This window comes from Aeromicrobium panaciterrae (assembly GCF_039537165.1).
GTDB lineage: Bacteria > Actinomycetota > Actinomycetes > Propionibacteriales > Nocardioidaceae > Aeromicrobium > Aeromicrobium panaciterrae.
Window position 1 is genome coordinate 627915 of record NZ_BAAAZZ010000002.1, and the last position, 53854, is coordinate 681768.

The following is a 53854-nucleotide window of genomic DNA, read 5'->3' on the forward strand; positions in this document are numbered from 1 at the left end:
GCACGTGCAGACCAAGACCGAGCAACCGCACCTGATCCCCGACCCCATGCCCGCATCGGTCGAACCAGCAAAGCTCGCCGGACACGGTGCGATCGGCCCCAATTTGTTGATGTACTTCCTGTGCGTGTCTGACTTCACCGCCTTCCTCATGAAACAAGGCGGCGGGGCGCGTCAGGCACAGATACTGAACGCCGGCACCAGCAAGTACCAACCCACCCTCACCCAACGCCGAGCAGTCATCGCCCGACAAAAGGGTGTCTGCGCCGCGCCCGGTTGCAACCACACCCATCTCGAAATCCACCACACCATCTTCTGGTCGATGGGCGGCCGAACCGACCTCGACCTCCTCATCGGACTCTGCGTCAGATGCCACCACCTCCTCCACCGCGGACTGCTCAACATCACCGGCAACGCCGTCAACGGCTTCGAGTTCACCAACCGCCACCGTCGACCCATCCGGCGACGAAGAAACCACTACCACCAAGCCGCCTGACCCCAAGTCCGGCGGCCCACCCCCACGCCAACAGCCGTCAGAGGCCGAACACACGCAGGCTTCGCTACGCGCGCGAGCTACGACGGTAGGAAGAATGCCCAAGCGAGATTGGACATCTCACCTGCCGCGAACCGAACTTCTCGCTCTGGTGTCTGAATCAACCAGACGCTCGCGTTGTGGCGTTGCGATGGGTACGACGGGTGCGCAACCACAATCTGCTCCGGCTGACACGCCCAGACATGCTCCCACGGATCAATTCCGTCCAAGTCGAACTCGTCGCCGTCCCAACACATCCCGACAGACCGCCACCCGGGCGTCACCGAAGGGAGCAGAGTCATTGCTGGAGCGTAACGAGGAATCCGCGCAGAACTCACTACCTGTATGGGGAGATTGCGGGCCTGGCCAACTCCGCAAGGGCGAGTGCCGCTCGACGAACAGTTCCGATCAAGCCTCTTCGGTCAGTGATGCCAACACGTCGTCGACAGCGTGGACCGCATCCAGTCGCCAATCGACGTGTACCGACGTCAAGTAGGCGGCGAGCGCCGCCGAGGTCGTGAAATCTCCGTCGAGATAGTTGTCGGGGATCCACTGGTCTTCCAGACCAGGGGTCAGACTCCGCAATTCGTCGACGGTGGGAGGGCGAAAACACTCTTCGAAGACGGCATCTGCACCTGCGTGGCCTTCATGCTCGGCGACGAAGGCGAGCGAGGCGAGCATACGATCAGTCATGCAGTCGACAGGATTCGCGTGGGCGTTGGTATGCGTGACGCCATCTGGGGTGATCCACACAGCAGAACCGTAGCGCCACCCGGCTACGCCCCAAAACGCCTTTCGCGGAGCGAGTACGAGCGCATGGCGCGCAGGAAGTCGACGTGGCGAAATGCCGGCCACAGCGCGTCGCTGAAGTAGAACTCCGAGTGCACGCTCTGCCACAACAGGAATCCGGAGAGACGCTGCTCCCCCGATGTACGAATCACGAGATCCGGATCGGGCTGGCCCTTGGTGTAGAGGTGCTCGGCGATGTCGTCGACTTCCAGCGTCGAGGCGACGTCCTCGAGCGAGCGCCCCGCCGCGGCCTGCTCGAGGAGCAGCGAGCGCATCGCGTCAGTGAGCTCCTGGCGGCCTCCGTACCCGACACAGATGTTGACCCGCATGCCCTGCACGGCGGACGTCGAGTCGGCCAGCTTCTTCATCCTCCCCGCTGACTCCGACGGCAGCAGGTCGAGGTTGCCGATCACCCGCAACGACCAGCGGCCCTCGCCGGCGAGGCGCTCCATGAGGTTCTCGACGGCCGTCAGGATGCTGGCGACCTCCTCCTCAGGGCGCTGCAGGTTGTCTGTCGAGAGCAGCCACAACGTGACGATCTCGACACCCAGGTCGTCGCACCAGGTCGCGAACTCCGAGATCTTGTCGGCACCGGCCTTGTAGCCGTGCTCGAACCTCGCGCCGCCGCGCTTCGCCCACCGACGGTTGCCGTCGACGATGGCGCCGACATGGCGCGGCAGCCGTGCTGGGTCGAGGCGCTTGGCAAGGCGTCGCTCGTACGCCCCGTAGACCAAGTCACTCACTGCCATGCAAGTAGGGTAAGCGCATGAGTGATCGCGAACCTGAAGGCATTGTGCAAGAGGTTGGTGATCGACTCCGAGTGACCGCCAAGGAGATCAAGCCCAAGCTCCGCGGATGGCTCCACGCCGCCACCTGGCCATTGGCCTTCTTCGGCTTCCTCGTCATGCTGGTCGTCGCCGACAGCGTGAAGGTACGTGCCGGTGTCGCCGTGTTCATGGTCAGCGCACTGCTGCTGTTCGGCGTCAGTGCGGTCTATCACGCGGGTCGCTGGTCAGACGTCGCCAAGGCTCGCTGGAAGCGGTTCGACCACGCCAACATCTTCGTGCTGATCGCCGGGTCCTACACGCCGTTCGCGCTGCTGCTGCTCGACACCAAGGACGCCTGGGTCCTGCTGTCACTCGTGTGGGGCGGCGCCGTCCTCGGCCTGCTGTTCCGGGTGTTCTGGGTCGGCGCTCCGCGCTGGCTGTACGTCCCGATCTACATCGCCCTCGGCTGGGCCGCGATCTTCTGGCTGCCGGAGTTCAAGGAGAACGGGTCCACCGCCGTCATCGTCCTGCTGGCGGTTGGCGGTGGCCTCTACACACTGGGCGCCGTCGTCTACGGCTTCAAGAAGCCCGACCCGTGGCCCACCTGGTACGGCTTCCACGAGGTGTTCCACACGCTCACGATCGCGGCGTTCATCGTGCACTACGTCGGCGTCTCGCTCATCGCCTACGACCGCTACTGACGCGCGAGCAGCTCCTCGACAGACGTGACGGGGCGTTCGCAGACGAAACCGCGGCACACGTACGCCGCCGCCTTGCCGTCCACCACGTCGCGCTGCTCGAACAGCGGGATCGGCGCACCGACCGCTCCCGCGACCACGACGGCGCCGGGTGACGTCAGGCTGAGCGCCGCGCGGTGCAGCTCCGTACCGTCGTCGCCGACCACGGCGATCTCGAGAGGACCGGCCACGACGGCTTCGGCGGCAGCGAGGGTCCAGCCCGCGAAGCGCGGCATCTGGGCCGCCACGGAAGCCGCCGAGTCGATGCCGGACTCGGCCGCGGCGCGATAACGGTGCTCGCCGGTGATCGCGGCGAACGAGATCAGGGCGGTGACGGCAGCCGACGTGCCCGATGGGTAGGCGTTGTCCGAGACGTCCTTGGGTCGTACGACCAGCGCCTGCGCATCGTCTGCGGTGTCGAAGAACCCGCCTGCGGGATCGGCGAAATGGTCGACGACCCGGTCGAGCAGCACTCGTGCACGGTCGAGCCACACGGCGTCACCCGTGACCCCGAGCACGGCAAGATAGGCCTCGGCCACCGCACCGTGGTCCTCCAGCACGCCGGCGTGGGTCGACGCGATGCCGTCGCGCGACGTACGTACGAGCGGCTCACCGTGCACGTCGGCGAGCAGCTCAGCGGCACGAATCGCTGCCGCCGTGAAGTCCGGCTCGTCCAGAAGTACGCCGGCTTCGGCGAGCGCGGTGATGGCCAGGCCGTTCCACGACGCCACCACCTTGTCGTCGCGTGCAGGCCGCGTACGAGCTGCCCGCGCCTCGAGGAGCTTGCCGCGTACGGCGTCCCACCGAGCCTGGTCGTCGGGGTCGCGGCGCAGCTGCAGCGTGGAGAAGCCGCGCTCGAACGTGCCGCCGCCCGTCACCCCGAGCAGCTCCGTCGCCCACGCGCCGTCGGCGGGGCCGAGCGTACGCATGAGCTGGTTGGGGTTCCAGACATAGAACGTGCCCTCATGCCCATCGCTGTCGGCATCCAACGCCGATGCGAACCCGCCCTCCGGCGTACCGAGCTCGTCGATGATGAAGCGGCTCGTCTCGCGGGCGATCCGCTCCGCCAGCGGCGACTTCGTCTGCCGCCACCAGTGCAGAAAGACCCGCAGCAGCAACGCGTTGTCGTAGAGCATCTTCTCGAAGTGCGGCACGCGCCAGAACCGGTCGACGCTGTAGCGCGCGAAGCCACCAGACAGCTGGTCGTACATGCCGCCGCGCGCCATCGCCTCGCACGTGCCCGCGACCAGGTCGAGCGCCTGCTGCGACCCCGTACGGGCGGCGTTGCGGAGCAGGAACTCCAGCACCATCGACGGCGGGAACTTCGGGTGGTTGCCGAACCCTCCGGCGTCGGAGTCGTACTGCTTCGCCAGCGCCAGCACCGCTGCATCGAGCTGTTCGGCGCCGAGCGCGCCGCCGACCGGGTCGGCACCAGAGCGGAGGTGTTCCAGCACGTCCCTGCTCACCGTGAGCACCTCGTCACGCCGCTCGTTCCACGCGTCGCTCAGCGCCTGCAGCACCTGGGTGAACGCAGGACTGCCCTGTCGTGGCTCGGGCGGGAAGTACGTACCGGCAAAGAACGGTTCACCCGTCGGCGTCAGCACACAGGTCATTGGCCAGCCACCCTGACCCGTCATCGCCGTCGTCGCGCTCATGTAGACCGCGTCGACGTCGGGACGCTCCTCGCGGTCGACCTTGATGTTGACGTAGTGCTCGTTCATGTACGCGGCCGTGACCTCGTCCTCGAACGACTCGTGCGCCATCACGTGGCACCAGTGGCATGCGGCGTAGCCGATGCTCAGCAGGATCGGCCGATCACGCTCCCTGGCCTCGGCGAACGCCTCGTCGCTCCACTCCCACCAGTCGACCGGGTTGTCGGCGTGCTGCTGGAGGTACGGACTCGTGGCCTGCGCCAACCGATTCGCCATGCAGCCACCCTAGGCGGATGGCGTCTGAGTCATGACGTCTCGGGCGTTCTCTCACCCGCGCCTAGCGGTCTTCGTCGCCCTCCCAGGGCTGCTGCGCCTTGCGGGAGTGCTTGAGGAACGAGCGGGCCAGGAAGTACGTCGCCACGACCAGGGCCAGCACCGTCACCATGGCGATCCACCCCGGGCGGACGTTCTCGGGGGTGAGCGGCTTTTCGGCTGCAACGAGGGCGGCGAAGACGTACGAGTTCATGACTCGATCCTAGTCGTCGCACATTCGGGCAGCGTCAGCGGAGACCAGCGAACAAATCAGTCTCGGGGACGCTCGTCTCCACGTGAGACGTCACAAGCTGGTAGTCCTCCGTCGGCCACGCCTCGGCCTGCACCTCGTGCGGGATGGCGAACCACCAGCCGTCGGGATCGATCTGCGTCGCGTGGGCGAGCAGCGCGGCGTCGCGTACGGGGAAGTACTCGGCGCACTCCACCCGTGTCGTCAGTCGCGCCTCGTCCTCGGGCTTGCGCTCCCAGTCCTTGAACCGCTCCGCGTACGGGTTCTCGAGGCCGTGCTTCTCCATGGCGGCAGCGATCGCCTCCATGCGCGCCCAGCTCCAGCCGAGCTGGTAGTAGAGCTTGGAGACCTGCCACGCCTCGCCCGCGTCCGGGTAGCGCGTCGGATCGGCAGCCGCCTCGAACGCGTAGACGCTGATCTCGTGGCACTTGATGTGGTCGGGGTGCGGGTAGCCGCCGTTCTCGTCGTACGTCGTCAGCACCTGCGGCTTGAACGAACGGATCAGGCGTACGAGGGGCTCGGCGGCCTCCTCGATCGGCACCAGCCCGAAGCAGCCTTCGGGCAGCGGCGGCTTGGGGTCGCCCTCGGGCCACCCCGAGTCGACGAAGCCGAGCCAGTCCTGCGTCACGCCGAGGATCTCGCGGGCGCGGTCCATCTCCTCGCGGCGGATCTCGGTGATGAGCTCGGGATTGTCCTCGATGCCGGGGTGCTTGAACTGCGGGTTGAGGATCGATCCGCGCTCTCCGCCGGTGCACGTCACGACGTGCACGTCGACCCCCTCGGCGACGTACTTGGCGGTGGACGCCGCTCCCTTGCTCGACTCGTCGTCGGGGTGCGCGTGCACGTGCATGAGGCGTAGCTTGTCGGCCACAATTCTCCTTCGGGTGACTCTCTGGAAATCCTCGCACTCTGACAACAACGACCACGGGCGGGGTGTTCCTGCGGGACGATGGACGCATGACCCCCACCGAAGCTGTCCTCGTCACCGGCGCCTCCACCGGCATCGGCCAGGCGATCGTCGAGCACCTCGCCGACAACAACATCCGGGTGTTCGCTGCCGTACGTGATCTTTCCAGCGTTGCTGAGCATCCGCTCGTCACGCCAGTACGCCTCGACGTCACCTCCGCGACGGAGGCGCAGGCGGCTGCGGAGACCGTACGCGGGGCTCTCGGTGACACCAGGCTCCGTGGCGTGGTCAACAACGCCGGCATCGCGGTGGGCGGCCCCTTGGAGTTCCTCGACCTCGACGAGTTCAGGCACCAGCTCGAGGTCAACGTCATCGGGCAGCTGGCGGTGACGCAGGCGTTCCTGCCGCTGCTGCGCCGGCACGGTGGTGCCCGCATCGTGTTCACCAGCTCGATCGGCGGGCGCATCGCCGCACCGTTCATCGGTCCGTACGCCGCGTCGAAGCATGCGCTCAACGGGATGGCCGAGTCGCTGCGGCGCGAGCTGAAGCCGTGGGGCATGGGTGTCTCGGTGCTCGCTCCCGCCACCGTGGCGACGCCGATCTGGGAGAAGGCCGGTGGTCAGATCGACGATCTCGAGGCCTCGCTGCCACCTGAGGCGATCGAGCTGTACGGCGCCACGATCAGCTCGATGCGCGGCATGACCTCCAATGCGACCGACGCCGGCATACCCGCGTCCCAGGTCGCCGACGCGGCGCACCATGCGCTGTTCTCGCGGCGTCCGAAGGCGGAGTACCTCATCGGCCGCGAGGCCAAGCTGATGGCGGCGGCATCCACCCTGCTGCCGTACCGGACGTTCGACAAGGCCGTCCTCAAGGAGATTGCGAAGGGCTGAGACAATCGGGGGGTGACAGATCTCGGCGCCCGATACGGCACCAGCAACAAGCCGCGCTGGTTCTGGCCGCTCATCGCCGCCGTCGGCATCTCGATCGGCATCGCCGGTGCGGCGTGGGTCGGGTTCCAGGACAAGCCGATCACGGCACGCGTGTACGGCTACGACGTCGTCGACGACCACCGGGTCACGGTGAAGCTCGACGTCGTACGGCCGAAGCCGCTCGACGTGGAGTGCACCGTCTACGCGCAGGCCGCCGACCACTCGATCGTCGGCGAGAAGACCGTGGACCTGAAGGCAACACGGGAGAAGGACCTCCGCATCTCGGTCGACATCGAGACGGAGCGGCGGGCTGTCACCGGCGTCCTGAGAACGTGTGAAGCCATTCATTGAGTGCTAATCTGTTCTATTCACCCCGGGCAGAGGCCTGGGGTGCGGTACGTATCACCCCATTCACACAGGACGGAGCTCCGTCATGACTCAGCCCACTGACACCGACACCATCTGGGTGACCCAGGAGGCGTACGACCGCCTCAAGCAGGAGCTCGAACACCTCTCAGGCGAAGTCCGCGCCGACATCACCGCCAAGATCGCCGCCGCACGCGACGAGGGCGACCTCAAGGAGAACGGCGGCTACCACGCTGCACGTGAGGAGCAGGGCAAGACCGAGGCCCGCATCCGTCAGCTCGAGGACATGCTGCGCCGCGCCGAGGTCGGCGACAAGCCCGCCGATGACGGCATCGTCGAGAACGGCATGATCGTGACGATCCGCTTCAAGGGCGACACCGACACCGAGCGGTTCCTGCTCGGTTCGCGAGAACTCCTCAGCATGGACACCAGCGTCGAGATCGACGTCTACTCCCCGAGCTCACCCCTCGGCGCTGCCGTGCTCGGCAAGAAGAAGGGCGAAACCGTCACCTACGAGGCGCCCAACGGCAAGGACATCACCGTCGAGATCGTCGACACCACGCCGTTCTGACGCGAGGCGCGGTGCGGCTCAGGCGAATTCGTAGCCGAGCTCGGTCAGGCGCTTCCTGACCTCGGCCCGGTGCTGCGGTCCCCGTGTCGCGACCTGCATGTCGACATCGACCTGGCGTACGCCGAGTGACTCCGACGCGCGGTCGTGGTTGACGTTGAGGACGTTGACCTGCATCTCGGCGAGGTCGCTGAGCAGTCGCATCAGCTCGCCGGGGCGGTCGGAGATCCGTACGCGAAACATCAGGAAGCGACCTGCGGCAGCCAGACCGTGGCGGATCACGTCGAGCAGCACGAGGGCGTCGATGTTGCCGCCCGAGAGCACGGAGACGACGGGACCCTCGAACGCGTCAGGCCTCTCAAGGATCGCGGCGACACCGGTGGCCCCGGCCGGCTCCACGAGCATCTTGGCTCGCTCGAGCAGCGAGATCAGCGCACGGCTGATCGACTCCTCGCTCACCGTGATCACATCGTCGAGCAGCTCGGCGATGACCTCGAACGGGATCCCGCCGGGCTCGGCGACCGAGATGCCGTCCGCCATCGTGGCGCCCATGACCGCCGGAACCGGGTGCCCAGCCTTCAGCGACGCGGGATAGGCGGCGGCATCCTCGGCCTGCACGCCGATGATCTTGACGTCGGGTCGTTCCGTACGCAGGAGCGCGATGCCCGCCGCGAGTCCACCCCCACCCACCGGCACGAGAATCGTCTTGACGTCGGGTGCCTGCTCGAGGATCTCGAGGCCGACCGTGCCCTGGCCGACGAGGACGTCCTCGTGGTCGAACGGGTGGATCAGCACCGCACCGGTCTCCTCGGCGAACTCCATCGCCGGGACCAGCGCCTCGGTCACCCCGGAGCCGTGGAACTGGATGTCCGCCCCATATCCCTCGGTGGCCGCGACCTTGGGCAACGCCGCACCTTCGGGCATGAAGATCGTGGCTTTCGTGCCCAGCATCGACGCGGCGAGCGCGACGCCCTGTGCGTGGTTGCCGGCACTGGCAGCGACGACGCCGTTGGCACGCTCCGCCTCAGAGAGTCGCGCGATGCGTACGTATGCTCCGCGGATCTTGAACGACCCCGTGCGCTGGAGGTTCTCGGCCTTCAGGTGGACCGGCGTCGAGGCGATGTTGCTCAGCCATCGCGAGTGCGCCATCGGCGTCAGCTCGGTGACGCCGTCGAGCAGCTTGCGGGCTTCCCTCACATCGTTCAGATCCACATGGTCAGACTAACGCCGACCAGGCCCAAAGCCGTCCGGCCCGAGCCGGACCGGAGCGTCCTCATCGAGCGCCCAGTACTCGGGCTCGACGACGAGGTGCACGACCTGCTCCGCCGCCGTTCGTCCGAAATTCCCTAGGGCTCCGATCCGTCGCGCGACTACGCTCCTCCGTGTGCCTGAGATCTACCGAACCACCCACAACGACATCCCCGTCATCTCGACAGATGTCGAAGGGACGCTCACTGGAAGCGTGATCTTCGGCGTTGGAATGGCCGACGAGCCCGCACACCTCGCCGGCATCACCCATCTCGCTGAGCACTTGATCTTCCGCGCGATGGGCGACCAGGTGGTCAGCCACGACGGCGTTACCTCGTCGCACACGCTCGACTTCCACGCGACGGGAACTCCCGATGAGGTCGCGACCTTCCTCAACTCGGTCAGCAGCACGATCCGTGACCCGAAGTTCAGCGAGGACGACATGCGACGCGAGCGCATGGTCATCGAGGCAGAACGTCCTGCGGGCTTCGGGCCGTCGGCGGGGCTCCTGACCTACCGCTATGGCTTTGGAGGTGCGGGCAAGAGCCACGCCGGCGTTCCGACTCTTGCGTCTCTGTCGATCGACGAAGTACGCGAGTGGATCCGAACGTGGTTCGTCGCGAGCAATGCGCGACTCACGTTCACCAGCGCTCCCCCGGCCGCTCTCGATGTTCGGCTACCCGAAGGACGGGCGCCATCGCATCGTCAGGAGACCCGCTACCTGAAGTCGCCCACGCTGATCGCCAGCCAGAAGGACGGGGTGGCGATCTCGCTGCTGGTCGATGAGAACTTTTCGGCATGGCTCCGAGACGCCCTCGACTTCGAGCTCTCGGCGGCACTCAGGACAGCCAAGGGTCTGATCTACTCGATCGTCCCTGAGCTGACATTGGTCGAACCCGGCCTTGATCAAGTCGACCTCGTACTCGACCCGCTTGACGAGAACCTCGCAGAAGCGCTTGAGCTGGCCATCCACACTGTGCAGCTAACGGCAGAACGTGGTTTCAGCGAGCAGTCCGTCGAGCTGGCGAGGTCTGTTGCAGTCGGTTCGCTCAGTCAGCCGTGGTCGTGGACGGGTTATGTCGACGGACTGGCTACTTCCGAGCTGGTCGGCGGTGTCGTGATCGACCCGAACGAATGGATCGAGCGTTCGCGCAAGCTAGACGCAGCCGTCCTCACCGCGGCCCTGCGTGAGTCCCTGGACAGCTTGATGGTCGCCTACGACAGCGAGACCGAGCTTCCGGAGGGGTTCGCCGAGAAGTGGGGTCTCCAGCTCGACGAGTTCACCGCTGGCACCACATCCAATGCTCCGCGCCGTGGGCCGGGGCGGCGGTGGCGGGGCAACTGGTTCTCAGTACGTGACTGGCTGCGCATCGACGACACTCACGTCCACGAGCACATCTTCGGCGAGACGACGTCAGTCCGGCTAGACGACATCGCCGTCCTTGGAGACTTCGGTGACGGGAGCGTCCACTTCATCGACTGGCGAGGTCGAGATGCCGGCTTCGAGTCGATGCTGTGGCGCAAGGGAGCGGGCGTCATCGATGAGCTGAAGAGGCGCATTCCGCTCGAGCGCCAGCGCGACTTCTCCTGGCACATTCGCGACCGCTCCGCGTCACCTGAGTAGTCGGGGCACCCTCGGCCGATAATTGCTTGCATGATGCATGTAGTTATATAGTTGCATCATGCACGTAAATGAGTCACACGAGCCGGCCACCGCCGAGGACGCCCTGGCGCAGCTGATGATGACGGTCGGCCGGCGCTTCCGCGCCCGTCTCGACGGCGACACGGTCGACCCGTCGCAGGCCGCTCTGCTCTACACGCTGAAGTGTCGCGGCGCACTGCGTCTCGGCGACATCGCCGACGCGATGAGGCTCGACGCCTCGACCGTCAGCCGCCACGTGCAACAGCTCGCGGATCGTGGATTCGTCGAGCGCGGGCCCGACCCCGAGGACGGCCGCGCCAGCATCATCACGCTGACCGAGGACGGCCGCGCCGGCCTCAAGTCCTCGTTCGAGCAACGCCGTGCCATCCTCGCCGAGGCCCTCGCCGACTGGGACGACGTTGACCGCGAGCTGCTCCGCATCCACCTGTCGCGCCTCGCCGCCGCACTAGGAGACCACGCATGACTCAGAACCCTTCAACCGCGCCGACGTACCGCACCCACCGCCAGATCCTGGTGATCCTCGGCGGGCTGATGACCGGCATGTTCCTCGCAGCGCTCGACCAGAGCATCGTCGGTACGGCGCTCCCCCGCATCACCTCCGAGCTGCACGGCCTCAACAAGCTCAGCTGGGTCGTGACCGCCTACCTCCTCGCGTCCACGGCGGCCACCCCGCTGTGGGGCAAGATCTCCGACCTGTACGGTCGACGGCTGATCTTCCAGGCCGCGATCATCACGTTCCTCATCGGCTCGGCACTGTGCGGATTCGCCCGCAACATCGACGAGCTCATTGCGTTTCGCGCCCTCCAGGGCATCGGCGGCGGCGGCCTGATGGCTCTTGCCCTCGCCACGATCGGCGACGTCGTACCACCCCGTGAGCGCGGTCGCTACATGGGCTACATGGGTGCCGTGTTCGGCACTGCCAGCGTCCTGGGGCCGGTGCTGGGCGGCTGGCTCGCCGACGGTCCCGGCTGGGAATGGATCTTCTGGCTCAACGTGCCGATCGGCATCGTCGCCCTCGTCGTGACCTCGATCGTCCTCAAGCTCCCCCACGTACGCCGCGAGCACACCATCGACTGGCTCGGCGCCGGCTTCCTGGTGGCTGCCGTGTCGTCCGTCCTGCTCTACACCGCGTGGGCCGGACCCGACCATGGCTGGGCCGACGGCCTGAGCCTCAGCCTGCTGATCGGCGGTCTGGTGCTCGCCGCGATTTTCGTCCTGATCGAGCGCCGTGCTGCCGAGCCGATCCTGCCGATGGACCTGTTCAACAACTCCGTGTTCTCGATCACCAACGCGCTCGGCATGGTGTTCGGCATCTCGATGTTCGGCGCGATCATCTTCGTGCCGCTCTACCTGCAGATCGTCATGGGCATGTCGCCGACCAGGTCGGGCCTCGGCATGGTCCCGATGGTCGCCGGCCTGTTCTCGGCGTCCATCCCGTCCGGCAACTACGTCACCAAGACCGGCCGTTACCGGATGTTCCCGATCGCCAGCACGATCATCGTGGCCTGCGCGCTGCTCCTGCTGTCGACGCTCGACGCCGACAGCTCCTACCTCCGGGTCGGCATCGGCATGTACGTGCTCGGCTTCGGGCTCGGCCTGACGATGCAGCTGCTGACCCTGATCGTGCAGAACTCGGTCGACGTGCGTCACATGGGCGTCGCGACGAGCACCGTGACGTTCTTCCGCAACCTCGGCGGTGCGTTCGGCACGGCGGTGTTCGGCGCCGTCCTCAACAGCCGGCTGTCGCACCACCTCGAGGTGTCGCTCGGGTCGGCTCCCGCGGGAGGGTCGATCAACACCAACAACGCGGCCGCGATCCACAACCTGCCCGAACCCGTGCGCGGCAAGGTCATCGACGCCTTCGCGTCATCGCTGCACGAGGTGTTCCTGACGGCGCTGCCGTTCGTGGGTGTCGCGTTCATCCTGACGCTGTTCATCAAGGAGCTGCCGCTGCGCTCCCGCAACACCCCGGTCCCCGCCACGGCGACAGAGCCCTAAGACCTAAGGTCGATCGCGGGCGGGGAGCTTGTCGACGATGAGGTCGTACGAGTCCTCGATCAGCTCCTCGAGGAGCCCTTCGGGAAGTGAGTCGTCGAGCTGCACCGTGACCCAGTGCTTCTTGTTCATGTGATAGCCGCGGGTGACGGAGTCGTACGTCTCGACGAGGCCCGTGACGTCGGCGGGCTCGGCCTTGAGGTTGATGCTGGTCGGCTGCTCCGCACCCGTGAGCGCGAAGATCTTGCCACCGACGCGATAGACCGCAGTCTCCTCACCGAACGGGAACGTCAGCACCGCGCCGGGCAGCGCCGCGCAGAACGCGTGCACATCGGTCATGCAGGGTCTGGCTCCGGCTCGTCCTGGTAGTCCTGTGCGTCCGTGACCAGGTGCTTGACGACGCCGTTGAGACACGCGGCAAGCGGTACGGCGATCAGTGCACCGACGATCCCGGCGACGGCAATGCCGGCAGCGATCGCCAGGATGATCGCCAACGGGTGCACCGCGACGAGCTTGCCCATGAGGAACGGCTGCAGGACGTGCGCCTCGATCTGTTGTACGGCGACGACGACCGCGAGCATGATCAGCGCGACGACGGGTCCCTGCGCGACGAGGGCGACCAGCACCGCGACCATGCCCGACGCCAGCGCACCGACGATCGGGATGAAGGCACCGAGGAACACCAGCACGCCGATCGCAAACGTCAGCGGCACACCGAGCACCCAGGCCCCGAACGCGATGCCGATCGCGTCGACCAGGGCGACGAAGATCGTGGCGCGTACGAATGCCGTCAGCGACGCCCATGCCGTCTGCCCCGACGAGTGCACCTTCTCCCGAGCAGCCTTGGGGAACAGTGCGACGACCCAGCTCCAGATGCGTTCGCCCTCGTACAGGAAGAAGAACGACGCGAACAGGGCGATGAAGAATCCCGCGACGAGGTGGGTCAGTGTCGTGCCGACGTTGGTCGCGGTCGTGAAGATCGAGGTGTCGCTGTTGGAGATCGACGACTTGGCCTTGTCGATCCAGTCCTGGATCTGGTCGTCGGTGAGGTTGAGCGGCCCGGTCCTGGCCCAGTCCTGGATCTGGTCGATCCCCTCGACGACGTTGGACTTGAGGTCGGAGACCTGCGACGCCAGCTGCGTACCGACGAGCGCCAGCATGCCGAAGAGCCCCGCGAGCATGCCGATGACGACGATCGCCGTGGAGACGATCCGCGGCAGACCCTTGGACGTGAGCCAGTCGACGGCGCCGACCGTCAGGGCCGTGCCGAGGATCGCCACCGCGATCGGGACGGTGATCTCGGAGAAGTAGCGCAGCAGCCAGATGCCCACGAAGCCGGCGGCAGCGATGACGAGCAGGCGCCACGACCACTGGGTCGCGATCTCCACGCCGACCGGGATCTCGGTGCGCTTGGGTTGACTCTTGGCCACAGAGGGAGCCTAGGGCATGTGAGGGAACACCACGCTGCTCGCAAGTGTTGTGGTGAGGGCGCTCAGGCGTCAGAGGTTCGTCACGATCGACGGCGTCCTGGCCGCAGCCGGATCCGTAGACTTGATGCGAGAGGTGGAACCCATGATCTTCAACCGCAGCAAGAGTGAGATCCCCAGCGCCGACGAAGCCCTGCCCGGCCGCTCGGGTCGCCCCTACCAGGTCGGCGGAACCCATCTGACGCTCGGCAATCCCGTGGAGACCCAGGCACCCGACGGCTTCGAGGTCGCGGTGTTCGGCCTCGGCTGCTTCTGGGGTGAGGAGAAGACGTTCTGGGAGGTCCCGGGTGTCTGGTCGACCTCGGTCGGGTACGCCGGCGGGTCCACGCCCAACCCCACGTACGAAGAGGTCTGCACCGGTCGTACCGGCCACGCCGAGGTCGTACGCGTGATCTTCGACCCGTCCAAGGTCACCTACCAGCAGCTGCTCGAGGTGTTCTGGGAGAACCACGACCCGACGCAGGGCATGCGCCAGGGCAACGACCGGGGCTCGCAGTACCGCTCGATCGTCCTCACCACGACGCCCGAGCAGCAGGAGCAGGCCGAGGCATCGCGCGCTGCCTACCAGGTGCGCATGACGGCGGCCGGCTACGGCGAGATCACGACGTCGATCCTGCCGCTGGCGACCTACTACTACGCCGAGGATTATCACCAGCAGTACCTCGTCAAGAACCCGTACGGCTACTGCCCGCTCCACGCGACCGGCGTGACGTACGCCTGAGGTGGCCTTCACCCGCGCAGAGCTCGAGTCGTACGCGGGCCGCACGATCCCCGACCTGGTGCCGGACGACCTTCGCCTGCTCTTCGTCGGGATCAATCCCGGGCTGATGAGCGCCGCGACGGGACTGCACTTCGCGTTCGCCGGCAACCGGTTCTATCCGGCACTGCGAGTCGCGGGCATCATCCCCGACGACGCGTTCACCGCGGCAGACGCGAGACCCGTCCTGCTCGAGCAGGGAGTGGGCATCACCAACATCGTGGCTCGCGCTTCTGCCGGAGCCGACGAGCTCACTCAGGCTGAGCTGTTGGAAGGGCGCCGGCTGCTCGACCGGTTCGTCCAGCAGCACCGGCCGAAGGTCGTGGCGATTGCCGGGATCACGTCCTACCGGTCGGCGTTCGGTCGCAGGACCGCCGTTGCAGGGCGTCAGACAGAAACGATCGGCGATGCGAGCCTGTGGGTCGTTCCCAACCCGAGCGGCCTCAACGCGCACGAGACCGTCGACTCCCTCGCCACTGCCTACCGCGCCGCAGCCGTGGAGGCCGGCGTCGTCCAGTCCTAGGATCCCCACATGGCACGCGATCCGCACATCCCCGACGCGTTCGACGTCTACACGCTCGTCATCCTGCGTCGGCCAGCCGACGCACCCGACCTGCCCGAGGCAGAGCTCGACAGGCTTCAGTCGCTGCACCTGGCCCACCGTGCCGAGTTGCGCGATCAAGGCCTGATCGTCGCGAACGGACCGTTCCTGGAGCAGAGCGACGAGTCGTTTCGAGGCATGTCGATCTTCACCTGCGATCTCGCCGAGGCGGGCCGCCTCAATGAGCTCGATCCTTTGGTCATCGCCGGGCGGCTCACGTACGAGGTCATGGAGTGGTGGGTGGCCGCCGACACCCTGGCCTTCCCGCAGACGAACCGCCCCGTCGGCGACCGGCGTTCACTTCCTGACTAGGCGTGCCGGCCCCGGGTCTCCAGTGCTCGCTCGCCCGCGGCCAGATCTTTCAGCGCTTGGAGCGCTGACCCTCGACCATCGAGTCGATCACGGCATCGCCGCCACCGGCCTTCTGCAGCCTGGCCGACAGCGTCGGGAACACCGAGCCGACGGCAGCACCCGCACGCAGCTCGATCGGTGCGACGACGATCTCCGCGCGATCGCGCTTGATCGCCTTGACGACGCCCTTCGCGACCTGCTGAGGGGTGGAGGTACGCACGCCGCGAGGGAGCTTGCCACCGGCCTCGACGAACATGCCGGCATCGCGGATGAAGCCCGGCTCCACGAGCGAGACACCGACGCCATGACCGGCAAGATCCTGGCGCAGCGCAAGCGAGAAGCCACGCAAGCCGAACTTGGTGGCGTTGTACATCGAAGCGCTCGCCGATGCGGTCCTGCCCGACATCGAGCCGATCATCACGATCTGACCATGACCACGGCCAACCATCGCCTCGGCGGTGTCCCGCGCCATCAGGATCGGCACGGTGAGGTTGACCGACACGTTTCGCAGGATCTCCTCGTGCGTGTACTCCAGCAGCGCACCCGAGGCAGGCAGCGCTGCGTTCGCGATCAGGATGTCAAGCGAACCGGATTCCCTGAGGAGCCGGGCCACGTCGTCAAGATCGGCGAGGTCAGCCACGATCACCTGTGCGCCGAGCTCCTTGGCCAGCGGCTCGAGGATGTCCGTACGCCGACCGCTGAGTACGAGTTCAGCGCCCTGGGCGTGAAGGGCGCGGGCAATCGCCTGTCCGATGCCGCCAGTGGCTCCGGTGACGAGCGCGCGAGCACCCTTGATGTTCTGACGGGTCATGCAGCGTCCTAGCAGGAATGGGAGTGGCTGCTCACCTTATGCCGATTGCGCGCGGACCCGCATGACATCGGGCATCACGCCGTACAACGACAGGATCAGCTCCTTGACCGCCGCTGCGACCCGCTCCCCCGTCGGGGTCAGCCGATAGTCGACATTGGGCGGCAGGGTGGACTGCACGTGACGCTCGACCAGGCCGTCACCCTCGAGGGACTTCAGCGTCTGCGACAGCATCTTGTCGCTCACTCCGTCCACGCAGCGGCGCAGCTCGCCGAAGCGCGCCGGCTCCGGGCTGAGCGCAGCAAGTGTCAGCGCCCCCCATCGGCTCGTGACGTGCTCCAGCACCTCACGTGACGGACAGCCACCGTCGAACACATCGAACGGGCGTCTCGGATCCTGAGCCATGCGGCACCTCCTGGTCAGCCAAGGCTATCACTTCGATAGTACTTACCCCTAGTTTGCACTATCGATTGGTTAGTGTATGGTCGGCATCGGCGCCCTACCCGAGGAGCGCACCCGAAAGGACCCACCATGACCATCGCCGTCACCGCAGCCACCGGACAGCTCGGATCGCTCGTGATCGACTCGCTGCTCACCAAGACCACACCCGACCAGGTCGTCGCGATCATCCGCGATCCCGCCAAGGCCGAGAGCCTGACCGCCAAGGGCGTCGACGTACGCATCGCGTCCTACGACGACTCGCAGGCCCTCAACGCCGCACTCGCGGGCGTCGACAGGCTCCTGCTCATCTCGGGCAACGAGATGGGACAGCGCGCCGCCCAGCACAAGAACGTCATCGACGCGGCCATCGCGCAGGGAGTCGGCCTGCTGGCCTACACCAGCGCTCCCGCCGTCGACACCTCGACATTGCCCGTCGCCCCGGAGCACCTCGAGACCGAGACGTACCTCGCCTCCACCGAGCTCAACCACGTGCTGCTCCGCAACGGCTGGTACCACGAGAACTACGTGCCCGCGATCGACGCCGCGCGCCAGAGCGGTGCCGTGCTGACCAGCGCAGGCGACGGCCGAGTCGCGAGCGCAGCCCGAGCCGACTTCGCCGAGGCCGCGGCCGTGGTCCTGACGACCGACGCGCCGCTCAAGCGCGTGTATGAGCTCGGTGGCGACGTCGCCTGGACCCAGGCCGACCTCGCCGCAGCAGTCTCCGAGATCATCGAGGCACCGGTCACGGTCGCCGAGGTCACGCCGGACGAGCAGCGCGCCATCCTCGTGAGTGCCGGCGTACCGGAGGTCTGGGCCGACTTCACGGTCGACACCGACGCCTCCATCAAGGACGGCGAGCTCGAGGTCACCAGTGGCGACCTGTCAGCCCTGATCGGTCGCCCCACCACCCCACTCGTCGAGAGCCTCCGCCAGGCCGGTTGAGCGGCGACTGTCGGAGGGTCACCTAGCGTGGAAGGCATGGAACAACGACTCAGCCTCGTCACGCTCGGCGTCACCGATCTGCCCCGAGCCCGCGCCTTCTACGAGGGCGGGCTCGAGTGGAGCGGCGAGAGCCCTGACAACGAAGTGGTGTTCTACCAGCTGCCGGGTCTGGTCTTCGCGATCTGGGGCCGGGCCGAGCTCGCCCACGACGCCAACGTCACCGACACCGGCGCCACGTTCAGCGGGATGGCCCTCGCCTACAACACCCGCCTCAAGGAGGAGGTCGACGAGGTGCTCGTGCAAGCGGTCGACGCAGGCGGAACGCTGCTCAAGGCTGCCTACGAGACCTCGTGGGGCGGCTACTCCGGCTACTTCGCCGATCCCGACGGGCACACGTGGGAGATCGCGTTCAACCCGTTCTGGGACGTCAGTGCCGAGGGCTACACGACACTCGGCTCACCCTGAGGCACCACTGCGGGCACCCGTGGCGTGAGCGTCAGCTCGAATCCCTTGGGCATCAGGGTCAGCCGCTCGGCGATCTCCAGCTCGTAGTCGGGATCGGCGGCGATGTCGTAGCGGTGCAGCATGCGAGCCAGCACCAGGATCGCCTCGTGCAGCGCGAACTGCCGGCCGATGCAAGAACGCTCGCCCGTACCGAACGGCTTGTAGGTGTGCGGCTGCCGGCCGCGGGCGTTCTCGGGCGCGAAGCGGTCGGGATCGAACTGGTCGGCATCCTCGCCCCACACCGTCTTGTCGCGGTGCATCATCGGCAGGATCACGATGGCCCAGTCCTCCGGGCGCATCGTGTGACCCGTGCTGAGGACCGTCGTCTCGCGCGGGCTCCGGGCAAACGCCGGCGCAGTCGGCCACAGGCGCAGGCCCTCGTCGAGCACCCGGCGCAGGTAGCGGAACTTCGCGACCTGTTCGAACGTCGGCTCGGTCTCGCGGTCGGGCCCGAGGATCTCGTCGACCTCGGCCTGCGCCGCGGCGAGGATCCCGGGGTTCTGCGCGATGTAGTAGAGCGCGAACGACAGTGCGCCTGACGTCGTCTCGTGGCCCGCAACCAGGAACGTCAGGATCTGGTGGCGGATGTTGACGTCATCGAGTCGCTCCCCCGTCTCGGGGTGCGGCGTGTGGAGCATGATGCCCAGCAGGTCACTCTCGTCGGGCTCACCCGCACGGCGCTCGGCGATGATGCCGTCGAGGAGTGAGTCGACGTATGCGAGGTGGTGGGCGTTCTTCTTGTCGATCCGCTTCGACAGCAGCGACGCACCCGGCATCGCGTTGAGCGAGCCCTTGCGCTGACCGGCCTTGAGCGCCGCGATCATCGCCGGGATGAACGGGTGTGGCTCATCGCGGCTGAACGAGCCGAAGTCGGTGCTGAACGCCGTACGGCTGATGGTCTCCATCGTCAGCTTGGTCATGTCGGCCGACACGTCGACCGGCTTGTCGTGCAAGTCCCACAGGTCGAAGAGCTCCTGAGCCGCGGCGAGCATGATCGGGTGATAGCTCTGCATCGCGGCCTTGGTGAACGCCGGGCGGAGCAAGTCGTGAGCGAGTGCCCAGTTGGTTTCGTCGTTGTAGGCCGTGAACAGGCCCTCGCCGGCGAACTCGCGCAGCGCGACCAACGCGGGGGAGAGCCCCTTCACGAAGCGCGACTCGTCACACAGCTCGGCGGCCAGCTCCGCGCCCGTGACGAACACGAACTTCTGGTCGAAGATGTGCATCTCGAAGATCGGGCCCAGGTCGGCGGCACGGCGCATCGTGCTCTGCAGCGGCGCCTCGACGTCTGCCCCGAGCGCATCCCCGACGATCGGCCGGCGTCCCGGAGGGTGCGGGAAGCTCTGCCCGCTCCAGTCGTTGCGCATGTGGGTGCTCCCCTATTGAACCGACATCAAGTATGCCCAGCCTAGCCCGTGCTGAACTCAAGTCAAGTAGTCTGTCGCACATGGCCACCCGTACGCGTCTCAGCCGCGAAGCCCGACAGGACCAGCTTCTCGACCTCGGTGCCGAGCTGTTCGCCGACAAGTCGTACGAGGACGTCCACATCGAGCTGCTCGCCGAGGAGGCCGGCGTGTCCCGCGGGCTGCTCTATCACTACTTCCCGACCAAGCGCGCCTTCTTCGCCGCGATGGTCCGCCGAGAGTCAGGCCGGATGTCGGAGCTGACCAGGCCCGACCCGTCGCTGCCGATCCTCGAACAGCTCCACCAGGGCATCGAGAGCTTCCTGGAGTACTGCGAGAGCCACAAGATGGGCGTCAAGGCGGTGTTCCACGGCGGCGCCTCGGCCGACCCCGAGATCCAGTCCATCGTCGACGAAGACATCCGACTGCAGAGCGAGCGCATCCTTGACGCCGTCGAGCCGACCCGCGAAGCGTCGCCGCTGGCCAAGATCGCCGTACGCAGCTGGCTGCAGTTCCTCCGAAACGCCGCCCACGAGTGGCTGGACACCCCCGTCATCACGCGCGACGAGATCCGCGAGCTGGCCGCCCACACCCTCGTCGCGACACTGCTGGCCTTGCCCGAAGGATCCCGCCCCTCAGGCGTCGCGGAGCTGGCCGACTAGGACCTCGACGTCACCGCAGTCATGATCGAGAGCCGGTCTGCCCCTGGTGCGGTCGCCGCAACCAAAAGAGTCTCGAAGAGCTCGAGCTCGGCATCGATGCGGGTGACAGGTCCCAGGATTGACAGCGACATCGGCGTCGACATGCCCTCGACGTTCCACACCTTGGCCGCGCACCCGTAGGACGGGTCATTGCGGCCCCGCTCGACCACCACCGATCCGCCTCGGGCGCGCGCCACATCCTGTTTGAGGTCCTCAGCCCCGGAGATGGCCCCCGGCCTGAACGCGGTGAGATCCGCGGCATCGACGATCGCTTCGGCAGCGGCTGGCTCCAGCGCCGACAAGAGGCACAACCCGCTGACGGTGAGGTAGGTCGGGTACTGGCTTCCGTCAGCCGCGATGACCGGCATACCCGGGCCCTGGGCTGCAGCCATGATCGCCTGCTGCTCGCCATACAGCTGGGTGGCGAAGCACGACATCATCGTGATCCCGCCGACGATCCTCACGATCTCGTTGGCTCGGTTGACGGCATCGCGTTGAGAGGTTGCACCGCCGAGCGTCAAGGCCTTCGCGCCGAGAGAGAACTTGTCGCCGTCACGGAAGAGCCACCCTGCGTCGACGAGGGCCTTGACGGTGCGGGACACACTCGCCTTGTCGAAGCCCGTCCGGCGAGCGAGCTCGGAGATGCCGACCTCTCCCATGCCAACTGCCTCGAGCAGATCAAGGCCGCGTAGGACCGACACCGCCACGACTGACCCCTTTCGATTGCCGCGTTCATTCACGCAGCGCCACACACATGTGCAACACTATGTTGTCCTCTCGACAACATATGGAGTCTTCATGCGCATTACCCGAATCATACTTGCCGCTGGCCTGGCGACACTGCTGGCGGCCCCATCAGCCGCTGCTGCGGAGAACCACGCGCCAATCGCGGTGAATGACTCCTACGCGGTGGCGCAGGGACACCTCTTGACCGTCCCCGCCCCGGGCGTGCTGGCAAACGACACCGATCCTGACGGGGACGGCATTGCCGTGACCTCGTTCGCCGGCGGCGCTCATGCGGACTCCTTCAGCGTCAACGGCGACGGCTCGATCTCCTACGATCCGATCGTCGGATACGTCGGAACCGAGACGCTCACCTACACGCTCGAGGACAGCCACGGCGCAACCGCGACGGGGACAGTCACGATCACCGTGAACGAGAGCCGAGCACCCATACCCGTTGACGATCACTACACGATCGGAACCGGGACGGAGCTTCACGTCTCGGCGCCGGGGTTCCTCAGCAACGACTCCGACCCGGACGACGATGACATCTTCGCCGGCGTCGTCACAAACTTCTCTCATGGCACACATGACAGCGACGCCCTGGGCAACCTCAACTACGTGCCGGAGGCCGGATTCCTCGGCACCGACACCATGACGTATCGGCTCGGCGACAGCAACGAATACTTCAGCGACGAGGCGACCATCACGGTGACCGTCGTCGAGAACGACCCGCCGGTCGCGGTTGACGACCACTACACCGTCGTGGCGGGCCAGAGCCTGAACGTCCCAGCACCGGGATACCTGGCGAAGGACACCGACCCCGACGGCAATGCCCTGCATGGAACCAGCACCGGCTCGTTCTCCCACGCCGCGACCTCCGGCTTCCTCACCACCGGCGGGTTCTACTACACGCCCGAATCGGGATTCACCGGCGATGACACCGTGACCTATTACACCGAAGACGAGTACGGCGCTCAGAGCGCAGCCGGAACGATCACGGTGACGGTCACAGCGCCACCGAACACGGCACCCCTCGCGGTTGACGACCACTACACCGTGGTGGAGGGCCAGACCCTCACGATTCCGGTACCGGGCCTGCTCGCCAACGACACCGATGCCGAGGGTGATTCGCTCGCGGCGGTCGATGCAGGTGGATTCAGCCATGCCTCGCTCGTCGTCGGCGGAAGCGGCGGCAGCCTGACGTACACGCCCGAGGACGGCTTCACCGGGACGGACACCGGGACGTACAAGGCGAAGGACTCGCACAACGCAGTCAGCAACATCGCAACCATCACGATCGTCGTGACTCCCGTCGAGGCGCCGATCAACCTGGTCGACGACGAGTATGCGACAACCGAGGGCGAGACGTTGACCATCGACGCGCCGGGCGTTCTCGCCAACGACGTGCTGCCCAGTGGTTCGACCCTGGCACCGTGCACCGGCGCGACCCACGGCACGGCGACCTGCCATTCCGACGGATCGCTGACGTTTACACCCGACGCCGGCTTCGTCGGCGATGCAACGTTCACATACACCGTTGACGGGCCGGACGCGGACGCGTCACGGCAGACCGCCGCACTGGTGCCAGATCAGGCTCTCGTCACCATCCACGTTGCGGCAAAGCCCGATGACCCGGTCGACCCCCCGGCTTCCGACGGCGACGAGGCGCTTCCAGACACGGGCAGCGAGGTCACTCCGACGCTGCCGCTCGTCGGCGGACTACTGACGCTGGCCGGCTTCCTGGTGCTCAGGCGAACGCGCAGGATCGCCACCTAGAACCCGCGCGAGTCAGAGGCCGTTGCGCTTGCTGAACGCGCCGACGGCTCGGGCGTAGCCGGGGCCACTGGTCCGTACGAACTTGTCGAGAACCCAGGCGTCGGCCCCGATCAGCACGCGCGCCTTGTTCTTCTCCACCGCCTTGAGGATGACGTTGGCGGCCTTGGCCGGCGACGTACGGGCGAGCTTGTCGAACTGCTTGGCCAGGTCGTCGTGGTCGAGGCCCTCGACCTGCTCGGCCTTGCGGGCGATGTTGGTCTTGATGCCGCCGGGGTGCACGCACAGCACCTTGACCGGGCGCTTGTCCGCGATCATCTCCATGCGCAGCGACTCGGTGAACCCTCGTACGGCGAACTTCGCCGCGTTGTAGGCGCTCTGCGTCGGCACCGAGAACAGGCCGAAGATGCTCGAGATGTTGATGATGTGCCCGTCACCCGACTCGATGAGGTGCGGGAGGAACGCCTTCGTGCCGCTGACGACGCCCCAGAAGTCGACATCCATGACGCGGTCCATGTCCTTGAACGACATCTGCTCGACCTTGCCGGTGAACGCGATGCCGGCGTTGTTGAACACCAGGTTGACCGTGCCGAAGTGCGCGGCGACGTCGTCGGCGTACGCCAGCACGAGCTCACGCTGCGACACGTCCAGGTGATCGGCCTTGACCTCAGCACCCTGCGACCTGACCAGCGCTTCCGTCTCGGCGAGGCCGACCGTGTCGACGTCGCAGATGGCGAGCCGGGCGCCGCGCTTGGCGAGCTCGACGGACAGGGCACGGCCGATGCCGGAGCCGGCTCCGGTGACGACGGCGACCTTGCCGGTGAAGTGGGACATGAAGGATCCTCTCGGTTTCAGATACTGAGGGTATCCGAAACCGGGCAGATGGCAAGCCTCATCGGCTGCGTCGCCGCGGAGTAAGCCGTACGTTGGGCATCGGCGGAGCCGGGATCCGCAGGCCGTCGTGCCCGTCGACGAAGCCGAAGCGCTCGCTCTCGGACTCCCAGTCGTTGCGTGCCTCGACGATCTCCTCGTGCGTGCGGCCGATGAAGTTCCACCACATCAGCAGCTGCTCGGTGAACGGCTCCCCGCCGATCAGCAGGATGATCGTCTCGGACCGTACCTCGACGACGACCTCGGACCTGCCGGGTGCGAAGTAGTACATCTCGCGGTGCGGGAGGTCGATGGCCCCGTCGACCAGCACCATCCCGTCGACCGCGAGGATCGCGTGCTCGAACCCGGGCTCGACCGGGATGCGCGAGCGGCCGGGCCGAAGGCGGAGCTCCACGCCGACGATCGGGGAGTAGGTCTTGGCCGCCGACGCGGCGCCGGCGTACTCCCCCATCATCACGGTGCCCTTCCAACCCTCGCCCTCGACCGTGGGAAGGTTGGCGAGGTGCTCGAAGTTGGACGGCCCGAGGCGACGGGAGTTGGGCAACGCCACCCAGAGCTGGATGCCGTGCATGACGGTCGGCTTGGAGCTGATCGAGAACTCCGAGTGCGAGACGCCGTCGCCGGAGGTCATCAGGTTGAGCTCGCCGGGCTTGAGCACCACGTCGCTGCCCCGGCTGTCGCGGTGGCGGATCTCTCCGACCAGCGGCCAGGTCACGGTCTGCAGTCCTGTGTGCGGATGCGGCAGGACGTCCATGCGCGAGAACGTCGGGCCGAACTGGTCGACGAAGCACCACGGTCCGACCGTCGGCAGCCCGCGCAGCGGAAGCGTGCGGTGCACCGAGAGACCACGTACGCCGCCGAGGGGTACGAGGCGCGACTCGATCAGGCGATCCTGCAGGCCTGTGGAACTCGCGCTCATCGGACTAGGGTACGGCGGAGCTTCTCGACGAGGTCATCGTCTCCGCCGATGCTCCTGAACCATCCGTGCACGCCATCCTCGTGCTGGTCCCACACGTCGAGCACGCCCTCGATCGCCTCGGTCGACACCTCGAGGAATGCCGGCGGCAGCGCGGCACGATGCTTGCGGCCGGGCAGCTTGTGCAGCCGGGCGCCGATCGCCTGGGACGCCTCCTCCGTCAGCTGGTAGTCAGCGAGGATGTCCTCGCGAGACGCACCGACGAGACGCAGGAGCAGCGCGATCGATATGCCGGTGCGGTCCTTGCCGGCGGCGCAGTGGATCAGGGTCGCTCCGCTGGCTGAGGCAACCTCACGTACGAGCTCCACGAGATACATGGAGGCGTGGTCGAGGACCAGGAGATAGAGCCCGTGCAGGTCCTGGGGCGGGGCGAGGTCGGGGCGAAGCGCGCTCAGCAGCGGCAGGTTGACGATGCGCGAACCCTGTGGTGCGAGGGGGTGGATCGACTCACTCTCACCCTCGGAGCGCAGGTCGATGACCACGGCAGGCGGCCACGCGATCCCTTCGGGCACGAGGTCCTTGGCCGACGGCATGGCACTGCGCAGGACACGGCCGGGGGCGACCTCGCCCCCGTCACCCGCTGCAATGCCGCCGATGTCACGGAGATTGGGGACGTAGTCGCGGCGCACGAGATCACCTTATGTTGTGCCTGGGGCACCTGACCTCGGCATATGCCCAAATCCGTCATGGGCGCGGCGTAAAATTGGACACATGACACGCACCCGCAAAGTCGCGACCCTCGCCGTGGGCGGTGGAGTCGCAACCGTGTCGAGCTTCTACGCGTTCCTGATCGGCGAGGCGCTGCTCGCGCGACGCGCGATCGGCACGACCGACGAGCGTCCTCCGACGCCCGACGGACTCTACGGCGACGGCTCGGGACGTACGATCCGGTGCCTCGTGATCGGCGACTCCGCCGCCGTGGGCTATGGCATGACGTCCGCCGACACCACGCCGAGCGGACTGCTCGGCGTGGGTCTCGCCCATGTCCTCGGCGCCCAGGTCGAGATGCGCTGCCACGCCGTGGTCGGCGCGCAGACCTCCGACCTCCCGGCCCAGCTCGAGCTCGCCAACGACTTCAAGCCTGACGTGGCCGTGATCGTGATCGGCACCAACGACGTCACACACCGCGTCCCCCCGCGCCGTTCGGCCCGCATGCTCGCCGGCGTGGTGGGCCGGCTGACCTCCGAGGGTTGCCAGGTCGTCGTCGGCACCTGCCCCGACCTCGGCACGGTCCGTCCGATCCGGCAGCCGCTGCGCGAGGTCGCCCGCCAGCTCAGCCGACGGCTGGCCAAGCAGCAGACGATCTCGGTCGTGCGAGCCGGCGGCCGCGTCGTGTCTCTCGGCGACCTCCTCGGCGGGCTGTTCAACGAGCAGCGCGAGACGATGTTCGGCGAAGACCGGTTCCATCCCTCGGCGGCGGGCTACGCCAACATGGTCTCGGTCCTCATACCGGCTGTTGCCGCGTCACTCAACGACCCGCAGCAGGACGTCATCGACGCGGGCGAACCGCTCCACGTGATGTCGCTCGCCGACGCCGCAGCTCGCGCCTCCGAGCAGCCCGGCACCCAGGTCACGCGCAACGGCCGACTGGCCCGGGTGCTGCGCCGCCGTCGGCTGACACCCACCCGCTCCTAGACAGGCAACGATGGCCGGCCCCCGAAGGGACCGGCCATCGTCTGTGTCTGTGGCTAGTTGTCGCCGCGAAGGATCGCGAGGATGCGCAGCAGCTCGATGTAGAGCCAGACCAACGTCACGGTCAGGCCGAACGCAGCACGCCAGGACTCGCGCTCCGGAAGCTGGGCTGCGATGCCCCGCTCGACGTAGTCGAAGTCCATGATCAGCATCAGCACGGCCAGCACGACCGCCGCTGCCGACACCAACAAGCCGAGCGTGTTGAAGCCACGCAGACCGCCATTGTCGAGCACACCGGTGATGCTGAGGACGAAGTTGATCAGCATGACGCCGACGAAGCTGAAGATCGCGATCGTCACAACCTTGCGGAACTTGTCAGTGACCTGGATGTTGAAGAACTTGTAGGCGAACAGGGTGCCTGCGAAGGCAACCATCGTGGCCAGAACCGCCTGGAACACGATCGACGGCTCGCCGACCATCTCGGCGACGACCTTGGAGAACGCGCCGACGAAGACGCCCTCGACCACGGCGTACGCGATCACGAGTGCGGGGCTGATGACCTTCTTGAACGAGTTGACCAGTGACAGGACGAGGCCGAGGATCGCACCGCCCATCGCGAAGATGAACGCCTTGCTGTAGGCGGCGTCGTCGGCGCTGACGTCACCGGTGTTGAGGTCACCGATGACGAACCAGGTGATGGCTGCGGCGACGATGAGCAGGCCGAGCGAGATCGCGGTCTTCTCGACGACGTTGTCCATCGTCATACGGCCGGTTCCGCGGCCCGTGTGGGTCGGCGTGCCCTCGCCGTTGAGGTCGATCTGCCACTGCGACGGGTCGCTGGCAGTGGCTGTGCCCTTGCCGTTGAACTCCGCGCTGCGGGCGAAGACGGGGTTGCTGCTCTTCATGTGTCCCTCCGTGGGATGTCGGCTCCGCTATGGAGTCGGTTCATTCACTCTATACAACGCAGCAGAGCCCGTGTTTGCTCCCGATCTACGGAGTCGGCTGCACCTTCGGCCCGGGCATCACCGCAGGGACCTTCACGAACGGGGCAGGACCATACGTGGCCTTGGCACCAGGTATCGGGACGCTCGCACCCTCAGAGTCATCCCATTGGGACGGGACGGTACCGAGAGGGAAGAGGTTGAACGTGGTCTGTCCGGTTTCGAGGGTCGCCGGCTGAACCAGTTCCGAGCAGTCCTGAGACTCACCCGCGCACGGGACGCCATCCTCCGTACTGTCTCCGAACAGGTTGATCGGGTGGCCGCTCTGGTCAAACAGCTGGACGTTTCTCAGAGGATTGCCATCAGCTCCATAGGCGAAGATGTTGGTCACTGGCTCACCTTGGATCGTCAGTCCGCTGACTTGTTCCGGATCAGCAGCGCTGACACCGTCCTGGAAGCCAATCGTGTAGCGGTCAGAGCCTCCGTTGTCGGCGGCAGCCTTGACGATCGGCAGCGCCAGGATCGCGACGACATTGCCGATCAGCACGAACGTGGCAATGCCGCGACCTTGCCACCGCCCGAGGCCCAGCTGCACGCTGACCACGATGAAGGCTGCCAGGACGAAGAACCAGCCCGTACCGCCGAACCAGTAGCCCTGTTCGCTGCCGAAGAATGCGGCGACCAGCCAGGTCGCCAGCCACGCGCGGAGCACCCACCAAACCGGGCGCAGGGTCCCGAGGAAGTCGGCGATGCCGCTCAGCATCGGGTTGCGATGAATCGCGATGCCGATGTCGCGACGGGTGTCGCGCAGGCTGTCGCCGATGGCACCGAGAGCGCCGTGCCTGACCTTGGTGCGTACGGGCAGTCCGGCCGCGAGACGCAGCTCGGCGGCATAGGCGACCGGATCGGGCAGCTCGCGCTGCAGGTCCTCGGCGTACGCCTCGGCGAGGTCGGCCTCGAGCCCATCGGTGAGCTCGTCGACCTCGTCAGCCGGCAGGTCGGCGAGTGCAGCCCGAACACCCCGGGCGAACGAGACGATCTCAGGCGTGACGGTCGAGGTGGTCATGATGCCTCCAGCAGGTTGTTCATGGTGGTCGAGAACTCGTTCCATACCTTGCGTTGAGCGTCGAGCATGGCCCGGCCCTCGGCGTTGATGCCGTAGTACTTGCGATGCGGTCCTTCTTCCGACGGCACGACGTACGACGTCAGGGCGCCGGCGGTGTAGAGCCGGCGCAGCGTGCCGTAGACCGACGCATCGCCGACCTCTTCGAGACCGCTCGCGCGCAGCCTGCGCACGACGTCGTAGCCATATCCGTCCTCGTCCTCGACGACGGCGAGCACCGCCACGTCGAGCACGCCTTTGAGCAGCTGAGTTGCATCCATGGATGGGACAGTACCACGCACTACGCACTAGTGCGCCAGACGCACTTCGGCGAGTCGTCAGTCGATCCGGTGGGCTCCCGCGTACGCGTTGAAGGCACCGTCGCGGCTGAAGCCGATCAGGGTCATGCCTGCCGACTCGGCATGCTCGACGGCCAGCGAAGAGGGGGCGGACACGGCGGCCAGCACCGCGATGCCGGCCATGTGCGCCTTCTGGACCAGCTCGAACGATGCCCGCCCGGACACCTGCAGCGCGGTCCCCCGCAGCGGCAGCTTTCCTTCACGAAGCGCCCATCCGACGACCTTGTCGACCGCATTGTGACGGCCGACGTCCTCGCGAAGGCAGAGAAGCTCGCCGTCGGCGTCGAACAGCCCTGCCGCGTGCACGCCCCCCGTACGGTCGAACACCTTCTGCTGCGAACGCAGCCGATCAGGCAGCGAGCCGAGCAGCTGCGCCGACCAGGTCGTGTCGTCGTCGATGCGGCCGAAGTGCGCCGCCTTGTGCACCGCCTCGATCGAGGCGGTGCCGCAGATGCCGCAGGAGCTCGAGGTGTAGACGTGTCGCTCCAACGACAGGTCGGGCATCACCGTGTCGGCGCTGAGGGATGCGTCGATGACGTTGAACGTCTGCACGCCGTCATCGTCCGTGCCGGCGCAGAACCGCATCGACACGAGCTGCTCCGCCGACCAGATGACCGCCTCGGAGACCAGGAACCCGGCGACCAGGTCGAAGTCGTCGCCGGGCGAGCGCATCGTCACCGACAGCGAGGTGCCGTCGATGCGGATCTCCAGCGGCTCCTCGACAGCGAGGGCGTCCTCGCGCGTCACCGACGAGCCGTCGGCATACCGGGTGATCGACGTACGGCGGGTGAGCCGACCCATCAGTCGGCCTCGCACAGGGCCGTGGTGCGGGCGATGGCGTCGCGGATGTCGTCGGGCGATCCTCCGGCCCGGCCCGCGGCGAGTCCGGCGAGGAACGTCGTGAGCGGAGCCGCGGGACGTACGACAGCGCGCGCCGCTGCCCCGGCGAGGTCGAGCACGGCGTCGACATCCATCGTCGCGTCGACTCCGAGCTCGGCGGCGACGTGGGCCACCCAATCATCGAGGTCAGTCATCGCGCTCCTTCCGCCGTTGCCTGATCGTGCCACGTGTCGATGTCGAGGGTCGATCGCCGTGGCACGGCGACCTCGACCAGGTCGAGCGGCGTCAGCAGGGCCCGCAACGACAGGTTGGTCAGCGATCCCCGCGCCGCGACGGCCCGACGCAACGCCTCGGCGTCGAGGAGACTGATCAGGTGCTGGCGCCGGCCGTCGGCGTCGACCGCGATCACACCGTCGCCGACGAAGCGGTCGACGAGCGTCGGGATCGCCTCGGCGACGTACGGCTGGTCGACGCCGACCAGCAGCACGTACGGCGAGGTGACCTCGGCCAGGCCGGCGCCGACAGCAGCAGCCGGACCGGCGAACCGCGGCTCCTCCTGCACGACCACCGCACCGGGCGCCTCGACGTCACCGACGACGATGACCTGCGAGGCGTCGGCCACGGCGGCGAGCGTACGCGCCAGCAATGTCGTGCCGTCGAGCTCCAGCAATGCCTTGTCGACACCGCCGAGGCGCGATCCGCGACCGCCGGCGAGCACGATCGCGTCCCACTGCATCAGGCGTCGACGTCGTGGAGGTGGTGGACGACGTCGTGGATGAAGTACTGACCGAGGGTCGCGACGGTGAACGTCGAGCCGTCACTGCGTCGGCCGGTGCGGTCCCAGGCATCGTCGGCGACGTTGTCGAAGACCCGGGCGACGACGTCGCCTGCTGCGACGAGCTCCTCGGACACGACGGCGGGATCCTGCGAGCCGTAGTCGCTCTCGACCGCGGTCACGTCCTGATCCCAGTTGGCGAACTGCGGATCGTCATGGTCGAGCATCAGCTCGACCCGCTCGGCGAAGAGCAGGTAGACGTCGCGGACGTGGCACGCGTACTCCAGCGGCGACCACACGTCGGGCGAAGGGCGCCGTCGTGCGTCGGGCCGGGCCAGCACGGACTGCCAGCGCGGCAGCTGCTCGCGCACCAGCGAGCCGATCTGTGTCGGCACGATGTCGCTGGCGGTCAGGCCACACTCGGGGCACTGCTCGGAGAGGACCCAGGTCCAGTCCTTGGTGTCGGGTTCGATGGCCGCGCCCATGGGTCGCTCGATGCGCTCGCTCATGCCGTCTACGCTACTTCGCGTGGAGCCACCTGCCTATCGCACCAGCCCGGTGTCGTTCACCCGGCGCGGAGGGCGGCTCACCGAACGTCAGCAGAACGCGTGGGACAGGGCGGCCGACCAGTACGTCATCGACGTACCCCGGCACGGGCCCAGCACGTCGGTCGACCCCTCGTACGTGATCGATGCGCCCACGCTCTTCAGCCGTACGGCTCCACTGATCGTCGAGATCGGCAGCGGTCGCGGCGAGGCACTCGTGCACGCCGCCAAGGAGCATCCGGACCACGACTTCCTCGGCCTCGAGGTCTACGTGCCCGGTGTCGCGCAGACTCTGGTGACGACGCTGCACGAGCGGGTCACCAACATCCGCCTGGCAGTGGTCAACGCCCCGGAGGCCCTGACGACGATGCTGCCCGATGCATCGGTGCGGGAGCTGCGCATCTGGTTCCCCGATCCCTGGCACAAGGCGAGGCACAACAAGCGACGGCTGATCACACCCGGGTTCACCCAGCTGGCCGTACGCGTCCTCGAGCCCGGCGGCGTGCTGCGTCTCGCCACCGACTGGGAGGACTACGCCGAGCAGATGCGCGACGTGGTGACCGCGGCTGCGGGACTCGACGGTGGCGAGTGGTCACCTCGGTTTGAAGGACGTCCCGTCACGCGCTTCGAGCAGAAGGGCCTGGACAAGGGGCGCACGATTCGCGACATCAGCGCCGTTCGCACCAACCCATAGGATGAAGCAATGACCGACACCTCCATCGCCGAGAAGCTCCGGATCACCGAGGGCTATGTCGTGTGGGTGATCGGCCAGAGCGTCGAGGAGACGGCCCTGCTCGACCCGCTGCCCGAGGGCGCCGTGGCGATCGAGCGCCGCACCAGCGATGACGAGGACGACGAGCCCGACCTGATCGACGGTGCAGTGCTGTTCGTCGAGAGCCGGGCGCAGCTCGAGGACGACCTCGACGAGTTCCTCCCGCAGCTGGGCTCGATCCCGGTCGTGTGGATCTGCTTCCCCGTCGCGGGGCGCACCGAGATCGCGGCCGAGACGATCGGCCAGCTCGTGGCCGACTACGGCTGGCACACGGTCGAGAACGTCCCCCTCGACGACGCCTGGTCCGGCGTGCGCCTCGAACAGGCCTGACCTCTCCTCTCCCGGGTTCAGTCGGCGATGACCTGGTGCGCGGTTGACACGAAGGACGGTACGACGACGTCAGGTCCGTCGAGGTAGGCCCCGACCAGCGCGGCATCGCGCAGCAGCACCAGCGCATGGCCCGTTGCGGCTGGATCGTCCACGCCAGCGTCCGTCAGCAGGTCGACCAGCGTCGACTCGAACCACTCGCGATGAGCCTTCACGGCAACTCGAACAGGGTGCTTCGAGTCCGGGAACTCGGCCGCCGCGTTGATGAACGGGCACCCCCGCGTGTGGTGCTGCGCGATGTCGGTCGAGATGCCTTGGATGACCAGCTCGAGCGCCTCCTCCGGCGTCGACGCCTGCGTCGCTCCAGCCTCGAGCAGCGCCCTGAGCGCCGCATCCTCGCGCTCGATGTAGGCGCGTACGAGGTCGTCCTTGCTCGGGAAGTGCCTGTAGAACGTCGCCCGCGTCACCCCACCCTCGGACACCAGGCGATCGACGCCGACGGCGTGGATGCCCTCGCGATAGAAGATCTCGCCAGCCGCCGCGAGCAGGCGATCGCGCGCTTCAGATGCCTTCGTCATGCGTCCTCCTCAACACATTCCACCCTAGCAGAATGATCATTCTCTTCTTCCCTTGACTTCCGACCCGGGCAGGTCTAGATTCACAAGCAGAACGATCATTCTACTTCAAACCAAGGAGCGCATCATGACTGAAAGCAAAGGCACCGTGGTCCTGATCCACGGACTGTGGATGACACCCAAGAGCTGGGACGGCTGGAAGGCCCGCTTCGAGGCCGAGGGCTACGACGTGCTGGTGCCCGGTTGGCCCGGCGTCACCGACGACATCGAAGGACTCCGCAAGGACCCATCGGTCCTCAACGGGCTGCGGATCAAGACCGTGGTCGATCACTACGCCACGATCATCGAGGCGCTGCCCGAGAAGCCGATCATCATGGGTCACTCGTTCGGTGGTCTGATGACCCAGCTGCTGCTCGACCGCGGCTACGGAAGGGTCGGCGTCGCCATCGACTCGGCGCAGTCCGCCGGGGTGCCGGTGCTGCCGCCGAGCGTCATCAAGTCCGGGATGCCGATTCTCGGCAACCCGCTCACGATCAACAAGACCGTGCTCCTCAACGCCAAGCAGTTCCACTACGCCTTCACCAACGAGATGAGTCTCGAGGAGTCGGAGAAGGTACGTGAAGCGCTGCAGATCCCGGGACCCGGCAAACCGCTGTGGCAGTCCGCCGCCAACCTCTTCACCAACACGGGTGACTCGAAGATCGACTACAAGAAGACCGACCGCGCTCCGCTGCTGTTCATTGCCGGCGGCAAGGACCACATCGTCCCGCCGAAGGTGAACCGCAAGAACGCCAAGGCCTACAAAGCAGGTGTCGTCGAGGTCAAGGAGTTCCCGGGTCGTACGCACTACATCGTCGGCCAGGACGGTTGGGAAGAGGTCGCCGACTACGCGATCTCCTGGGCGGCACAGCACTGACCGCCAGGGCCGCCTGACCACTTGTCGAATGGCGACGCGTGGAGGATGCTGACGAAGACGGTGCATGCACCCGAATCACGGGGACTTCGGGGGGAAGAGCACCACCACCAAGGAGCCGGTCATGACGACGAACCCACGACGTACACGACGCATCAGCGCACTTGCCACCACACTCGCCCTGGCGGCGACCCTGGCGGTCACGGCACCCGCCGAGGCGAAGTCAGACGGCCCGGCCAGTCAGGCGCAGCTCGCGACGGCCATGAAGAGCCTCGATCGGTCCGTCGCGTTTGCCGGGACCGCGTGGGGCGTCGACACGTCCACGGGGCAGGTCGTCGTCACGGTCGACAGCACCGTCACGGGTGGCCGCCTCGCCGCGGTCAAGCGCGCGGTCGCCGACCTCGACGGGACGGCACGGCTGCAGACCGTGAGTGGCACGTTCCGTACGACCGCCTCGGGCGGCGACGCGATCTACGGCGCGAAGTACCGCTGCTCGCTGGGATTCAACGTCATCAAAGGCACGACGCACTACTTCCTGACCGCGGGTCACTGCGGCAAGCCGGAGAAGAGGTGGTGGACCACGTCGAGCCGGACCACGCTGCTGGGCGACACGAAGTCGGCGAGCTTCCCGGGCAACGACTACGCCTTGGTGCAGTACGCCTCGTCGTTCACCAACTATCCCGGGACGGCCGGCAGCCAGGACATCACGAGTGCTGCGAATGCCTTCGTCGGCGAGAACGTCACACGTCGGGGTAGCACCACCGGCATCCACTCCGGCAGGGTCACGGCGCTCAACACCACCGTCCACTACCAGGGCGGTGGCACCGTCAGCGGGATGATCCAGACCACGGTCTGTGCCGAGGGCGGCGACAGCGGCGGCGCACTGTATGACGGGACCAAGGCCATCGGCCTCACGTCAGGTGGCAGCGGCAACTGCACGACGGGCGGAACCACGTTCTTCCAGCCGGTCACCGAGGCACTCGCCGCGTACGGCGTCCAGGTCTACTGAACGAGTCGACACTCCAAGGTGTCCGCGCTTTCGGGCGCGGGCGCCTCACGACGAGATGACGACCGAGTCAGGGCCGCGGCCCTCCAGGAGATTGTCGATCTGACGACGGACCACCGCGTCGATGCGAGGTTGCATCGCCGTCGACATGCCGCCCACGTGCGGCGAGATGAGCGTGCCCGGAACCTCCCACAGCGGATGACCTGCGGGCAGGGGCTCGGGGTCCGTGACGTCCGCGGCATATCTGATGCGACCCGCCTGGCGCACGACGGCATCGGTGTCCGCCACCTTGCCACGCGAGACATTGACGACGACCGCGTTGTCAGGGAGCGCATCCAGAAATGCGTCACCGATCAGGCTGGCGGTGTCTGCCGACAACGGCACGGCGACGATGACGGCATCGACACTCGGCAGCAGCTCGGCGAGCTCGTCGTTGCCGTGCACGACGCCACGATCGTCCTCGCGGCGATGACCCGCCACGCGTACGAGCTCGGCGCCGAAACCCTCGAGTCGCTTCTCGATCTCGACACCGATGCCCCCATAGCCAAGCAGCATGATGCGCCGGTCCGCGACGCTGGTGCCCCACCGCCGGATCCATTGACCCTGCTCGCGTGCGTACGAGTCGAGGTGGCGGGCGCTGGCGAGGAGAAGGGCGACGGCGAGCTCCGCTGTCGACCCCTCGTGCACGCCGACCGCATTGCACACCGTGATGCCAACGGGGAGAGCGTCGCGTACGCCGTCATAGCCGAGCGTCTGCAGCTGGATGACACCGATGCGGGATGGGTCGATGCGATTCAGGCCGTCCGTCGAGTTGCGATAGGGGCTCACCGCGAGGTCGACAGGACCGTCGGGCTGTGGCGTCACGAAGTCCCAGACGCTGAGCTCGACCCTGTCGTCGAGATCGGCGAGCCGCTCGAGCCATGCGGCGTCGGGCACCGTCACACGAAGGGTCATGTGGGCGAACCTAGCTGCTGCGGAATCGGGTGATCCAGATGCCCGGCGGGACTTCCTGGTCCTCGACGTGCTGGAAGCCGTGCTTGATGTAGAGCTTGATTGCCGGAGCGTTGTCGCGTCCCGTGGACACCACGAGGTCGCGTCCGTGAGCGTCGTCGCGCACGTGGGCCAGCAGCTCGCTGGCGATGCCTCGTCGATGCGCCGAGGGGCTCACCATCACCTTGTCGATGTCGAGGTGGTCGTCGTGCTCGTGCCAGCTGACGGCACCCAGCAGGTCGACGCCCTCCCACGCGGTGCACCAGTTGACACGTGGAGCCGCGATCGCCTCGTGGTCCTCCTGCAGCGGCGGGATCCGGTCGTCACCGATCAGGTCGGCCTCCACCGCGTACGCCTCTCGCTGCAGCGTGAGGAGCTTGTCGGCGAAATGTGGATCGAGCGCCGGGTCGGGGCAGGAGAAGATCATGCGCGGCGACTCAGAGCCAGCTCGTACGCTGCCTCGACGAAGCCAGCCACCGTGGTGGGATCCTGGCCGTCATCGAAGACGATCCATTCCTTCATCGGCCTGCCCTTGCCGCTCGGGTCGAATGGTTCGCCGATCTCCAGGGCACTCGCATGAGGTGGCGTCCCGGCGCCGAGCTTGACCACGATCCGACCCTGACCGGAGGTGGCGAAGACCTTGTCGGCGAGCTTCAGGGCGCGCGAGCCAAACATGGCTCCGGTCGACGCCCCACGGGGCACCAGCTTCGCCGCCATCTCGTCGAACAGCGCTTCTGCGTCCATCCTCACCTCCGCTAGACACTCAGTATGCCGGGCAAGCGCGGCGTAGCGCCGCGGTTGGACCTCCATCGGGTTACGTTTTAGCCATGATGCACACCGCGGGGGAATGGGCGGCTGGCTACGAACAGCTCCGCGACGACGACGCGGAGCTGCTCTACCAACATGCGCCGGTCGGCTACCTCTCCGTCGCGCCCGATGGTGTCATCGTCAAGGTCAACGAGACGTTCCTCCGCTGGACCGGTCACTCCCGTGACGACCTGGTCGACCGGAGACGCTTCCCGGACCTGCTGCGCTCAGACGGTGCGGACTACTACGAGGCCGAGCTGATCCCGCTGCTCCACAGCCAGGGCGAGGTGCGCGAGATCGCGCTCGACGTTCGTACGGCGTCCGAGGGCACGCTCTCGGTCCTGGTCAACGCGACCCTGGCCCGCTACGAGGACGGCCTGCCCCGGCTGATCCGGCTGGCGGTCATGGATGCGACCGAGCGCCGCGAGTACGAGCGACTGCTGGTCAAGGCGCGGCATCGCGCCGAGGTCGCCCAGAACGAGGCACTCGACCTCGCCCGTACGCTCCAGGACACGCTGCTGCCGCCGGCGCTGCCCAACATTGACGGCATCGACCTGGCGGCGGTCTACCGTCCCGCCGGTGACGGGTCGCAGATCGGCGGCGACTTCTACGACGTGTTCCAGGTTGGGCCGGACGACTGGGTCGTCGTGCTCGGCGACGTCTGCGGCAAGGGGGTCCGCGCTGCCGTGGTGACCTCGCTCGTACGCCACACCTTGCGCGCTGTCACCGTCATGGAAGCTGACCCCGCTCGCGCGCTCCACACGCTCAACGCCGTGATGCTGGAGAGCCGCGAGGACGACCGGTTCTGCACCGTGGTGCTGATCCGGCTGACGCGTGAAGGTGATGACTGGACCGTGTCGATGTCGGCCGGTGGCCACGCTCCCCCGCTGCTGGTGCGTGATGGTGAGATCGCGGACGTACCGTTCGAGCCCGGTTCGCTGATGGGCGTGTTCGACGATGCGTCCTACACGTCGACGACGTTCCCGCTGCTGCCCGGAGACGCGCTGATGCTGCACACCGACGGCTCCAGCGAGGGCCGCCGCGGTACGGCGTTCTTCGGCGACGAGCGGCTGCAGGAGTCAGCTCGCAGGCATGCGCGCACACCTCAGCTGATGGTCAACGGCGTGCTCGCCGACGTGCTCGAGTTCCAGGACGGGATCGCCAGCGACGACATCGCCCTCGTCGCCGTCGCGGTGCGCAGCTAGCCCGGTGCTCCCGGTGGGGGTCGAACCCACACTTTGACGATTTTAAGTCGTCTGCCTCTGCCAGTTGGGCTACAGGAGCGCGCTTCAGCCTAACTGTGGCTCGGCGGCCATCCAGGCGATGCCGTCGAGGATGTCCTGCACGCTGGCGGTCATGGTGTCGGTGTCGAGCGGCAGCAGCTCGAGGATCCGATCGAGGATCAGTGCGCCACCGCCGATGACGTCGGCACGTCCCTGATGCATGAACGGCAGCGCTCGACGATCGGCAACGGTCATGCCGATCAGCTCCCGGCACGCCGACCGAAGCGTCTCGTGCGTCAGCTCCGCGCCGTGGATCGCCCGTGAGTCGTACGCCTCGAGCTTGAGCGCGCGCGCGACGACGGTGGTAATCGTGCCTGCGACGCCGACGAAGCGGCTCACCGGCGCGAAGGCGGCAACGGGTGCAAGGAGTGAGTCGACGTACGCGGTGCACTCGGCGATCTCGTCTGCGGTCGGCGGATCGGACGCCAGGAAGCGCTCGGTGAGGCGTACGGATCCGATGTCGAGTGACACCCCGGACTCGATCTCACCCCCCATGCCGACGACGACCTCGGTCGAGCCTCCGCCGATGTCGACGACGAGCGATCGTTCGGGCGAGAGCTCACGGGTCGCTCCGAGGAAGGTGGCCCGCGCTTCCGACGGACCGTCGAGCACGATCGGCCGTACGCCGAGGATCCCCTCGATCGCATGGCAGAACGCCTCACCGTTCGACGCATCGCGTACCGCCGAAGTGGCGCAGAAGACGATCCGCTCGACGCCGAGCAGCGGGATCAGCTCGGCGTAGTCGCGGGTCGCGCTCAACGTACGGCCGATCGCCTCGTCGGCGAGGCGGCCCGTACGGTCGACGTCCTGGCCGAGCCGGACGATCTTCATCTCGCGCAGGTGGTCGGTCTTGACCGAGCCCTGCAGGTCGCAGATCAGCAGCCGGATCGAGTTGGTGCCGCAGTCGAAGGCGGCGACCCGGGTACGCGGCTCAGTCATCCGAGGCGGGTCCGCAGCTGTTGCCGGTCCACCAGTCGCCGAGCAGCGCGAGTGCCTCGTCGCCGAGCGGGTTGACACCAGGACCCTTGGCCAACGAGTGGCCGACCAGCACGTGCAGGCACTTGACCCGGGACGGCATGCCGCCGGCGGTGATGCCGTCGATCTCGGGTACGTGCCCGATCGCCTCTCGCTCGGCGAGGTAGGCTTGGTGGGCGCGGAGGTAGTGCGCGGCCAGCTCCTCGTCCTCGACGAGCCGCTCACTCATCTCCTTCATGAGCCCGGACGCCTCGAGCGTGCCGATCTCGCCGGCGAGGCGGTCGCAGGTCAGGTAGAACATCGTCGGGAACGGCGTACCGTCGTCGAGTCGCGGCTCGGTCTTGACCACGTTGGGGTGGCCGGACGGGCAGCGGGACGCGATCTCGAGGATCCCGCGGGGCGTACGGCCGAGCTGCTCCTCGATCGCGTCGAGGTCGGACTGGGCGATCGTCATTGCTTCTTGATCACCGCGTCGGGGTCCTCGGGCTTCTTGTCGGACGGCTCCTTGCCGGACTGCTTCACGCTGCCCCAGAGCTTGTCGTACCACTGCGGCGTCTTGGCCGCCGGCGGCTCGTCGAGCGTCGGGACGTCACCGCGTACGACACCGTCGGCGCCGATCACCCGATAGCCCACCTCGCCCGGCATGACCCAGCCGAACCGGGCCCGGGCCTGCTGCTTGACGTAGGCAGGATCCTCCCAGCGCGCCTTCTCGTCGTTCAGGTCCTCGATCGCCTGCTTGCGCATCACGATCTCGGCCTTCGTGGACTGGATGTCGCCGCGCTGGTCCCACCAGGCGTGCAGCGTCGAGGTGTACGAAGCGACCAGCAGCAGGACGACCGACAGCAGCACGATCGCACGGGTCGTCAGCTGCGGACCGCTTCCGGTGCGAGCGGGCTTCTTGGCTGCGGCAGCCTGCGTCGTACGACCCGGCGTACGCCCACGCGGCTGGCCCGGCGGTCGTTGCCGGCCGGGCCTTCCGCGTGGAGAGCGCGATGCCATGGGTCAGACAGCCAGCCGGGGGAAGGCGGACGTGCCGGCGTACTCGGCTGCCGTACCGAGGAGCTCCTCGATGCGCAGCAGCTGGTTGTACTTGGCGACGCGGTCGGAGCGAGCCGGCGCACCGGTCTTGATCTGGCCGCAGTTGGTCGCGACGGCGAGGTCGGCGATCGTGGTGTCCTCGGTCTCTCCCGAGCGGTGGCTCATCATGCAGGTGAACCCGTGGCGGTGCGCGAGGTCCACCGAATCGAGGGTCTCGGTCAGCGAGCCGATCTGGTTGACCTTGACCAGCAGCGCGTTGGCGGCGCCTTCGGAGATGCCGCGGGTGAGGCGTTCGACATTGGTCACGAACAGGTCGTCACCCACGATCTGCACCTGGCCGCCGATGTCGTTGGTCAGCGTGGTCCAACCGGCCCAGTCGTCCTCGTCGAGCGGATCCTCGATCGACACGATCGGGAAGTCGGCGACCAGCTTGGTGTAGTAGGCCGACATCTCCTCGGCAGACGTCTTCTTGCCCTCGAACGTGTAGGAACCTTGGTCGAAGAACTCCGACGCGGCGACGTCGAGCGCGAACGCGATGTCGGTGCCGACCTTGAGTCCGGCCTGTTCGACGGCGCGGGAGATCAGCTCCAGCGCGGCACGGTTGGAGTCGAGATTGGGAGCGAATCCGCCCTCGTCACCGAGACCCGTCGAGAGCCCCTCCTTGTTGAGGACCGACTTGAGCGAGTGGTAGACCTCGGCGCCCTGACGCAGCGCCTCGGAGAACGACTCCGCGCCGATCGGAGCGATCATGAACTCCTGGATGTCGACGTTGGAGTCGGCGTGCGAGCCACCGTTGAGGATGTTGAGCATCGGGACCGGGAGCACATGGGCGTTGGGGCCACCCACGTAGCGGAACAATGGCAGCCTGGCCGAATCGGCAGCGGCCTTGGCGACGGCGAGCGAGACACCGAGGATCGCGTTGGCGCCGAGCTTGGCCTTGTTGGGCGTGCCGTCGAGGTCGAGCATCGCGAGGTCGATCTCGCGCTGGTCGTCAGCCTCGAAGCCCTTGAGGGCAGGACCGATCTTGTCGTTGACGCCGGCGACAGCCTTGAGGACACCCTTGCCGAGGTAGCGCTTGCCGCCGTCACGGAGCTCGACCGCCTCGAAGGCGCCCGTCGATGCGCCGGAGGGTACGGCCGCGCGGCCGATCGTGCCATCGTCGAGGGCGACCTCGACCTCGACCGTCGGGTTGCCCCGTGAATCCAAGATTTCCCGTGCGCCGACGGCGTCGATGCGTGCCAAGACTGCTCCTCGATAGCGATTGACCCTGCGGTTGCAAGCGTGCGGTGACCAGCCTAGTCGCCGCCCTCAGTCTTCCGAGATTGCCTCGCCCGCAGCGCCGACCTCCCGTAGATTGCCCGCGTGACCGAACAACCACGCCGTCGGCGCATCGTCATCGCCGTGACCGCCGTCACGGCGCTGGTCGTCGGCGCCGTGGTGTCGTTGAACGCGCTCGCCTCGGCTGATGCCCGGCGTGACATCGACGCGATCCCGCGATCGTTCTCGTGCGACGGGGTCGTCGTGCCGTACGAGATCGTGCACGGCGACGGCGCAGAGAGCGGCAGCACCCCCCAGCCGGCGTTCGTCGTGCCAACCGCGGCGTTCACCAAGCCCGGCGCCCTCTGCACGCTCGAGCTCACGCTCGTCAACCAGGGCTCGCGGGACGTGACGATCGAGGGCGTCAGGTTCCCCCGACTCGGCGTGACGCGGCTGGGCGGATTCCCGCTCGAGCTGGGTGCCCAGGGCGCGAACTTCCCGGCGTCGAGCCCCGACGACAAGGGCAGCGCGGTCGTCAACATGCACCAGTCACTCGACGGCGGCGACACGCTCGACCTGACCTTCGACCTGCGAGCCCGCGAGTCGGCGACCCTCGTACCCGGTCGGCTGACCTGGGTCGACATGCTCCCGCAGATCGAGTTCTCCTACCGCGGGTTCACGCGTACGTCGAACGGCTCGGTCGCAATCGCCGTCAAGGGCTAGTGGTCGTGGCCGGGTGAGAGGTCTCCGTCGCGTTCCTGCTGCTTGATCCGCTGCCACTGCGCGTCGATCTCGGCCGACGTCGTCGGGACGTGATCGAGGGTCTCGGGTGCGAAGACGTGCGGGTTGCGTCGGATGAGCTTGGCGGTGATGCCCGCCGTGACGTCGTCGATGTCCCAGCCTTCGGCTTCAGCCGCGATGCGGGAGTGGAACACGACCTGCATCAGGAGGTCACCGAGCTCTTCGCGCAGGTGCTCCGAATCGCCCGACTCGAGCGTCTCGAACGTCTCCTGTGCTTCCTCGAGGACGTACGGCGCCAGCGATGCATGCGTCTGCTCGGCGGTCCACGGGCATTCGGTGCGGAGCCGGTCCATCACCTCGACGAGGTCGACGAGGCTCCCGCCCGGCACGTCGTAGGAGCCGAAGACGACCTCGACCTGGTCAGCCTCGTCGGCCATCAGGTCGTCGGCCACGGCGCGGGCCCACTCGGCGTCGCCCGTCGGCGCGATCCACACGGTCTTGTCGGCGTACGCGGGCGGCTCGTCGGAGATCTCGACCGCGATGCCCGACGCGACGATCGCGCGTACGTGCGGGTCGTCCTCGGCGGCGTGCACCGTCACCGCGTCACGCAGGGCATCCCAGGCGTCCAGCGTCAGGATCCCCGGAGCGACCCGAGGGCTCAGCACGACGATGCGCATCAGGCGCAGCGCTGCTCCGGGGGCAGCTCTTCGTCGGTTGGTGCGTCGAAGCCGACCTCGGACACCGAGACCGAACCGGTGGGGGCGAGATCCTTGAGAGTGCCGCTCAGGCCGAAGCGCGGTGCAAGCTTCACGTCGTGGTCCTTGAAGGCCTTGTCGATCATCTCGCGGCCCGTCGTGAACAGCTGTTGCTGGTTGTCATCGGTGAGCGTGAGGCCGGTCGACTGCTCGGCAAGCGCGATCGCGATCGCGGAGATCTCGGCGTCGTTCTCGAGGATCGTCGTCACGGTCTTGGCATCGTCACCCCGGGGGAACACCTCGGCGATCGCCTTGATCTCGGCCGAGCTGCGCTTGTAGGACTTCACGTCAGGGGTGACACCCTTCTGCTTCGCCAGGTCACGGGCGACGATGACCGTCACCAGATCGCTGATCGCGTGGCGGCGCACCTCCTCGTTGGGGACCGACGGCGACTGCACGCCCTGTTGGGCAGCGCCGCGCAGTGACAGCTCGCAGTACAGGCGGGCGTTGGTGTCGAACGTCTTCATCGAGATCGCCGTGCCGTCGACGACGGCGGCGTCACCGGGATGGATGCTCCCGCAGGCCGCAAGAGCCAGGGCGGCGAGAGCGAGGACGACGAGGCGTGCACGGGTCAGCATGCCGACAGATTACCTGCGGCCACTGTGCTGCGGTTGCCGCGCATACCGTCGCCTAGGGTGTGGCCATGATGCGGCAGCGGTTGGCCCGGACGGCGGTCCGCGTGATGGGCTACAAGATGGTGGGCGAGGTGCCGCCCACCGGGATCCTGGTCGGTGCGCCGCACACGTCCAACTGGGACTTCATCACGATGCTGCTCGTGATGTGGCACGGCGGAGCGCATCCCCGGGTGCTGGTCAAGAAGCAGCTCTTCAAGGGCCCCCTCGGCTGGATCCTCAAGGCGTTCGGCGGGGTACCCCTCGACCGCGACAACGCCAGCACGGTCGTACGCGATCTGGCTGCCGAAGCCGGTACGGGCAAGCCGTTCCGGCTGATCATTGCCGCGGAGGGCACCCGCGGCAGGGGCGAGTTCTGGAAGTCGGGGTTCCTGCGGCTGTCGAAGGAGACCGGGCTGCCGATCACGCTGGCGTTCTTCGACCCGCCGACCAGGTCGATGGGATTCGGGCCGACGTTCCACGCCTCCGACGACGTGCGCGCCGACATGGACATCGTCCGCGCCTTCTTCGCCGACAAGCACGGCATCAAGCCCGGGAACGCGACACCGCCGCGGCTCCGCGAAGAGTCCGCCGGGTGAGCGGTGGATCCTCAACCTAAAGCGAGGTCACGCTCCGCGGCGGTGCAAGCTCAACCGTATGAGCCCGCATTCGGTTGAGGATCCACCGCTCAATCCCTACGCGCTGACCTCGACCGGGACCAGCGTGTCGATGACGGTGCGGGTCCACTCGAGCAGCTCACGGTCCCGCAACGGTTCGCCGCCGATTGGCGCGGTCCTGGGTCGCGGCACGAGTGCGATCTCGGCGGCTGCCTTGTACTGGCTGCGCGGATAGACGCGGGCCATCCTCATCTGCGCCGAGTCGGGCAGCTTGAGCGGTGCGAAGCGGATGTTGGGACCGGCCGACGTCACCTCGGTCATGCCGGCCTCCCGGACACGTACGCGCAGGCGCGCGACCTCTAGCAGCACCTCGACGGCCTCGGGCGGCTCGCCATAACGATCGACCAGTTCTGCTCGCAGCTCGTCGACCTCGGTGAGCGCACGCACGTCGGCAAGCCGCTTGTACATCTCGAGGCGCAGGCGTTCGCTCTGCACGTAGTCGTGCGGCAGGTGCGCCTCGATCGGCAGCTCGATCTTGACCTCGCGCTCGGGAGCGGCGTCGCCGCGGAACTCTGCCACGGCCTCGCCGACGAGGCGTACGTACAGGTCGAAGCCGACATCGGCGATGTGGCCGGACTGCTCGCCGCCGAGCAGGTTGCCGGCGCCGCGGATCTCGAGGTCCTTCATCGCCACGGCCATGCCGCCGCCGAGCTCGGAGTGCTGCGCGATCGTGGTGAGCCGGTCGTGCGCCGTCTCGGTGAGCGGCTTCTCGGGAGGGTAGAGGAAGTACGCGTACGCGCGCTCCCGTGAACGGCCGACGCGGCCACGCAGCTGGTGGAGCTGCGACAGGCCGAGGGTGTCGGCACGCTCGATGATCATGGTGTTGGCGTTGGAGACGTCGAGGCCGGACTCCACGATCGTGGTGCAGACCAGCACGTCGATGCGCTTCTCCCAGAAGTCGACCATGACCTGCTCGAGCTGGTGCTCCCCCATCTGGCCGTGCGCGGATGCGACGCGCGCCTCAGGCACGAGCCTCTGGATGTTGGCGACGGCCTTGCCGATGCTCTGCACCCGGTTGTGGATGTAGAACACCTGCCCCTCACGGAGCAGCTCGCGACGGATCGCGGCGATGATCTGGCCGTCCTCGTACGCGCCGACGAACGACAGCACGGGATGGCGCTCCTCCGGCGGGGTGGCGATGGTCGACATCTCGCGGATGCCGGTGATCGCCATCTCGAGCGTTCGCGGGATCGGTGTGGCCGACATCGAGAGTACGTCGACGGCCGCTCGCAGCATCTTGAGCGCCTCCTTGTGCTCGACGCCGAAACGCTGCTCCTCGTCGACGATCACCAGGCCGAGATCCTTGATCTTGACGCCGGGCTGCAGCAGGCGATGCGTGCCGATGACGAGATCGATCGTGCCGTCGGCCAGGCCCTCGAGCGTCTCCTTGGACTCCTTGTCGGTCTGGAAGCGCGACAGCGGCCGGATCGTCACGGGGAACTGGCCAAAACGCTCGGCGAACGTCGCGTAGTGCTGCTGCACCAGCAGAGTCGTCGGGACCAGCAGGATGACCTGCTTGCCGTCCTGGATCGCCTTGAACGCAGCGCGTACGGCGATCTCGGTCTTGCCGTAGCCGACGTCGCCACAGACCAGGCGGTCCATCGGAACCGTACGCTCCATGTCGCGCTTGACCTCGTCGATCGTGATCATCTGGTCGGGTGTCTCGACGAACGCGAACGCATCCTCGAGCTCGGCCTGCCACGGGGTGTCGGGCCCGAACGCGTGACCCTTGGTCGCCTGTCGCGCGGCGTAGAGCTTGATCAGCTCGCCAGCGATCTGGCGGACGGCCTTGCGCGCCTTGTTCTTGCGGCTGGTCCAGTCGGCGCCTCCGAGCTTGTCGAGCGAGGGCGACTCGCCACCGACGTAGCGGCTGATCTGGTCGAGCTGGTCCATCGGCACGAACAGCCGGTCGGCGGGATGGCCCCGCTTCGAGGGCGCGTACTCGATGACGAGGTATTCGCGAGCTGCACCTTGGACGACCCGCTGCATCAGCTCGACATAGCGACCCACACCGTGCTGCTCGTGCACCACGAAGTCGCCGGTCGCGAGCTCGAGCGGGTCGACCTGCTTGCGGCGCCGTGAGGGCATCTTGCGCTCGGTACGATCTGCCGCGCGCTGGCCGACGAGGTCGTCGTACGTCATGACGGCGAGCTGCAGCGGCTTCGAGACGAAGCCGTGGTCGAGCTCGCCCAGGATGATCTGCACGACGCCGGGCGAGGGAGCTGTGACCTCGTCGTCCAGCGAGGCGGCCACATCGTTCTCGGCAAGCCACTCGACGGCGCGCTGCGCCTGGCCATGTGCGGGCGCGACGAAGACGACCTTCATGCCCTCTGCAACCCATGCACGGATGTCGGCGAGAGCCGCGGTGGTGTCGCCGCGATAGGCAGCAGCGGCCTCCAGCTCGACGGCTCGCGACGTGGCATCCACGTCCAGGCCGAACGGCGAGATCGTGAACCAGGTGTGGCCGAGTCCGAGGGTCTCCAGGCGTACGTCGTCGAGCGTGCGGAATGCCGCCGAGCCGAGGTCGATCGGAGCCTCGCCACCGCTCGCGGCGGCGGCCCACGACGCCTGGAGGAACTCCTCGCTGGTGGCGACGAGGTCCACAGCGCGGGCACGGATGCGTTCGGGATCGCACAGCAGGATCGCCGACTTCTCCGGCAGGAGGTCGACCAGCAATTCCATCTCGTCCGTCAGGACGGGGGTCAGTGACTCCATGCCCTCGACCGCGTGCCCCTCGGCCAGCTTGCTGAAGATCTCGGCCATCCGCGGGTGGCGCTCGGCAAGCTCAGCAGCTCGTACGCGCACCTCACCGGTGAGCAGCAGCTCGCGGCATGGGGGCGCCCACACCTGGGCGACCTCTTCCAGCGTGCGCTGGTCGGCGACCGCGAAGCGCCGGATCTCGTCCACCTCGTCGCCGAAGAACTCGATGCGCAGCGGGTGGTCCTCGGTCGGCGGGAAGACGTCGATGATGCCACCGCGTACGGCGAACTCGCCGCGGCGCTCGACCAGGTCGACGCGTGAATAGGCCGCTGCGGCGAGGGCCTGGACCGTCGCGTCGAGGCCCGTCTCGTCACCCTTGTGGAGCTCGACAGGTTCGAGATCGGCGAGTCCCTTGGCCTGCGGCTGCAGCAACGAACGTACGGGCGCGACGATGACCCGGATCGGACCCGTTGCCGTCTCGTCGTGGGCATTCGTCGGGTGAACGAGGCGGCGCAGCACGGCGAGGCGGCGGCCGACCGTGTCGGACCTCGGCGACAGGCGCTCGTGCGGCAGCGTCTCCCACGCCGGGAAGTAGACGACGGCGTCCTTGCCGATCAGCTCACCCAGCTGGGCGACGAGATCCTCGCCTTCACGCGCGGTCGCCGTGACGGCGAGGACGGTCGTCTGCGAGGCCAGCGCCTGGGTGAGGAAGGGGCGCAGCGGCTCGGGAGCCTGCAGGTCGAGCTCGGACAGCCCGCCCGCACGATCGGTGAGTGCGCCGGCGATCGTGGGCTCGGCGGCGACCAGGGTCGCGAGCTGGGGCAGTGTCATGTCGGGAACCGTGTCATCTCAACGGTTGAACGCACTCTGGGTCGCTTCTAGTCCCTTGGTGATGAGGCTCTCGACCGCGTCGGCCGCCTCCTCGACGTACGAGGGGAGGTCCTTGCGCTCGGCGGTCGAGTAGGGCTTGAGCACGAAGTCGTGGACGCTCTGGCGCCCCGGCGGACGGCCGATGCCGACACGTATGCGGTAGAAGTCACCCGTGTCGAGCGACTGACGGATCGAGCGCAGGCCGTTGTGGCCGTTGTCGCCGCCGCCGATCTTGATGCGGAGCATGCCGAAGTCGATGTCGAGCTCGTCGTGGATCACGATCACGTGATCCGGCTCGACATCGAAGAAGTTCGCGAGCGCCGACACCGGACCGCCGCTCTCGTTCATGTAGGAACGCGAACGGCCCAGGACGATGCGTTCGCCAGCCAGCCGACCTTCGATCAGGTCGGCGAGGCCGGACTTGTGCTTCTTCCACGAACCTCCGACGCGGTCGGCGAGCACGTCGGTGACGAGGTAGCCGACGTTGTGACGGGTGGCGGCGTACGTCGGGCCCGGGTTGCCGAGCCCGACGACCAACCAGGTCATTCGGCGGAGCTGGACTCCGCCGCGTCGCCCTCAGGCGCAGCCTCGGCGGCACCCTCGGTCGGGGCGTCGCCCTCAGCCTCGGGAGCGTCGTGCTCGATGCCGGCCTCGGCCTCAGCCTCGGCGAGCTCGGCCTCGAGCTGAGCCTCGGTGGGTGCGGCGGTGATGTTGACGATGAGCAGCTCCGGGTCGACCGCGAGGGTCGAACCGGTGGGCAGCTCGATGTCGCTGGCGTGGATCTGGGCGCCGACGTCGAGTCCCTGGATCGAGACCTCGAAGGATTCGGGGATGTGCGTCGCCTCGGCCTCGACGGCGATCGTGTTGTTTTCCTGCACGACCAGGGTGCCACCGATGGCATCGCCGACGACGTGGATACGGACGTCGACCGTGACCTTCTCGCCCTTCCTGACGATCAGCAGGTCGGCGTGCTCGATGAAGCCCTTGATCGGGTCGCGCTGGACCTGCTTGGGGATCGCGAGGTGCTGCTCGGAGCCCAGGTCGATCGTGAGGAGCGCGTTGGAGTTCTTGAGGGCCAGCATGAGCTGGTGGCCCGGAAGCGTCACGTGCACGGGGTCGGAGCCGTGTCCGTACAGCACGGCCGGGACGTTGTCGGCACGGCGGATGCGGCGGGCAGCGCCCTTGCCGAACTCGGTGCGCGCCTCGGCGGCGATCTTGATCTCAGCCATGAAGAGTTTCTCGTTTCGGATGCGTTGTGGATTCAGAAAATCGGTGGCTGCTCCGGAAGGCGCTCAACACAGCACTCCTGTGGAGCGCCCTGTCGATCACGGTCCGTACGGACCCTCGCCGAGGCAACTCAGCGATCTTATCGCAGCCAACCCTGTGGACCCAATTCGCCTCAGCCCGCCATCATCCCCGCGATTTGTGACCTTGGAGGCGCTTCGGATGCGCGGAAGCGCTCTTAACGTCACAAATCGCGGCGGTGAAAGGCTCAGTTCTTGAAGAGGCTGGTGACGGAGCCGTCCTCGAACACCGCGGCGGTGGCCTGGGCCAGCAGCGGGGCGATCGAGAGCACCGTGAGCTTGTCGAAGCGCTGGTCGTCCGACAGCGGCAGCGTGTTGGTGACGATGACCTCGCACGCCGTCGAGTTCTTGAGCCGGTCGACCGCGGGGCCGGAGAACACCGCGTGCGTCGCGACGATCACGACATCTTCGGCGCCGTCCGCCATCAGTGCCTCAGCAGCCTGGACGATCGTGCCGCCGGTGTCGATGAGGTCGTCGACCAGGATGCACACGCGACCCTCGACCTCACCGACGACGCGGTTGGCCTTGGTCGAGTTGGGCTTGGTCTCGTCGCGGGTCTTGTGGATGAACGCCAGCGGCGCCTCGCCGAGTGCCGAGGCCCACGACTCAGCGACCTTGATACGACCGGCGTCAGGCGAGACGACGGCGAGCGGCTTCTTGCCGTACTTCTTCTTGACGTAGCGGGTGAGGATCGGCATCGCGAGCAGGTGGTCGACCGGCCCGTCGAAGAAGCCCTGGATCTGCGCCGTGTGCAGGTCGACCGTCATGAGGCGGTCGGCACCGGAGGCGAGGAACAGGTCGGCCATCAGTCGCGCCGAGATGGGCTCGCGGCCGAGGTGCTTCTTGTCCTGGCGGGCGTAGCCGTAGAACGGCAGGATCACCGTGATGCGCTTGGCGGATGCACGCTTCAACGCGTCGATCATGAGCAGCTGCTCCATGATCGCGTCGTTGATGGGCTGCGCGTGGCTCTGCATGATGAACGCGTCGCAGCCACGTACGGACTCCTCGAAACGTACGTAGATCTCGCCGTTGGCGAAGTCGTAGGCCGTGGTCGGAACCAGATCGATCTGGAGGAGGTCAGCGACCTCCTGGGCAAGCACGGGATGCGCCCGGCCCGAGAACAGCATGAGGTTCTTGGTGGGTGCGCGTTTTGCGATGCTGCTGGCCATCTAGTCCGTCTCCTTGGCGTCGCGCGCCGCTTCGGCGGACGTGCTGTCGGGTCGGTTGTGCTCGACCCACCCCTCCATGTTCCTCTGCTCGCCCTTGCTGATCGCAAGCGCCCCGGGTGGGACGTCCTTGCGGACCGTCGTGCCGGCGCCGGTGTGCGCGCCGTCGCCGATCGTGACGGGGGCGACGAACGTGTTGTTGGACGCCGTACGCGCGTGCTTGCCCACCGTCGTGCGGTGCTTGTTGACACCGTCGTAGTTGGCGAAGATCGTGCCGGCACCGATGTTGGTGCCCTCGCCGATCTCGGCATCGCCGACGTACGACAGGTGCGGCACCTTGGCGCCGTCGCCGATGCGGGCGTTCTTGGTCTCGACGAACGTGCCGATCTTGCCCTTGGTCCCCAGCTCGGTGCCGGGACGGAGATAGGCGAACGGCCCCACGGTCGCGTCATCACCGATCACGGCGTCCGATCCGTGCGTACGGACCACGCTGGCGTTGGCGCCGACCTCGACGTTGCGCAGCGTCGTGTCGGGGCCGATCGTCGCGCCCTCGGCGATGACGGTGGCACCGAGCAGCTGGGTGCCGGGCATCAGGGTGACGTCCTGCGCGAGGGTGACGGCGGAGTCGATCCACGTCGTCTCGGGGTCGACGATCGTGACACCCTCGCTCATCCAGTGCTGCGTCTGGCGGCGGTTGAGCTCGCGGCCGAGGCGAGCGAGCTGGGCGCGGTCGTTGACGCCCTCGGTCTGCCAGACGTCCTCCAGCAGGTGTGCGCCGACGGGGCGTCCGTCGCTCGCGGCGAGTCCGGCGATGTCGGTGAGGTAGAGCTCGCCCTGGACGTTGTCGGAGTCGAGCCGCGTGATCGCGTCGACCAGGAACGTCGCCTCGACGGCGAGGATGCCGCTGTTGATCTCTCGCACGGCGCGCTGCTCGTCGGTGGCGTCCTTGTGCTCGCGGATCGCGGTGACCTCGCCCGCCTCGTTGCGCAGGATGCGACCGTAACCTGTCGGGTCGTCGAGCTCGGCGGTGAGGATCGTGACGGCTCGACCGGCAGAGCGATGATCGTCCAGCAGGTCCGCCAAGGCCTGCGAGGTCAGCAAGGGCACATCGCCGTACGTCACCAGCACCGTGCCGGTCGGCGTCTCGCTCAGCGCGTCGAGGGCCACCTGCACGGCGTGACCCGTGCCGCGCTGCTCCTCCTGCACGGCCTGCACGACGTCGGGGCTGAACGCGGCGATCGCTGCAGAGACCTGATCGCGGTCGTGGCCGACGACGGCGACGAGCCTGGAGGCGCCGGCACCGCTCACCGCACGGAGTGCGTGCTCGATCATGCTGCGGCCGCCAACCTCGTGGAGGACCTTGGCGTGCGCGGACTTCATCCGCGTCCCTGCACCAGCGGCAAGGACGATCGCGGTGACCTGCTGCTCCGAAGCTGTGATGCTGTCTCCTTGGTTGAGCTCCCCGGGTAGGAGTCGAACCTACGTCGCTAATCCGCATTCAAAGTGCGGCGGGCCCTGCCGGCAGACCAACCGGGGATTGATTCGTACGCCAATCGTGCAGAGCCAAGCGTACCGGTACTACTCCGCCTGTCTGGCGACGGCGAAGACGCGTTCGAAGCGGAACACCGTGCCGTGCTCGGTCTTGGGGTAGGCCTCGCGCAGTGCCGCCTTGTAGTCGTCCACGAACTCCTCGCGCAGGCCTTCGGGCAGCGCCTGGATGATCGGCCGGGCACCGGTGCTGGAGATCCATGCGAACACCGGGTCGTCGCCGTGCAACACATGCAGGTAGGTCGTCTCCCACACGTCAGCCTCCCAGCCGAGACGGCTGAACAGCTCGAGGTACGCCTCCGGCGCCGTTCCGCGATCGGCGTGCAGGTCCTCGGTGTGACTGGCGTACGGACCACGCGACGAGATCTCGTGCAGGAGCGTGTGGCTGGGGCCGGCGTAGTTGAAGGGCACCTGGAGCGCGAAGGTGCCGCCCGGTGCGACGTACGAGCTGAGCCGCTCGATGACCGCGAGCTGGTCCGGGACCCATTGGAAGAGCGCGTTCGACACGATCGCATCGACCTCACCCTCCGGGGCCCAGCCGGAGACGTCGGCGACCTCGTACGTCGCCCCGGCGTCGTGGTTCTCGGCATTGGCGCGCTCGATCATCTCCGCCGACGAGTCCACGCCATGGACGCTGGCGTCGGGCCACCTGGCGCGCAGCACCGCCGTCAGGTGACCCGGCCCGCAGCCCAGGTCGACGATCGAGCGCGGCTCGCCCTGGATCCGGGCGACGAGGTCGAGGAACGGCCGCGACCGGTCGTCGGCGAACTGCAGGTAGTGCGACGGGTTCCACGGTGCATTCACAGCGGCAGTGCCCTCTCGTACTGGCCGGCGAGCGACATCAGCCGGGCGTCGTCTCCGCGGCGGGCGATGAGCTGGATCGCCAGCGGCAAGCCCTCCTCGGGCGTCTTGCCGGCGGGCATCGAGACGGCGGGTGCGCCGGCGTGGTTCCACTGCGCGGTGTAGGGATAGAACGCGTTCATCGACAGCACGGTCCGGAGCGCACCCTTGCCCTTCCAGTGCTCGACCGGTACGGCCGGCCCGGACATCACCGGAGTCAGCAGGACGTCGACCCCGAGCTCGTCGTGCACCGCGTCACCCCATTCACGGCCCTTGCGGATCGCCCAGTCGACGGTGCGTGCCGTGAAGGGCCGCCCGAGCCGGGCGATGCCCTTCGTACGCCTCTCGAGCCTCGACGGGTCGTCGGTCTCGGCCGCCGCGTCACGGATCCCGGCGAGGTAGCGCACCGTGAGCGCCTTGGAGTCGTTGCCGTACGGGATCGTGACCTCCGTGACGCTGTGGCCCGCGGCGCGGAACGTGTCGGCCGCCGACTCGAGGAGTGCACGGACCCGGAGGTCGAGCTTCTCGGCCTTGGTCGCCGCGGCGGCGCTGTGGGAGAGCCCGATCCGCAGCGGCTCGGGGTCCTGGGCCGCAGCCGCGACGAGCGAGGTGGGGAACGTGCCGAAGGTGTCGAGGAACAGCGCGCTGTCGGTCAGCCGCTGTGCGAGGCAGCCCTGCGTCGAGAGCTGGTGCCAGCCGCCCGAGCTCGGCATCGTGTCGTGCGTCGGCTTGAACCCGACCAGCCCACAACACGCTGCGGGTATGCGGATCGACCCGGCACCGTCGGACGCCGTCGCGATGCCGACAACGCCCGCGGCGACCAGCGCAGCCGACCCGCCGGACGAGCCGCCGGGGGTGTGCGCGCGGTTGTGCGGGTTGCGGGTGACGCCGAGCGCCTCTGACTCGGTGAACCCGAAGATCGCGAGCTCCGGGAGCGCGGACTTGGCGATGATCACGGCGCCGGACCGGCGGAGCGCTGCGACGAGGTCGCTGTCATGGGCGGCGACGGTCGAGGTCGCGTTGCTGCCCCGTCCGGTGACCGTGCCCGCGAGGTCGAGATCGTCCTTGACCGCGATCGGGATCCCGAGGAACGGTCCCGACTCCCCCGCCGTACGGCGCAGGTCGGCGTCGTCGGCGGCCGCCAGCGCCTCGTCGGCGAACACTGCGACGGTCGCGTTGATCGCCGGATCGTCCCGCTCGATCGCGGCCAGTGCCGCCTCGGTGAGCTGACGTGACGTCAGCTCACCCGCGGCGAGCAGCTCCCCTTGACGAGTCGGCCCAGCGGTCAGGGCGTCAGCGGCATCCATACGGTGAATCTATGCCCGTATGGTGCACGCCGGTCAGAGGTGCGCCTACTGGCATTCCTGCGCGAGCTTGGTGATGATCTCGGGGTTGGTGGCATCCGAGAGCTTCAGCTTCTTGTCGATCATCT

General features: G+C 67.4%; 63 protein-coding genes and 2 tRNA genes (1 of these 65 running past the window's edge). 23 read left to right on the forward strand and 42 right to left on the reverse strand.

The genetic code is table 11. The features are described from left to right. Nucleotides 1–493 (forward strand): HNH endonuclease (locus ABD683_RS03570; protein WP_344767365.1); only part of this gene is annotated, 493 nt, incomplete at its 5' end. 444 nt (nt 494–937) lie between these two features. On the opposite strand, the gene ABD683_RS03575 is transcribed toward ABD683_RS03570, so the two are convergent. Beyond that, nucleotides 938–1282, reverse strand: a complete 345-nt coding sequence (locus tag ABD683_RS03575) for a hypothetical protein (protein ID WP_344767367.1) — start codon at nt 1280–1282, stop codon at nt 938–940. A 23-nt stretch (nt 1283–1305) separates the two neighbouring features. Further along, the gene (locus ABD683_RS03580; protein WP_344767369.1) at nt 1306–2067 is read right to left on the reverse strand and encodes an isoprenyl transferase; all 762 of its coding nucleotides are present in this window, start codon (nt 2065–2067) and stop codon (nt 1306–1308) included. A 17-nt stretch (nt 2068–2084) separates the two neighbouring features. Here ABD683_RS03580 and trhA point away from each other — a divergent pair, with 17 nt between their 5' ends. After that, complete coding sequence (gene trhA / locus ABD683_RS03585) at nt 2085–2786, forward strand: PAQR family membrane homeostasis protein TrhA (protein ID WP_344767371.1); 702 nt, start codon at nt 2085–2087, stop codon at nt 2784–2786. On the opposite strand, the gene ABD683_RS03590 is transcribed toward trhA, so the two are convergent. From ABD683_RS03590 to mca, 3 genes are all read right to left on the reverse strand, one after another. Then, on the reverse strand, nt 2780–4750 hold the full coding sequence (locus tag ABD683_RS03590) for a thioredoxin domain-containing protein (protein ID WP_344767373.1): 1971 nt from the start codon (nt 4748–4750) through the stop codon (nt 2780–2782). The two genes, trhA and ABD683_RS03590, sit on opposite strands and share 7 nt — an antisense overlap. 61 nt (nt 4751–4811) lie before the next feature. Then, the gene (locus ABD683_RS03595; protein WP_344767374.1) at nt 4812–5000 is read right to left on the reverse strand and encodes a hypothetical protein; all 189 of its coding nucleotides are present in this window, start codon (nt 4998–5000) and stop codon (nt 4812–4814) included. A 34-nt stretch (nt 5001–5034) separates the two neighbouring features. After that, nucleotides 5035–5907: a mycothiol conjugate amidase Mca gene (gene mca, locus ABD683_RS03600; RefSeq protein ID WP_344767376.1), complete on the reverse strand. Its 873-nt coding sequence runs from the start codon at nt 5905–5907 to the stop codon at nt 5035–5037. An 86-nt stretch (nt 5908–5993) separates the two neighbouring features. On the opposite strand from mca, the gene ABD683_RS03605 reads away from it, so the two are divergent. The 3 genes from ABD683_RS03605 (at nt 5994) to greA (ending at nt 7812) form a co-directional block, all read left to right on the forward strand. Then, nucleotides 5994–6836: an SDR family NAD(P)-dependent oxidoreductase gene (locus tag ABD683_RS03605; RefSeq protein ID WP_344767377.1), complete on the forward strand. Its 843-nt coding sequence runs from the start codon at nt 5994–5996 to the stop codon at nt 6834–6836. A 12-nt stretch (nt 6837–6848) separates the two neighbouring features. Next, a complete protein-coding gene (locus ABD683_RS03610) occupies nt 6849–7226 on the forward strand; it encodes a DUF4307 domain-containing protein (protein ID WP_344767379.1) in 378 nt (125 codons plus the stop codon). Between the two features lie 82 nt (nt 7227–7308). Further along, nucleotides 7309–7812, forward strand: coding sequence for a transcription elongation factor GreA (greA, locus tag ABD683_RS03615; RefSeq protein ID WP_344767381.1), 504 nt, complete (start codon nt 7309–7311; stop codon nt 7810–7812). An 18-nt stretch (nt 7813–7830) separates the two neighbouring features. On the opposite strand, the gene ilvA is transcribed toward greA, so the two are convergent. Further along, a complete protein-coding gene (gene ilvA / locus ABD683_RS03620; RefSeq protein ID WP_344767382.1) occupies nt 7831–9021 on the reverse strand; it encodes a threonine ammonia-lyase in 1191 nt (396 codons plus the stop codon). Nucleotides 9022–9193: 172 nt separating this feature from the next. Between ilvA and ABD683_RS03625 the strand changes: the two genes are divergently transcribed. Genes ABD683_RS03625 through ABD683_RS03635 form a run of 3 tightly spaced genes read left to right on the forward strand, consistent with a single transcriptional unit; the run spans nt 9194 to nt 12718 of the window. Beyond that, on the forward strand, nt 9194–10681 hold the full coding sequence (locus tag ABD683_RS03625) for a M16 family metallopeptidase (RefSeq protein ID WP_344767384.1): 1488 nt from the start codon (nt 9194–9196) through the stop codon (nt 10679–10681). A 58-nt stretch (nt 10682–10739) separates the two neighbouring features. Beyond that, a complete protein-coding gene (locus ABD683_RS03630; RefSeq protein WP_344767386.1) occupies nt 10740–11183 on the forward strand; it encodes a MarR family winged helix-turn-helix transcriptional regulator in 444 nt (147 codons plus the stop codon). Next, nucleotides 11180–12718 (forward strand): MDR family MFS transporter, encoded by a 1539-nt coding sequence (locus ABD683_RS03635; RefSeq protein WP_344767387.1) that lies wholly within the window; start codon nt 11180–11182, stop codon nt 12716–12718. Before ABD683_RS03630 ends, ABD683_RS03635 begins: the two co-directional genes overlap by 4 nt. A gap of 3 nt (nt 12719–12721) precedes the next feature. Here ABD683_RS03635 and ABD683_RS03640 read toward each other — a convergent pair whose 3' ends face one another. Both ABD683_RS03640 and ABD683_RS03645 read right to left on the reverse strand, forming a co-directional pair. Beyond that, nucleotides 12722–13054, reverse strand: a complete 333-nt coding sequence (locus ABD683_RS03640; RefSeq protein WP_344767389.1) for an MmcQ/YjbR family DNA-binding protein — start codon at nt 13052–13054, stop codon at nt 12722–12724. Further along, nucleotides 13051–14145, reverse strand: a complete 1095-nt coding sequence (locus tag ABD683_RS03645) for an AI-2E family transporter (protein WP_344767391.1) — start codon at nt 14143–14145, stop codon at nt 13051–13053. The genes ABD683_RS03640 and ABD683_RS03645 overlap by 4 nt, the downstream gene beginning before the upstream one ends. Before the next feature lie 142 nt (nt 14146–14287). Here ABD683_RS03645 and msrA point away from each other — a divergent pair, with 142 nt between their 5' ends. Genes msrA through ABD683_RS03660 form a run of 3 tightly spaced genes read left to right on the forward strand, consistent with a single transcriptional unit; the run spans nt 14288 to nt 15872 of the window. Continuing rightward, entirely contained in the window at nt 14288–14923 is a 636-nt protein-coding gene (msrA, locus tag ABD683_RS03650; RefSeq protein ID WP_344767393.1) for a peptide-methionine (S)-S-oxide reductase MsrA, read from the forward strand. Nucleotide 14924: 1 nt separating this feature from the next. Then, nucleotides 14925–15482 (forward strand): mismatch-specific DNA-glycosylase, encoded by a 558-nt coding sequence (locus tag ABD683_RS03655; protein ID WP_344767395.1) that lies wholly within the window; start codon nt 14925–14927, stop codon nt 15480–15482. 9 nt (nt 15483–15491) lie between these two features. Beyond that, on the forward strand, nt 15492–15872 hold the full coding sequence (locus ABD683_RS03660) for a YciI family protein (protein ID WP_344767396.1): 381 nt from the start codon (nt 15492–15494) through the stop codon (nt 15870–15872). A 49-nt stretch (nt 15873–15921) separates the two neighbouring features. Here ABD683_RS03660 and ABD683_RS03665 read toward each other — a convergent pair whose 3' ends face one another. Then, the gene (locus ABD683_RS03665) at nt 15922–16722 is read right to left on the reverse strand and encodes an SDR family NAD(P)-dependent oxidoreductase (RefSeq protein WP_344767397.1); all 801 of its coding nucleotides are present in this window, start codon (nt 16720–16722) and stop codon (nt 15922–15924) included. Nucleotides 16723–16758: 36 nt separating this feature from the next. Further along, the gene (locus tag ABD683_RS03670; protein ID WP_344767399.1) at nt 16759–17124 is read right to left on the reverse strand and encodes a winged helix-turn-helix transcriptional regulator; all 366 of its coding nucleotides are present in this window, start codon (nt 17122–17124) and stop codon (nt 16759–16761) included. Nucleotides 17125–17250: 126 nt separating this feature from the next. Between ABD683_RS03670 and ABD683_RS03675 the strand changes: the two genes are divergently transcribed. After that, a complete protein-coding gene (locus ABD683_RS03675) occupies nt 17251–18102 on the forward strand; it encodes an SDR family oxidoreductase (RefSeq protein ID WP_344767400.1) in 852 nt (283 codons plus the stop codon). A gap of 36 nt (nt 18103–18138) precedes the next feature. Then, nucleotides 18139–18567, forward strand: coding sequence for a VOC family protein (locus tag ABD683_RS03680; protein WP_344767401.1), 429 nt, complete (start codon nt 18139–18141; stop codon nt 18565–18567). On the opposite strand, the gene ABD683_RS03685 is transcribed toward ABD683_RS03680, so the two are convergent. After that, nucleotides 18543–19970, reverse strand: coding sequence for a cytochrome P450 (locus ABD683_RS03685; RefSeq protein WP_344767402.1), 1428 nt, complete (start codon nt 19968–19970; stop codon nt 18543–18545). The two genes, ABD683_RS03680 and ABD683_RS03685, sit on opposite strands and share 25 nt — an antisense overlap. 80 nt (nt 19971–20050) lie before the next feature. On the opposite strand from ABD683_RS03685, the gene ABD683_RS03690 reads away from it, so the two are divergent. Continuing rightward, complete coding sequence (locus ABD683_RS03690; protein ID WP_344767403.1) at nt 20051–20668, forward strand: TetR/AcrR family transcriptional regulator; 618 nt, start codon at nt 20051–20053, stop codon at nt 20666–20668. On the opposite strand, the gene ABD683_RS03695 is transcribed toward ABD683_RS03690, so the two are convergent. Further along, a complete protein-coding gene (locus ABD683_RS03695) occupies nt 20665–21414 on the reverse strand; it encodes an IclR family transcriptional regulator (protein WP_344767404.1) in 750 nt (249 codons plus the stop codon). The two genes, ABD683_RS03690 and ABD683_RS03695, sit on opposite strands and share 4 nt — an antisense overlap. Before the next feature lie 91 nt (nt 21415–21505). On the opposite strand from ABD683_RS03695, the gene ABD683_RS03700 reads away from it, so the two are divergent. Then, nucleotides 21506–23209, forward strand: a complete 1704-nt coding sequence (locus ABD683_RS03700) for an Ig-like domain-containing protein (RefSeq protein WP_344767406.1) — start codon at nt 21506–21508, stop codon at nt 23207–23209. Nucleotides 23210–23221: 12 nt separating this feature from the next. Here ABD683_RS03700 and ABD683_RS03705 read toward each other — a convergent pair whose 3' ends face one another. The 3 genes from ABD683_RS03705 to ABD683_RS03715 are packed head-to-tail and all read right to left on the reverse strand — an operon-like array spanning nt 23222 to nt 25702. After that, nucleotides 23222–24040, reverse strand: coding sequence for an SDR family NAD(P)-dependent oxidoreductase (locus ABD683_RS03705; protein WP_344767407.1), 819 nt, complete (start codon nt 24038–24040; stop codon nt 23222–23224). Between the two features lie 58 nt (nt 24041–24098). Beyond that, nucleotides 24099–25016 (reverse strand): pirin family protein, encoded by a 918-nt coding sequence (locus ABD683_RS03710; protein ID WP_344767409.1) that lies wholly within the window; start codon nt 25014–25016, stop codon nt 24099–24101. Then, complete coding sequence (locus tag ABD683_RS03715; protein WP_344767411.1) at nt 25013–25702, reverse strand: tyrosine-protein phosphatase; 690 nt, start codon at nt 25700–25702, stop codon at nt 25013–25015. Before ABD683_RS03715 ends, ABD683_RS03710 begins: the two co-directional genes overlap by 4 nt. Before the next feature lie 82 nt (nt 25703–25784). Here ABD683_RS03715 and ABD683_RS03720 point away from each other — a divergent pair, with 82 nt between their 5' ends. Then, nucleotides 25785–26708: an SGNH/GDSL hydrolase family protein gene (locus tag ABD683_RS03720; RefSeq protein WP_344767413.1), complete on the forward strand. Its 924-nt coding sequence runs from the start codon at nt 25785–25787 to the stop codon at nt 26706–26708. Between the two features lie 53 nt (nt 26709–26761). Here ABD683_RS03720 and ABD683_RS03725 read toward each other — a convergent pair whose 3' ends face one another. The 7 genes from ABD683_RS03725 to ABD683_RS03755 form a co-directional block, all read right to left on the reverse strand. Then, nucleotides 26762–27610: a Bax inhibitor-1/YccA family protein gene (locus ABD683_RS03725; protein ID WP_344767415.1), complete on the reverse strand. Its 849-nt coding sequence runs from the start codon at nt 27608–27610 to the stop codon at nt 26762–26764. Nucleotides 27611–27695: 85 nt separating this feature from the next. Further along, entirely contained in the window at nt 27696–28712 is a 1017-nt protein-coding gene (locus ABD683_RS03730; RefSeq protein ID WP_344767416.1) for a hypothetical protein, read from the reverse strand. Next, complete coding sequence (locus ABD683_RS03735) at nt 28709–29029, reverse strand: PadR family transcriptional regulator (protein WP_344767418.1); 321 nt, start codon at nt 29027–29029, stop codon at nt 28709–28711. Before ABD683_RS03735 ends, ABD683_RS03730 begins: the two co-directional genes overlap by 4 nt. 57 nt (nt 29030–29086) lie before the next feature. Beyond that, nucleotides 29087–29908 (reverse strand): formate dehydrogenase accessory sulfurtransferase FdhD, encoded by an 822-nt coding sequence (gene fdhD, locus ABD683_RS03740; protein ID WP_344767420.1) that lies wholly within the window; start codon nt 29906–29908, stop codon nt 29087–29089. Continuing rightward, on the reverse strand, nt 29908–30141 hold the full coding sequence (locus ABD683_RS03745) for a DUF6457 domain-containing protein (protein WP_344767421.1): 234 nt from the start codon (nt 30139–30141) through the stop codon (nt 29908–29910). The genes fdhD and ABD683_RS03745 overlap by 1 nt, the downstream gene beginning before the upstream one ends. Further along, entirely contained in the window at nt 30138–30683 is a 546-nt protein-coding gene (mobA, locus tag ABD683_RS03750; RefSeq protein ID WP_344767423.1) for a molybdenum cofactor guanylyltransferase, read from the reverse strand. Before mobA ends, ABD683_RS03745 begins: the two co-directional genes overlap by 4 nt. Further along, nucleotides 30683–31231 carry a DinB family protein gene (locus tag ABD683_RS03755; RefSeq protein ID WP_344767425.1) on the reverse strand — a complete coding sequence of 183 codons (549 nt, stop codon included), beginning with the start codon at nt 31229–31231 and terminating at the stop codon, nt 30683–30685. The genes mobA and ABD683_RS03755 overlap by 1 nt, the downstream gene beginning before the upstream one ends. Before the next feature lie 19 nt (nt 31232–31250). On the opposite strand from ABD683_RS03755, the gene trmB reads away from it, so the two are divergent. Continuing rightward, nucleotides 31251–31961, forward strand: a complete 711-nt coding sequence (gene trmB / locus ABD683_RS03760; RefSeq protein ID WP_344767427.1) for a tRNA (guanosine(46)-N7)-methyltransferase TrmB — start codon at nt 31251–31253, stop codon at nt 31959–31961. Between the two features lie 9 nt (nt 31962–31970). Next, on the forward strand, nt 31971–32369 hold the full coding sequence (locus tag ABD683_RS03765) for a hypothetical protein (protein WP_344767429.1): 399 nt from the start codon (nt 31971–31973) through the stop codon (nt 32367–32369). A gap of 17 nt (nt 32370–32386) precedes the next feature. Here the strand turns inward: ABD683_RS03765 and ABD683_RS03770 are convergent, their stop codons facing one another. Further along, on the reverse strand, nt 32387–32944 hold the full coding sequence (locus ABD683_RS03770) for a TetR/AcrR family transcriptional regulator (RefSeq protein ID WP_344767431.1): 558 nt from the start codon (nt 32942–32944) through the stop codon (nt 32387–32389). Between the two features lie 124 nt (nt 32945–33068). Between ABD683_RS03770 and ABD683_RS03775 the strand changes: the two genes are divergently transcribed. After that, nucleotides 33069–33857, forward strand: coding sequence for an alpha/beta hydrolase (locus ABD683_RS03775; protein ID WP_344767433.1), 789 nt, complete (start codon nt 33069–33071; stop codon nt 33855–33857). A 121-nt stretch (nt 33858–33978) separates the two neighbouring features. After that, entirely contained in the window at nt 33979–34863 is an 885-nt protein-coding gene (locus tag ABD683_RS03780) for a S1 family peptidase (RefSeq protein ID WP_344767435.1), read from the forward strand. A 45-nt stretch (nt 34864–34908) separates the two neighbouring features. Here the strand turns inward: ABD683_RS03780 and ABD683_RS03785 are convergent, their stop codons facing one another. Genes ABD683_RS03785 through ABD683_RS03795 form a run of 3 tightly spaced genes read right to left on the reverse strand, consistent with a single transcriptional unit; the run spans nt 34909 to nt 36594 of the window. Then, on the reverse strand, nt 34909–35814 hold the full coding sequence (locus ABD683_RS03785; protein WP_344767437.1) for an NAD(P)-dependent oxidoreductase: 906 nt from the start codon (nt 35812–35814) through the stop codon (nt 34909–34911). 10 nt (nt 35815–35824) lie between these two features. Beyond that, the gene (locus ABD683_RS03790; protein WP_344767439.1) at nt 35825–36277 is read right to left on the reverse strand and encodes a GNAT family N-acetyltransferase; all 453 of its coding nucleotides are present in this window, start codon (nt 36275–36277) and stop codon (nt 35825–35827) included. Further along, the gene (locus ABD683_RS03795) at nt 36274–36594 is read right to left on the reverse strand and encodes a hypothetical protein (RefSeq protein WP_344767441.1); all 321 of its coding nucleotides are present in this window, start codon (nt 36592–36594) and stop codon (nt 36274–36276) included. The genes ABD683_RS03790 and ABD683_RS03795 overlap by 4 nt, the downstream gene beginning before the upstream one ends. Before the next feature lie 83 nt (nt 36595–36677). Between ABD683_RS03795 and ABD683_RS03800 the strand changes: the two genes are divergently transcribed. Beyond that, on the forward strand, nt 36678–37862 hold the full coding sequence (locus ABD683_RS03800; protein ID WP_344767443.1) for a PP2C family protein-serine/threonine phosphatase: 1185 nt from the start codon (nt 36678–36680) through the stop codon (nt 37860–37862). Between the two features lie 5 nt (nt 37863–37867). On the opposite strand, the gene ABD683_RS03805 is transcribed toward ABD683_RS03800, so the two are convergent. The 5 genes from ABD683_RS03805 to eno all read right to left on the reverse strand — a co-directional run bounded on the left by ABD683_RS03805 (nt 37868) and on the right by eno (nt 41195). Beyond that, nucleotides 37868–37941: transfer RNA gene (locus ABD683_RS03805), tRNA-Leu, on the reverse strand. A gap of 5 nt (nt 37942–37946) precedes the next feature. Next, nucleotides 37947–38879 carry a Ppx/GppA phosphatase family protein gene (locus tag ABD683_RS03810; protein WP_344767445.1) on the reverse strand — a complete coding sequence of 311 codons (933 nt, stop codon included), beginning with the start codon at nt 38877–38879 and terminating at the stop codon, nt 37947–37949. Beyond that, on the reverse strand, nt 38872–39369 hold the full coding sequence (locus ABD683_RS03815; protein ID WP_344767447.1) for a DUF501 domain-containing protein: 498 nt from the start codon (nt 39367–39369) through the stop codon (nt 38872–38874). Before ABD683_RS03815 ends, ABD683_RS03810 begins: the two co-directional genes overlap by 8 nt. Beyond that, nucleotides 39366–39914 (reverse strand): FtsB family cell division protein, encoded by a 549-nt coding sequence (locus ABD683_RS03820; RefSeq protein WP_344767449.1) that lies wholly within the window; start codon nt 39912–39914, stop codon nt 39366–39368. The genes ABD683_RS03815 and ABD683_RS03820 overlap by 4 nt, the downstream gene beginning before the upstream one ends. 3 nt (nt 39915–39917) lie before the next feature. Beyond that, entirely contained in the window at nt 39918–41195 is a 1278-nt protein-coding gene (gene eno, locus ABD683_RS03825) for a phosphopyruvate hydratase (RefSeq protein ID WP_344767451.1), read from the reverse strand. Nucleotides 41196–41315: 120 nt separating this feature from the next. Here eno and ABD683_RS03830 point away from each other — a divergent pair, with 120 nt between their 5' ends. After that, a complete protein-coding gene (locus tag ABD683_RS03830) occupies nt 41316–41933 on the forward strand; it encodes a hypothetical protein (protein ID WP_344767453.1) in 618 nt (205 codons plus the stop codon). On the opposite strand, the gene ABD683_RS03835 is transcribed toward ABD683_RS03830, so the two are convergent. Together ABD683_RS03835 and ABD683_RS03840 are read right to left on the reverse strand one after the other, a co-directional pair. After that, entirely contained in the window at nt 41930–42628 is a 699-nt protein-coding gene (locus tag ABD683_RS03835) for a MazG nucleotide pyrophosphohydrolase domain-containing protein (RefSeq protein WP_344767455.1), read from the reverse strand. The two genes, ABD683_RS03830 and ABD683_RS03835, sit on opposite strands and share 4 nt — an antisense overlap. After that, a complete protein-coding gene (locus tag ABD683_RS03840) occupies nt 42628–43284 on the reverse strand; it encodes a hypothetical protein (RefSeq protein ID WP_344767457.1) in 657 nt (218 codons plus the stop codon). Before ABD683_RS03840 ends, ABD683_RS03835 begins: the two co-directional genes overlap by 1 nt. Before the next feature lie 65 nt (nt 43285–43349). Between ABD683_RS03840 and ABD683_RS03845 the strand changes: the two genes are divergently transcribed. Next, the gene (locus tag ABD683_RS03845; RefSeq protein ID WP_344767459.1) at nt 43350–43916 is read left to right on the forward strand and encodes a 1-acyl-sn-glycerol-3-phosphate acyltransferase; all 567 of its coding nucleotides are present in this window, start codon (nt 43350–43352) and stop codon (nt 43914–43916) included. A gap of 96 nt (nt 43917–44012) precedes the next feature. Here the strand turns inward: ABD683_RS03845 and mfd are convergent, their stop codons facing one another. From mfd to ABD683_RS03890, 9 genes are all read right to left on the reverse strand, one after another. Further along, entirely contained in the window at nt 44013–47525 is a 3513-nt protein-coding gene (mfd, locus tag ABD683_RS03850; RefSeq protein ID WP_344767461.1) for a transcription-repair coupling factor, read from the reverse strand. A gap of 18 nt (nt 47526–47543) precedes the next feature. After that, a complete protein-coding gene (pth, locus tag ABD683_RS03855) occupies nt 47544–48110 on the reverse strand; it encodes an aminoacyl-tRNA hydrolase (RefSeq protein ID WP_344767463.1) in 567 nt (188 codons plus the stop codon). Further along, the gene (locus tag ABD683_RS03860; protein WP_344767465.1) at nt 48107–48793 is read right to left on the reverse strand and encodes a 50S ribosomal protein L25/general stress protein Ctc; all 687 of its coding nucleotides are present in this window, start codon (nt 48791–48793) and stop codon (nt 48107–48109) included. The genes pth and ABD683_RS03860 overlap by 4 nt, the downstream gene beginning before the upstream one ends. A gap of 263 nt (nt 48794–49056) precedes the next feature. Beyond that, nucleotides 49057–50037 carry a ribose-phosphate diphosphokinase gene (locus ABD683_RS03865; RefSeq protein WP_344767467.1) on the reverse strand — a complete coding sequence of 327 codons (981 nt, stop codon included), beginning with the start codon at nt 50035–50037 and terminating at the stop codon, nt 49057–49059. Further along, on the reverse strand, nt 50038–51474 hold the full coding sequence (gene glmU / locus ABD683_RS03870) for a bifunctional UDP-N-acetylglucosamine diphosphorylase/glucosamine-1-phosphate N-acetyltransferase GlmU (protein ID WP_344771563.1): 1437 nt from the start codon (nt 51472–51474) through the stop codon (nt 50038–50040). It abuts the gene before it with no gap. Nucleotides 51475–51492: 18 nt separating this feature from the next. Continuing rightward, nucleotides 51493–51571: transfer RNA gene (locus ABD683_RS03875), tRNA-Gln, on the reverse strand. Between the two features lie 41 nt (nt 51572–51612). Beyond that, complete coding sequence (locus tag ABD683_RS03880; RefSeq protein WP_344767469.1) at nt 51613–52386, reverse strand: methyltransferase domain-containing protein; 774 nt, start codon at nt 52384–52386, stop codon at nt 51613–51615. Further along, the gene (locus ABD683_RS03885; protein ID WP_344767471.1) at nt 52383–53729 is read right to left on the reverse strand and encodes an amidase; all 1347 of its coding nucleotides are present in this window, start codon (nt 53727–53729) and stop codon (nt 52383–52385) included. Before ABD683_RS03885 ends, ABD683_RS03880 begins: the two co-directional genes overlap by 4 nt. 45 nt (nt 53730–53774) lie before the next feature. Beyond that, nucleotides 53775–53854 carry the 3' end of a hypothetical protein gene (locus tag ABD683_RS03890; RefSeq protein WP_344767473.1) on the reverse strand. 394 nt of this gene lie beyond the right edge of the window, so the window shows 80 of its 474 coding nt (coding positions 395–474); its start codon lies beyond the right edge, outside the window; the stop codon is at nt 53775–53777.

Bases quoted from the DNA above. Each gene is read 5' to 3' on its own strand.
- ABD683_RS03580 (WP_344767369.1), bottom strand. From the start codon at position 2,067: ATGGCAGTGAGTGACTTGGTCTACGGGGCGTACGAGCGACGCCTTGCC.
- trhA (WP_344767371.1), top strand. From the start codon at position 2,085: ATGAGTGATCGCGAACCTGAAGGCATTGTGCAAGAGGTTGGTGATCGA.
- ABD683_RS03590 (WP_344767373.1), bottom strand. From the start codon at position 4,750: ATGGCGAATCGGTTGGCGCAGGCCACGAGTCCGTACCTCCAGCAGCAC.
- ABD683_RS03595 (WP_344767374.1), bottom strand. From the start codon at position 5,000: ATGAACTCGTACGTCTTCGCCGCCCTCGTTGCAGCCGAAAAGCCGCTC.
- ABD683_RS03605 (WP_344767377.1), top strand. From the start codon at position 5,994: ATGACCCCCACCGAAGCTGTCCTCGTCACCGGCGCCTCCACCGGCATC.
- greA (WP_344767381.1), top strand. From the start codon at position 7,309: ATGACTCAGCCCACTGACACCGACACCATCTGGGTGACCCAGGAGGCG.
- ABD683_RS03630 (WP_344767386.1), top strand. From the start codon at position 10,740: ATGCACGTAAATGAGTCACACGAGCCGGCCACCGCCGAGGACGCCCTG.
- ABD683_RS03635 (WP_344767387.1), top strand. From the start codon at position 11,180: ATGACTCAGAACCCTTCAACCGCGCCGACGTACCGCACCCACCGCCAG.
- ABD683_RS03640 (WP_344767389.1), bottom strand. From the start codon at position 13,054: ATGACCGATGTGCACGCGTTCTGCGCGGCGCTGCCCGGCGCGGTGCTG.
- msrA (WP_344767393.1), top strand. From the start codon at position 14,288: ATGATCTTCAACCGCAGCAAGAGTGAGATCCCCAGCGCCGACGAAGCC.
- ABD683_RS03660 (WP_344767396.1), top strand. From the start codon at position 15,492: ATGGCACGCGATCCGCACATCCCCGACGCGTTCGACGTCTACACGCTC.
- ABD683_RS03665 (WP_344767397.1), bottom strand. From the start codon at position 16,722: ATGACCCGTCAGAACATCAAGGGTGCTCGCGCGCTCGTCACCGGAGCC.
- ABD683_RS03670 (WP_344767399.1), bottom strand. From the start codon at position 17,124: ATGGCTCAGGATCCGAGACGCCCGTTCGATGTGTTCGACGGTGGCTGT.
- ABD683_RS03675 (WP_344767400.1), top strand. From the start codon at position 17,251: ATGACCATCGCCGTCACCGCAGCCACCGGACAGCTCGGATCGCTCGTG.
- ABD683_RS03680 (WP_344767401.1), top strand. From the start codon at position 18,139: ATGGAACAACGACTCAGCCTCGTCACGCTCGGCGTCACCGATCTGCCC.
- ABD683_RS03685 (WP_344767402.1), bottom strand. From the start codon at position 19,970: ATGCGCAACGACTGGAGCGGGCAGAGCTTCCCGCACCCTCCGGGACGC.
- ABD683_RS03690 (WP_344767403.1), top strand. From the start codon at position 20,051: ATGGCCACCCGTACGCGTCTCAGCCGCGAAGCCCGACAGGACCAGCTT.
- ABD683_RS03700 (WP_344767406.1), top strand. From the start codon at position 21,506: ATGCGCATTACCCGAATCATACTTGCCGCTGGCCTGGCGACACTGCTG.
- ABD683_RS03705 (WP_344767407.1), bottom strand. From the start codon at position 24,040: ATGTCCCACTTCACCGGCAAGGTCGCCGTCGTCACCGGAGCCGGCTCC.
- ABD683_RS03710 (WP_344767409.1), bottom strand. From the start codon at position 25,016: ATGAGCGCGAGTTCCACAGGCCTGCAGGATCGCCTGATCGAGTCGCGC.
- ABD683_RS03720 (WP_344767413.1), top strand. From the start codon at position 25,785: ATGACACGCACCCGCAAAGTCGCGACCCTCGCCGTGGGCGGTGGAGTC.
- ABD683_RS03725 (WP_344767415.1), bottom strand. From the start codon at position 27,610: ATGAAGAGCAGCAACCCCGTCTTCGCCCGCAGCGCGGAGTTCAACGGC.
- ABD683_RS03730 (WP_344767416.1), bottom strand. From the start codon at position 28,712: ATGACCACCTCGACCGTCACGCCTGAGATCGTCTCGTTCGCCCGGGGT.
- ABD683_RS03735 (WP_344767418.1), bottom strand. From the start codon at position 29,029: ATGGATGCAACTCAGCTGCTCAAAGGCGTGCTCGACGTGGCGGTGCTC.
- fdhD (WP_344767420.1), bottom strand. From the start codon at position 29,908: ATGGGTCGGCTCACCCGCCGTACGTCGATCACCCGGTATGCCGACGGC.
- ABD683_RS03745 (WP_344767421.1), bottom strand. From the start codon at position 30,141: ATGACTGACCTCGATGATTGGGTGGCCCACGTCGCCGCCGAGCTCGGA.
- mobA (WP_344767423.1), bottom strand. From the start codon at position 30,683: ATGCAGTGGGACGCGATCGTGCTCGCCGGCGGTCGCGGATCGCGCCTC.
- ABD683_RS03755 (WP_344767425.1), bottom strand. From the start codon at position 31,231: ATGAGCGAGCGCATCGAGCGACCCATGGGCGCGGCCATCGAACCCGAC.
- ABD683_RS03765 (WP_344767429.1), top strand. From the start codon at position 31,971: ATGACCGACACCTCCATCGCCGAGAAGCTCCGGATCACCGAGGGCTAT.
- ABD683_RS03770 (WP_344767431.1), bottom strand. From the start codon at position 32,944: ATGACGAAGGCATCTGAAGCGCGCGATCGCCTGCTCGCGGCGGCTGGC.
- ABD683_RS03775 (WP_344767433.1), top strand. From the start codon at position 33,069: ATGACTGAAAGCAAAGGCACCGTGGTCCTGATCCACGGACTGTGGATG.
- ABD683_RS03780 (WP_344767435.1), top strand. From the start codon at position 33,979: ATGACGACGAACCCACGACGTACACGACGCATCAGCGCACTTGCCACC.
- ABD683_RS03785 (WP_344767437.1), bottom strand. From the start codon at position 35,814: ATGACCCTTCGTGTGACGGTGCCCGACGCCGCATGGCTCGAGCGGCTC.
- ABD683_RS03790 (WP_344767439.1), bottom strand. From the start codon at position 36,277: ATGATCTTCTCCTGCCCCGACCCGGCGCTCGATCCACATTTCGCCGAC.
- ABD683_RS03795 (WP_344767441.1), bottom strand. From the start codon at position 36,594: ATGGACGCAGAAGCGCTGTTCGACGAGATGGCGGCGAAGCTGGTGCCC.
- ABD683_RS03800 (WP_344767443.1), top strand. From the start codon at position 36,678: ATGATGCACACCGCGGGGGAATGGGCGGCTGGCTACGAACAGCTCCGC.
- ABD683_RS03810 (WP_344767445.1), bottom strand. From the start codon at position 38,879: ATGACTGAGCCGCGTACCCGGGTCGCCGCCTTCGACTGCGGCACCAAC.
- ABD683_RS03815 (WP_344767447.1), bottom strand. From the start codon at position 39,369: ATGACGATCGCCCAGTCCGACCTCGACGCGATCGAGGAGCAGCTCGGC.
- ABD683_RS03820 (WP_344767449.1), bottom strand. From the start codon at position 39,914: ATGGCATCGCGCTCTCCACGCGGAAGGCCCGGCCGGCAACGACCGCCG.
- ABD683_RS03835 (WP_344767455.1), bottom strand. From the start codon at position 42,628: ATGCGCATCGTCGTGCTGAGCCCTCGGGTCGCTCCGGGGATCCTGACG.
- ABD683_RS03840 (WP_344767457.1), bottom strand. From the start codon at position 43,284: ATGCTGACCCGTGCACGCCTCGTCGTCCTCGCTCTCGCCGCCCTGGCT.
- ABD683_RS03845 (WP_344767459.1), top strand. From the start codon at position 43,350: ATGATGCGGCAGCGGTTGGCCCGGACGGCGGTCCGCGTGATGGGCTAC.
- mfd (WP_344767461.1), bottom strand. From the start codon at position 47,525: ATGACACTGCCCCAGCTCGCGACCCTGGTCGCCGCCGAGCCCACGATC.
- pth (WP_344767463.1), bottom strand. From the start codon at position 48,110: ATGACCTGGTTGGTCGTCGGGCTCGGCAACCCGGGCCCGACGTACGCC.
- ABD683_RS03860 (WP_344767465.1), bottom strand. From the start codon at position 48,793: ATGGCTGAGATCAAGATCGCCGCCGAGGCGCGCACCGAGTTCGGCAAG.
- ABD683_RS03865 (WP_344767467.1), bottom strand. From the start codon at position 50,037: ATGGCCAGCAGCATCGCAAAACGCGCACCCACCAAGAACCTCATGCTG.
- ABD683_RS03885 (WP_344767471.1), bottom strand. From the start codon at position 53,729: ATGGATGCCGCTGACGCCCTGACCGCTGGGCCGACTCGTCAAGGGGAG.